Raw genomic sequence first — 55606 nt, forward strand, 5'->3', positions numbered from 1 at the left:
CCAGATCGCGAAGAACACCATCACGTAGCTGGTCACCGCGTGACCGAGGCGGCCCTCGGCGACGTCGTGGTGCAGGCTGGTCGCGGCCTGCGCCACGGCCACCACGAAACACAGGTCGAAGAGGAGTTCCAGCGGCGTGGCCGTGCGGTGCGGCTCGTCGCGGCTGCGCGGCCGCATCGGCCGGTAGAACGGCCGCACCGAACGCGAATGGGTCACCGCCGAGGTCAGTGGCGTCGGCGCCCGTGGGTCAGCCCCTCCAGGACCATCGTCAGCCCAGCGCCGACAAGCCACACGTCCTTGGCCAGGCCGACGCCCTGCTGGGTCGGGCGGATGCTGCCCGGCTCCCGCATCCCCGGTGTCTTCAGGTACAGCTGCACCAGGCCCGCGCTGAACGCGGTGAGGCCGAGACCCACCAGGGGCGTCGGGACGAACGGCGCGAGCAGCGCGGCCCCCAACGCGATCTCGGAGTACGACAGCAGCTTGGCGAAACGCGCCGGCTCGAACTGCTTGAGCTGCGGCATGGCCGCCGCCGCCATTCCGTGCATGCCTGCCGCGGCCTCGCCCTCCAGGTTCCGCTTGCTCAGACCCGAGTTGAGGAAGTACGCGCCGATGCTGACACGCAGCGGCAGATGCGCGAGTTTCATGATCACTCCTGGTGGCCGTGGTCGGAACTTCGGCCCGCGTACCCCACGTGACCCGCGATAACCCGCCGCCCGGTCGGCTGGGGCCGGCCGTGGTGAGCGCGGTAGGTTCGGCAGGGGCCTATCGCCGAGCCCGGTTTCACACACCTGCCGGCATCCGGTCCCTGCCGCAGACCACCAGCAGGAGGCGAAGTGAGCCAGCAAGTCCGGGGAGTCATCTCCCGCAGCAAGGGAGCACCGGTCGAGGTCACCACGATCGTGGTGCCCGATCCGGGCCCCGGTGAGGCGATCGTCCGGATCCAGTCCTGCGGGGTCTGCCACACCGACCTGCACTACCGCGAGGGCGGCATCAACGACGAGTACCCGTTCCTGCTCGGCCACGAGGCCGCTGGCATCGTCGAGCAGGTGGGCGACGGCGTCACCGACGTCGCGCCGGGTGACTTCGTGGTCCTCAACTGGCGGGCCGTCTGCGGAGACTGCCGGGCCTGTCGCCGGGGCCGGCCGTGGTACTGCTTCAACACCCACAACGCCAAGCAGCGGATGACCCTCACCGACGGCACCGAGCTGGCCCCGGCGCTGGGCATCGGCGCGTTCGCCGAGAAGACGCTCGTGCACGCCGGCCAGTGCACGAAGGTCGACCCGGCCGCCCGACCCGCCGCGGTGGGCCTGCTCGGCTGTGGGGTGATGGCCGGGCTCGGCGCGGCCATGAACACCGGCAACGTCACCAGGGGAGACTCGGTAGCGGTGATCGGCTGCGGCGGCGTCGGCGACGCGGCGGTGGCCGGCGCGGCCCTCGCGGGCGCGACGACGATCGTCGCGGTGGACACCGACACCCGCAAGCTGGAGTGGGCCCGAAAGTTCGGTGCCACGCACACCGTGAACGCCTCCGAGACCGACCCGGTCGAGGCGATCCGCGCCGCCACCGGCGGGTTCGGCGCCGACGTGGTGATCGACGCGGTGGGCCGTCCGGAGACGTGGAAGCAGGCCTTCTACGCCCGGGACCTGGCCGGCACCGTCGTGCTTGTCGGCGTGCCGACCCCGCAGATGCAGGTCGAGCTGCCGCTGCTTGACGTCTTCGGGCGCGGCGGCGCCCTCAAGTCCAGCTGGTACGGCGACTGCCTGCCCAGCCGGGACTTCCCGATGCTCACCGAGCTGTACCTGCAGGGCCGCCTCGACCTGGACGCCTTCGTCACCGAGGAGATCGCGCTCGACCAGGTCGAGAACGCGTTCGAGCGGATGCACCACGGCGACGTGCTCCGTTCGGTGGTGGTGTTCTGATGACCGCCAGGGTCGACCACGCGGTCACCTCCGGCACGTTCTCCCTCGACGGGCAGACGTTCGACGTCGACAACAACGTCTGGGTCATCGGCGACGACAGCGAGTGCGTGATCCTCGACGCGCCGCACGACGTGCCGGCGATCCTCGCGCTTGTCGGCGACCGGCGGGTCCGGGCGATCCTCGCCACCCACGCGCACGACGACCACGTCCGCGTGGCGCCGGAGCTGGCCGAGGCCACCGGCGCCCCGGTGCTGCTGCACGCCGCCGACCGCGTCCTCTGGGACATGGTCCACCCCCACCTGCCTCCGCACGGCGAACTGCACGACGGTCAGGAGATCGAGGTGGCCGGCACCACGCTGCGGGTGCTGCACAGCCCCGGGCACAGCCCCGGCGCGTGCAGCTTCTATGCCCCGGATCTGGGTGCGGTGTTCACCGGCGACACGCTCTTCGCCGGCGGGCCGGGCGCCACCGGTCGCTCGTACAGCGACTTCGACACAATCGTCCGGTCGATAAGCACCCGCCTGCTCACCCTGCCGGCGGAGACGATCGTGCACACCGGGCACGGCGACGACACCACAATCGGCGCGGAGGCCCCCCACCTGCAGGAGTGGATCGCCCGGGGCCACTGACCTCTGGCACGCCGCCGCGGCGGCTGGCGCGCGGTCGACGGGTCAGCGCTCGTCCACCGCGCCCAGCACCGGCTTGACATCGAGCACGGGGGTGCCGTCGAGGGCTTCCAGATCGGCCACCCGCACACGCAGCCCGTCGACGGCAAGCACCCGGACGAGGTGCAGGCCGATCGGGTTGGGGCGGTGCGGGGAGCGGGTGTTGAACACTCCGGTCTCCGGTCGGCCCTCGTCGCCGCGCGGGTGGACCACCAGCACGTCGCGGCGGGCGCGGTCCAGCCAGGTCAGCACCAGCATCTCCGCGCCCACCGACAGGTCGCGCACAGCCCGCTCGACCGACGGGTCGAAGACCAGCCAGGCGGCCGGCGCACCTTCGTCGCCCTGCCGGGGTGCGCTCGCCGCGTCGGTAAGCGGCGAGACGACCCGCCCGACCGGCCGCAGCACGTACGCCTCGTCTGTGTCGGCCATCCTCGACCCCCTCCGGACTGCGCCTGAATCTACCGCCGCCGACCGACGTTACGATCTGCCGTCATGACCGTCGAACAGCCCGCGCCCGTCGTCCGTCAACTGCGCCTCGTCGTGGAGGCTGCCGACCACGAGGCCGCCGTCGCGTTCTTCCGCGACGCGCTCGGCCTGACCGAGGAGGCGGCGTACAGCGGCGAGGGGGACGCCCGCGTGGTGATCCTGGACGCCGGCCGCGCCACGCTGGAGATCGCCAACCCGGCGCAGAAGCGCATGATCGACGAGGTCGAGGTGGGCCGGCAGGTCGCGCCGCGCATCCGGGTGGCCTTCGAGGTGGACGACGCCGAGGCGACAACCGCCCGGCTGGTCGCCGCCGGGGCGAACGAGATCGCACCGCCCACCCGCACGCCGTGGCAGTCGCTCAACTCCCGCCTCGACGCCCCGGCCGACCTGCAGATCACCGTCTTTCAGGAGTTGCGGACGCCGGACGAGCGGGCCGCTATGGAGGGCTTCGGGACCGCACGTGACGACGACTGAATCGGCCGGGCCGACCGCTGCGGCTCTCACCGTGGCGCAGGCCGCGGCTCTGGCGTACGTCCGCAGCACCGCCGTGGTCGAGCGCCCCGCCGCGCTGGCGGCCCTCACCCGGGACCTCGCCGCCGCCGGCATCGACCACCTGCCGCAGCGGCTGCTCGCCACGGTCGACTCCGTTGGCCGGCTCACCGTCAACTTCCATCCGGATCGGCTGTGCGCCGACGGGCGGACCGTCGCCACCGCACTGGCCGACGACGGGGTGTACCGCAGTCAGTTCGTCACAGGGATCTCCAACGGCGGGCTCACCGCGTACCCCGGCGGCGATCGGGACCTGTGGGAGCGCCGGATGTTCGACGGCGCGTACCACGGGACCGGGGTGACCCCGGAGGAGCGGCCCACCTACGGCGGCCTCAACCTGCTCGGCCACGCGGACGGCGCCTGCCCCCGCTTCGGCTCCTGCCACCTGCGGCTACGCCCAACGGTGCTGACCCGGGCGACCTTCTGCCTGGGCGACAGCCACCTCGGCCCCCGTACGGTGGGCACCGCCGATGCCTTCGAGGCGGTGCTCGCCGGGCTCGTGACCGGCACCGCCGCCACAGGTGAGTGCCTGGGCCGCACAGACACGGACGTCGCGGCGCTGGTCCGGACACTGCTCGACGGGCCGCGCGCCGCGCCCGCTGTCGGTCGCGCGCTCGACGACTACGTGGAGGCCCAGATCCACGGCGTCCTCGACCTGGCCCAGGACGTCGAGGAGTTGGTGGCGGACCCGTCCTTCGCCGGCACCGAGACCGGCGCTGCGCTTGAGTCGATCGCCAAGCGCTACGGCTTCCCGCTGCGGTGGCACCCGGGCTTCGTGCTGGCCGTCGACGGGGTCGACCCGGATTTCCGAGGCCCAGCGATCCCGGTGCTGGCGGAGCGTCTGCACCGGGAGTTCGCCCGACCGGGCGATTCGGTGGACGCGGCCCTGATCGGTCGGGGCGCGGTGTCGGTGGTGACCGAGCCGGCCCGCTGGGCGGACCGGGGATCGGCTGCGGAGACCCTGCAACACCTCAAACAGCTCTGGCACGTCCTGGTCCGCTACGGCACACCCGCCGTCACCTGAGGCCTTCGTCCCGGCTGTCCGTTTCCGAGGGCCTGCGCGTGCGCCCTGGTCGCGGCTGAGCCGCCTGTCCGATTCCCGGAGGTGACCGGGGCCGCACCTCGCCCCGGGACCGGCATATCCGGAATGACCGACAGGTCAACCTGGTTGTGTCCCCCGTACCGCCGGAGCTCAAACCCGTCCCGCGGTCATCTCCCGAGGAGTGTTCACCCCGGAGCGCTCCGCACGATCGAAGGGGCAATCATCGTGAAGGTCGACTTCACTCGATGGCTCCCGGCCATCGCTAAGGACTCATACCGCAAGACCGCGCTGAGCGTCCTCGGTGTGGCAGCGCTGGGCGGCCTCGCATTCGGGCCGACCGCCGTCGCCGCCCCGGTCACCTCCGGACCGCACGAGGGTGCGGTCGCCGCCATCGACCTCGCCACCGGCAAGGCCGCCACGTCGGCGCGCCAGGACGACCAGCCCGTCGAGTCGGGCCTCACCACCGGCTCGCCGACAAGCAAGCCGCCGGCCGGCAAGCCCAGCCGCGACGAGTTGATCCCGCACGGCGTCGAGGGCGCACAGTCGCGCATCCCGCTCGACGACGCGCAGATCGAGAACGCCCGCGAGATCATCGACGTGGCCAAGAAGACAGGCGTCGGCGACCGTGGCGCGGTGATCGGCATCGCCACCTCGTTGCAGGAGTCGAAGCTCTACAACCTCGGCCACCTCGGCGCATACAACGACCACGACTCGCAGGGGCTGTTCCAGCAGCGCCCGTCGTCGGGTTGGGGCACGCCCGAGCAGATCACCGACCCCGAGTACTCCGCCACGGCGTTCTTCAACTCCCTGAAGAACGTGGGCGGCTGGCAGGACATGCCGCTGACCGCCGCGGCGCAGACCGTCCAGGTCTCCGCCTACCCCTACGCGTACGCGCAGTGGGAGGAGCAGGCGGCGGACCTCGTCCAGCAGCTCTCGTAACACCCACCGCACACACACGCCGGCCGGCTCCCGTAACGGGGGCCGGCCGGCGTCGTCGTGTCTCAGCAGGCGGGGTACAGGCGGCGGGTGCCGACACCAGCGGCGTACGCGGCCCGGTCACTGAACCGGCAGCCGTAGTCGGCTCGCGCCACCACCGCCGGGTCCGTCACCGTGTCGCCGGCCGGGCGCTTGCCCGTGCGTACCCAGGACACCAGGTCGTCCCACGCGGCGCCGGCCTCGGCCGGGCTGAACTCGCAGTGCTGCGTGGTCCGGATGGCACGCTGCACCACCAGCCGGCTGCGACCGTGCCGAGCCACATCATCGGCGTACGCCTGCTCCATGCTGAACGGCACGAACAGGTCACCCAGGCCGTGCAGGCTGACCACCGGCGCGCTCGGGCGGCCGGCGATCCTCGGCACCTCGGTGAGCGTCGGCAGGAGCCGCTGCACGAGGTTCTCCGGCGCGACCCGCCGCACCGTGGCGTTGACGTCGGCGGGGCTGTTCGGGCTGTAGCGGGTCAGCAGGTTCGTGGAGATCTGGCCGGGCCGCTGGGCGGGGGAGGTGCCGCCGTCGGTCACCGAGATCGAGAAGAGGAAGTCCTTCCAGACCGCGAAGGCGGCATCGGCGCCGGGGCGTGGCCCGCCCGAGCGGTTCACCGTGATGGCCCGCAACTGCTTGCCGCGCTCGGTGGTGGTGTCCGGCCCGGTGGGCGTGAGCCCCGCCAGACCCAGCGCCACCTGGATACGGGGCACGGCGTTTGTCAGGTAGTCCGCCGGCGTCGGGTAGGCAGGCACCCCGGCGAGAGCCTGCGCCACCAGGTTGTAGTCGAGGAAGAAGTCGAGCAACGTCTGGTCGCCGAGCACCCCGCACATGGGCAGCGCGCCGTCGTAGAAGCCGGGGTACTGCTCGAGCGAGCGACCGATGACGTACCCGCCCATCGACACCCCGGCGAGATACGTGCGGTGCGGCTTGCGCACCGTCCGCCCGAAGTGGTCGGCGAGATCCTTCGTGCTCAACACCCCCGAGCGGATGTCGAAGCCGTTGCGGTCGTACGACGACGACGCCCACGCGTACCCCTGGGCCAGCAGCCGCTGACGCATGTCGTAGGCCGGCGGCTCCGGCGACAGCACAGTGCCCTGACCCCGGTAGCCGTGCGCCCACAACACCAGGTCGCCGTTCCACCGGGCGGGAACCTCGATGATGTACGCGGCATGGCGGTGCACGCCCTGGCGTACCGTCGTCGGTTTACCGGCCACCACCAGCGGCGCCAGCGGCGGATTCTCGATCGTGTAGCCCGGCAGCGGCTGGCCGCCCCGGGGGTCGCGGTCAGCCGCGCCGGCCGGTGCGGCGCCAGCGAGACCGACCGCCAGGGTCAGCGTGGCGGTGGCGGCGAGCAGACGGCGCAGGGTACGAACGGGTACGGACAGCATCGATGCTCCCCATCGGACGGATGTTAGGCGGGACGGTGCCTACCAGCCGGTAGCGCCCTGAACCTAGAACCGCCTTCGATCACTGTCAATGGCGTACTGACCAGGAACTCAGGACGCCCGCCCCGGTTGCGCGGCCCGCCCGGCCGGTCGGGTTGACTGGTCGACGTGAACGAGTCGATCTGGGATGCGGCGCGCGCCTCGCGCAGTTGGTTGGACGCGGCCAACGGCGCCGGTCAGACGGAACTGACGTGTCGCATCCTCAAACTGACCGAGGAGGCGGGCGAGGCGTCGGCCGCGTGGATCGGCCTGCTCGGGCAGAACCCCCGCAAGGGCGTCACCCACACCCGCGAGGACGTGGCGGCAGAGTTGGCCGACGTCGCCTTCACAGCCCTGGTGGCCATCGAGAGCCTGGGCCTGGACGCGCAGACGGTGCTCAACGACTGCGCCACAAAGGTCCGCTCCCGCCTAACCAGTTAGGAAGGGGCCCCTCTACAACAAAATCCGATAACAAGGGGCCGTTAATCACCTGACCGCGTGTCCGCCCCGATCGCGTGGTGGGCCTGACCGCGTGAGCGCTTGACGCCTGGCCGCGTGTCCGCCCTGGCCGCGTGTCCGCCCTGGCCGCGTGTCCGCCCTGGCCGCGTGTCCGCCCTGGCCGCGTGTCCGCCCTGGCCGCGTGTCCGCCCTGACCGCGTGTCCGCCCCGACCGCGTGGTGGGCCTGACCGCGTGAGCGCTTGACGCCTGGCCGCGTGAGCGCTTGGCCGCGTGAGCGCTTGGCGGCCTGGGGGCCTGGCGGCCTGGGGGCCTGGGGTCGAGGCAGCCACTCGGGCAGCCCGACCATGATCGCCAGGACAGGGCCTGGACGTCCGAGTGCCGAACGCTGGGCCGCTTGGCTGCCGGGTGCCGAGTGCCCAGGCGCTGGGCCGCCGCCCTGGCCACCCGAGCGTCCGAGCGCCTGATCGCCTGATCGCTTGGCTGTCTGGTCCGACTGAGTGCCTTGGTGGGGCTGAGCGCCGAGCCGCCTGGTGTGGCGGTTGGCTCGCGCCGAGGTGAATCGAGCGCGGCCAGGCGCGTGTTGGCAATGCGAGGCCTGCCCGCGCCCGGATGCGCGACGCAGGCGAGCCAACCCGGGGCCATTTGGGGGTTTTGTGCGATTGTGGGGTGGCGTTCGGCCGAGGGGCCGGGTTGATCGACTCGACATCGGCGATGTCGGGGTATCCCGGTGCCGTGGATACCGCGATATCAGCGATGTCGAGTGGATCATCCCCTCACGGGCCGGTCTGACCGGGCTGGGCGATGCCGGTGTAGGCGAGATGTCGTCTGTGGGTGGTTTCTGGGTGTGACCGGTGGCATCCTGGGGCCGGAATCGTGGCGGCCTCGGACGGGTTACATATCCTGACGATCGCAGTACCACCGGCCGCCGGCCCGCCCCGCACGCGGGGTTGGAATGCCCGGCCAGGCCCGGTCGTTACATCCCCACGACCGGCTCGCCGGGCCCCGGAATGACCCCGGTCCTCTGGTGGTTGCATCCTCCACGACCGGCCGCACCGGTTCGATGTGCGGATGGGCCGCCCCCGGAATGGCCATGGCCTGTCGGTCGTTGCATCTGGACCCGGCGCCACGAGCCCCCGGCCGTAGGTCGCCGAATCCCCCCAAGACTTTCCCCTTTTGTTTGTGCAGCGCCGGACGAGGTGCTCACACCCTCAGCCACCGTCCCCCTGGTGGTGGGTGTTTCCTACCCCCGAAGGAGCTACCCCATGAACACGATCATCCGTAAGAGCATGCTGTCCGTTGCTGGTCTCGCGTTCGCCGGTGGTGTGTTCGCCGGTCCGATCGCCGCTCACGCCGCCACCCCTGTCGATACCAAGCCGGTTGCGGTGCAGTCGGTGAAGCCGCAGGGTGAGCAGTCGCGCATTCCGTTGAACGATGAGCAGACCGGCAATGTGAAGGCGATCATCGCCGCGACGAAGAAGGCCGGCATGCCCGAGCGGGCCGCGGTCATCTCCATCGGCACGAGTTTGCAGGAGTCGAAGTTGGAGAACCTGGGTCACCTGGGTGACCGTAACGACCATGACTCGCTGGGTCTGTTCCAGCAGCGCCCGTCCTCGGGTTGGGGTACGCCGGAGCAGATCACCGACCCCGCCTACTCGACGACGGCGTTCCTGAAGGGTTTGAAGCAGGTTGATGGTTGGCAGGACATGCCGTTGACCGACGCCGCGCAGACCGTGCAGGTCTCGGCGTACCCGGACGCGTACGCGCAGTGGGAGCAGCAGGCCGCCGACCTGGTCGGCCAGTACTGGAACAGCTGACCCACCGCAGGACCACACAGCACCACCGCAGGACCGCAGGACCGCTGGCCGGCACCCCCGAACACAGGGGTGCCGGCCAGCGGCATGTCCGGACCCCAACCCGGATGCTGGCCCACCGTCATGGCCACGCCGCGACACCCCGAGGCGCGGGCGCACCCAGGCGCACCCAGGCCACCCAGGCGCGGGGGCGCACCCAGGCCACCCAAGGCGCGGGGCGCACCCAGGCGCTGTCTGCCCCCAACGGCTAACCCCCAGCCCGGTGCCGACAGCGGACCGGCCTGGCCCCGGTGATTGGCGTCCGGCCACCTGACCGCCGCTGTCACGGTCGGGCGGCGAGGTGACTGTCGGCCAACGGCATCGTCCAATGTGAGGTGGCCGGCGACGGAGGGGAGTGGCGTGGTCGGCGCGGAGTGATCCGATCTGCCGGTGGGTACGTATCCACTGCCGGGGACCGGCGGAGGGACGCAGACATGACCGCAGTGGGGAACGGACCAGGTCGTCACGTGGAGTCGGAACCGGAGCCGCCGGGTGGGGCCGCGCCGCGTCAGAGGTGGTCAGTCGGTGCTCGTCTGCTGTTGGCGGCCACCGCCGTCGTGCTGGTTCTGGGCGCCGCCGCCGTGGTCGTGATCATCGCTGACCCGAATCACCTCGGCATGACCTACTCCGGCCGGAACGACGGCAGCCGCGACGGCAGCCACCGCGACGGCAGCCAGCACGACCGCACTCGCCCCGACGACTCCCGGCCCGGCGGCTCGGGTCGGGACGCCGGTGGCCCGGGTGGCGAGGGTGCTGCGGCGGTTGCCGAGCAGACGGTGACGGCGCCGGTGGCGGGGCGTACGGAGGCCACATTCGTGCTCGCGGACGGCCTGGCCTCGTTCGACCTGCGCGTGGCTGACCTGGGAGACGACCTCTACCGGATCAGCAGCCCGGCCGGGTCGAGTGTTGCCGTGCGGCCGATGGTGCAGGGTGGGACCGTCCGGCTGGGCCTGGTGGCCAGCGGCGCGTCCGGGGAGCGGGTCGCGCGGGTGCTGCTCAACGAGCGGGTCGCCTGGCGTCTGCACCTCGCCGGTGGGGTGAGCGAGCAGGTGCTGGATCTGGGCCGGGCCCGACTGTTGGGCGTGGAACTCGCGGGCGGGTCGGCACGCAGCGAACTCATTCTGCCGCCGGTGCGCGGCGGCACGATGTCGGTGCGGTTGACCGGCGGGACCAGTCAGCTCGACGTCCGGGTGCCGGGCGGGCCGCCGGTGCGGGTACGGGTGGGGGCGGGTGCCGGAACGGTAGCGGTGTTCGACGACCGCTGGGCCGGGGTGGCCGCTGGCGAGTTGTTGAGTACGCCGGGGTGGGACCGGGCGGCGGAGCGGCTCTTTCTCGACCTGGTGGCGGGCGCCAACCTCGTCACGGTGACCGCTGCGCAGTGACTGTCCGGGCTCGCGGTTGACGGGGGAAGCCTCGCAGGTGGGAGCGTACAGTCGGGCGGTGGAGCGTACCGATTCAATGCTGGCAGAGACCCGACCGCCTGGCGTGGCCGACGTCGATCCGGGCAGCGTGTTGCTGCCTGGCCACGACGTGCCGTTGGGGCGTTTCACGACGGTCCGCCGGCTGTTGCCGCAGCGTCCCCGCCGGATGGTCGGCGCCTGGTGTTTCGTCGATCACTTCGGCCCGGACGACGTGGAGCAACGGCCCGGCATGGAGGTGCCGCCGCACCCGCACACAGGCCTGCAGACGGTGACGTGGCTGCTCGACGGCGAGATCATCCACCGGGACAGCCTCGGCAACGTCCAGGCGATCCGGCCCGGTCAGCTGAACGTGATGACGTCCGGGCACGGCATCTCCCACTCCGAGCGGTCGCCGGCCACGCACCCGCCGGTCATGCACGGGGTGCAGCTGTGGGTGGCGCTGCCGGATCCGGCGCGGGCGGGTGCCGCGGATTTCGCCCACCACGCCGACCTGCCGCGCTGGCACGACGGCGAGGTGGACCTCACTCTGCTGGTTGGCGACTTCGATGGGCGGCGGTCCCCTGCGGTGGTGCACACCCCGCTGGTGGGCGTGCAGCTGGAGCTGAGTGGTGAGGCGCCGACAACGCTGGCGTTGCGGCCCGATTTCGAGTACGCCGTGTTGGCGATGTCCGGGTCCGCCGAGGCGGCGGGGGTCGGGTTCGAGCCGGGGGCGCTGCTCTATCTGGGTACGGGCCGCACGGAGTTGACAGTTCGCGGCGGGTCGGGGGCCCGGTTGCTGCTGTTGGGTGGCACCCCGTTCGAGGAGCCGCTGGTGATGTGGTGGAACTTCGTGGGCCGCTCGCACGAGGAGGTCGCCGCCGCTCGGGAGGCCTGGATGGCAGGGGACCAGCGCTTCGGCGTGGTCGCCGACGATTCGGCACCGCCACTGCCGGCACCCGCCCTGCCCACCACCCGGCTCAAGGCCCGTGACCGCACCGGCGCCCTGTACGGCTGACCCGCGCCGACGCGACACGGCGTGCGGCGTCCGGTGGCGTGTGACCGATCGTCGCGCGGGTAGTCGCCGGCAATGGCGACCACTCTGATCACACCGTTGGAGGACCGGAAGCGCTTCGCCCGCCGTCTCGTGGGCAGTGGACGGGGCTTCGCGGAGCGGTACGGCTTCCGGGTCACCAACAATCCGGCGAGCCTGTTCCAGGTGCTCTACCTGGCGGTGCTGCTGGCCCGGCGTGGTGACTTCCGTCGGGCGGTGGATGGCGCGCGGGCGTTGCGCGACGAGGGGTGGGACAGCGCGGCCCGGCTGGCCCGTTCACTGGACGCCGACCGGGTGCGGGTGCTGCGTGAGAGCGGTCAGCGCGGTGACGTCGACGCGTTGGCCGACGTGCTCGGCGACCTGGCTCGCACGGTCGTCGACAGGTACCGGGGTGACCTGCGCCGGTTGCGTGCTAGCGCCCACCATGACCCGATCCGGGAGCGGCGTCTCCTGGCCGAGTTGCCCGGCGTGGACGCCCAGGTGGTCGACCTGTTTCTGCGTGAGGCGCAGGCGCTGTGGCGGGAGGTGGCTCCGGTAGCCGACCGGCGGGCGTTGGCGGCGGCCCGCCGGCTCGGGTTGGGCCGGTCGGCCGACGACCTGGCCGGCCTGGCGAGCGGCGAGTCGGAGCGGCTCGCGTGGCTGGTGGGGGCGCTGGCGCGGGTTGATCTGGAGCACCGGTACGCGGAGGAGACCGGCAGCCCCTGACGTGCAATGGCCCACAGTTTGGCAAAATCTGACCGTACGGAGGATGGTCTGCCGTATGGTTGGACCCGGCAGTGCTGGCCGCTCGGTTCGAGCGGGCATCCACCGCCGGGTGGCCGCGATCCGGTTCGGGCGCGGTTCACCGCCTGGGCAGGTTGTATGGCGCCCCCGGTCGCGGTTCGTGGCCCCGGGGCGCCCGCCTGTCCCGGCGCTCCCGACCGCGGTGACGCGGGCTCGGTCGAGCGCCCCGCATCCTCAATGTGCCAGGCCGGCAAGCAGGTTGACCGTGACGGCGATGATGAACGCGCCGAACAGGTACGACAGCATCGAGTGCCGCAGCACGGTCCGCCGCATCTCGTTGCTTGTGAGGTTGGTGTCGGAGACCTGGAACGTCGTGCCGATGGTGAAGGCGACGTACGCGAAGTCGGTGTAGCAGGGCGGGTCGGGCTGGTTGAAGTTCACGCCGCCGTCCGGGCCGGTGTAGTAGATCCGGGCGTAGCGGGCGGCGAACACGGTGTGCACGACCAACCAGGACAGCAGCACGCTGAGCACGCCCAGCCCGCCGTACAGGTCGCGGACCAGGCCGGGTGGCGCTGCGTGGGCGCTGGCGACGACAAGTCCAACGGCGAGCAGGCTGGCGCTGCAGGCGATCAGCAGGATCACGTCGCGGATGGCCCGGTTGGGGTCCTCGTAGACGGCCAACCGCGCGGTCCGGGTGGCGTCCAGCGGCCAGATCGTGCGCCAGACGTACACCAGCCAGGTGAGCGCGGCGGCGTCCCAGCCGGCCAGTGGTGCGAGCGGCGGGGACAGTGCGACGGCGAACACACCGCCGGCGATGATCCCGACCACGGCCACCACGACGAGCTGCACCGAGGCGGGGGTGTGTCCGTCCGGGCCGCGGGACAGCAGAGGCCTGCCGGTCATCCGGGCGGCCCGGCCGAATCGGTCACCGTCGGGTCAGATGCCGCGGAGGTGTTGCGACACCCGGTTGTGCTTCTTGTCCCGGGCCTGCGCGGCCCTCTGTGCGGGGCCAACCTCGGGTGCGGCGTCGATGCCGGCGGACCGGGCGACCTCGTTGCCGTTGGCGTAGTCCACGGCCGGCGGCAGGGCGCGCAGCGCCTTCAACACGTCCGGCGGTGCGCCCTCCCGTTCGGCCTCGCGGACCACGTCGGTCTTCTCGGCCGGGTAGTCCAGGCTCGACAGGTACTGCAGCACGTCGGCGTAGCTCGCCATGGCAGCGGCTCCTCGGGGCAGTGATGTGGTCACGACCGGCGGCGGTTACCCGCCCGCCGCCTGCTCACGCCGGCTGGCGCAGGAAATCCGGCGCCGTTTCCCGTTCGTCACCGCGGGTACCCGCAGGCGCGCCGACGACAAGCCCGAGGGGGTACGCGATGAACTACGACACCTTCATCGACCAGGTTTCCCAGCGCACCCGTACGTCGTCCGAGCAGGCGGTCGAGTTGACCCGTGCGGTGCTGGAGACGTTCGCCGAGCGGTTGACCGGCGGCGAGGTGTTGGACCTGGCCGCGCAGTTGCCGAAGCCGTTGCAGGTGGTGGTGAAGCCGAACCCGAACACCGAGCAGGCGGACCGGTTCGGGGCGGCCGAGTTCGTGGCACGGGTGGCGTTGCGTGCCGATGTGCGGGAGCCGGCCGCCCGCGATGCCGTCCGGGCGGTGTTCACCACGCTGCGTGAGGCGATCACCGGCGGGGAGTTCGACGATGTGGCCACCCAGCTTCCGCGTGACTATCGCGACCTGGTGGAGCAGGCGATGGCCCCTGGTGCGACGTTGCGTCGTGCCTGAGGAGCGGCACGGTCAGCTGTTGGTCAGGGCAACCATCGGTGTCCCGTTTGGCACGGGGATTCAGGCTGGCCTAACCTGTTCGTGCGAGGGGAGTACTTCCCACGAACCATACCGGTCAGTACGGCGCGCCCGGCGCGCCTCGGGTGGTTGCCCATCAAAGGTGGGTGAAGGAGACCTCGAACATGACATGGTGTTCGAGGAGACCTGATGACCGAATTGTCGCCCCTGTCCGCCGCGAGCTCGCTGTCGTCGGTGGGCACGCCCACCCTCTGGGCGGTGACGATCGTCGGCGTACTGGTGCTGCTCGTCCTGGACTTCCTGGTGACCCGCCGCCCGCACGAGGTGTCGATGCGGGAGGCAATCGGGTGGTCGGCCTTCTACATCGCACTGCCGCTCGCCTTCGGCGGCTGGGTGTGGGCTCGTTACGGCTCCCAGCAGGGCGTGGAATACCTGACGGGCTATCTGGTCGAGAAGTCCCTCTCGGTCGACAACCTCTTCGTCTTCATGCTGCTGCTGGCCGCGTTCGCGGTGCCGTCAGTGCTCGCCCAGCGGGTGCTGCTCTACGGCATCGCCGGCGCGCTGGTGCTGCGTGGTGTCTTCATCGCCCTGGGCGCGGCGGCGTTGCAGACCCTCGACTTCGCGTTCCTGATCTTCGCGATCATCCTCATCGCCACGGCGGCCAAGCTGCTGCGTGACGCCCTCTCCGGGCACCAGCAGGAAGTCGACATCAACAAGATGCGCTCGGTGCGGCTGCTGCGCAAGATCATGCCGGTGGTCGAGGAGTACCACGGCACCAAGATGACCGTCCGGCAGGGCGCGAAGAGGGCACTCACCCCGTTCGCACTTGTGGTGGTGGCGGTGCTGGCCACCGACATCGTCTTCGCCGTCGACTCGGTGCCGGCGGTCTACGGCATCACCGAGGACCCGTACCTGGTCTTCGCCACAAACGCCTTCGCCCTGCTGGGCCTGCGGGCGCTCTACTTCGTCCTGCACGCCGCGTTGAGCCGGCTGGTGCACCTCAGCTACGGCCTGGCCATCATCCTGGCGTTCATCGGTCTCAAGCTGGGCCTGCACTGGGCGCACGGCATCTGGGACAGCGTGCCGCAGATCCCCACCCTTGCCTCGCTCGGCGTGATCATCGGTGTGTTGGTGGTGGTCACCCTTACCAGTCTGCGCGCCACCCGGGGCGATCAACCCGACCGCCGCGAGGTCGTCTCCGAGCGGCACTGACCGCGGCACGCCGGGGCAACAAGGGGGTACGCGGGAAAGCTCCCGCCTCGGCCGACGCGGATGGTACGACTGTGCAATGGGAATCGTTTCACCCGGCTTCCAGGGTCGGCCCCGATCACAGGAGCCGACCCTGCCACCTGGGCAGTACCTGACCGAGGACTTCCCGGTGCTCTCCGCCGGCCCGACACCCCGGGTCTCGCAGGACACCTGGGAATTCGTCATCTCCGCCGAGAACGGCACCGAGCGCCGGTGGACGTGGCAGGAGATGATGGCGCTGCCGCAGGAGACGCCGACGGTGGACATCCACTGCGTCACCCGCTGGTCGAAGCTCGGCACCACCTGGCAGGGCGTCTCACTGGACACCCTGCTCGACGGTGTGGACACCGGCGCGCACTACGCGCTGGCACACTCGTACGGCGGGTACACCACGAACCTGCCGCTTGACGACCTGCGCGGCGGTCGGGCCTGGGTGGCGCACACATTCGACGGCGCGCCGCTGCCACCCGAGCACGGCGGGCCGGCGCGGCTGCTGGTCCCGCACCTGTACTTCTGGAAGTCCGCCAAGTGGGTGCGCGGCATCCGACTCAAGACCATGGACCAGCCGGGCTTCTGGGAGACCGCCGGCTACCACGATTACGGCGACCCCTGGCGCGAACAGCGGTACCAGGGTGACTGAGCGCGCGGTCGCGACGGGCACCCAACGGCCGACGCCGAACCGGTGGCAGGTCGGCCGGCTGGTGGAGCGCCGGGTGGAGACGCGGACCGCGCAGACCCTGGTGCTGGAGGTGCCGGACTGGCCGGGGCACCTGCCCGGGCAGCACGTCGACCTGCGGCTGACAGCGCCGGACGGCTACCAGGCCGCCCGGTCGTACTCGATCGCCGGGCCTGCGGTGGACGGCCCCGGTGGCCCGCGCATCGAGGTGACGGTGCAGCGGGTCCCCGACGGCGAGGTGTCGCCGTACCTCATCGATGTCTTCGGGGCGGGCGACCCGGTGGAGGTGCGCGGACCGCTCGGCGGGTGGTTCATCTGGCGGCCGCAGGAGACCGCGCCGGTGCAGCTGCTCGGCGGCGGCTCCGGCGTCGTGCCGCTGATGGCGATGATCCGCGCCCGGCGTGCGGCGGGCAGCAGGGTGCCGTTCCGGCTGCTCTACTCGGTGCGCACCCCCGCCGATCTGATCTACGGCGACGAGCTGCGCCGCCGGGCCCGCGACGACTTCGGGCTGGACGTGGCGTACGTCTACACCCGCGAGGCGCCCGAGGGATGGCGCGGCGAACCACACCGGATCGGGTTGGCCGACGTCAACACCCACGGCTGGCCGCCGGATCTGGAACCGCTCACCTACGTCTGCGGCCCGACCGGGTTCGTGGAGACCGTTGCCGACCTGCTGGTGGGGCTGGGTCACCCGGCGCGGCGGGTCAAGACCGAACGTTTCGGCCCGACCGGCTGACCGCCCTTGCCCTGCCCCTTGCTCCTGCCCCCGCTCGCACCGCCCCGCATCGTCGAGGAGACCCGATGACCGAGATGTCGTACCTGGACGGCAACATGCTCGACGGCCCGCTGCGCGAGCTGTTCACCGTCGACCTGAGCACCGCGACGGGCCGCTGCGAGAACTGCGGGACGACCGGCTCGATGGCCAGCCTGCGCGTCTTCTCCCACGCCCCGGGCCTGGTCGCCCGCTGCCCGTCCTGCGAGGAGGTGATGCTGCGGCTGGTCCGCGGGCCCGACCGGGCCTGGCTGGACATGCGCGGCATCACCTTCCTCCAGGTCCCGATGCCCATGGAGCAGTCGCGCCCCGGCCCGCTGTGACGGGGGCTGCCGACCCGTGGTCCGACCGTTGCGCAGATCGTTGAGCGGCGGGCGGTTACGCCCGTGCGGCTGTGCCGCTCGGCTGCGCCAGGGGCGCCAGACCACACGATGCGGCGAGCCCTTCGGCCTCGATGCCGAACGCGACGTTGCCGCGCGCGAACTGGTTGGTAAGCGCCACCCACGCGGTCAGTTCCACAAGCGCCGGCGCCCCGAGCTGCGTGAGGAGCCGCGCGGACAGCTCGTCGGTGACGGTCGGTGGCGTCTGCGTCATCGCCTCGGCGTACTCCAGGACGTCGCGCTCCAGCGGCGTGAACACGTCCGACTCGCGCCAGCGCGGCACCTCGCGGGCCTTTGTCAGATTGAGGCCCTCGTTGTGTGCCTGGAAGTAGCCCAGGTCCAGGCAGAACGAACAGCCGATCAGTGACGCCACCGCCATGTGGGCGTACGACTTCAGGTTCTTGTCGCACGCGTTCCACTTGCTGGCTCGGCGACCGAGGCCGAGGTTGAACGAGAGCACCGGCCGGTTGTGCCACATCACGCCGAGCCCGTCCGGCACCCGGCCGAGCATCTTCCTGCTGACCCTCTTCAGTACGGCGCCGTAGAGGCCGGTGATCTCGGCCGGTGGAATCCTGGTGTCGCCGGTCATAACTCCTCCTCGTCGGGTGGTCTCGACACCAAGACACCGGCGAGGGCTTGCGTGTGACAGCGCGGCGGCGAACGACCGGTGCAGTCCTTCGACGTCCGAGGTGACGCCGAGGCACGAGCCGCTGCCTGTCGATCAGTCGTGGGCAGAGACCGACTGATTGCTCTGCCTGTCGATATCACGCACCGCGAAGCGGAGATGCTCCCACTCCTCGTCGAAGATCACGTGAAGGCAGTGCAGGACCGGTCGCTGACGGTCGGGTGACCACGGGGTGGGCCGAGGCTCGGCCAACAGGTCCGGAGTGACGGTGGCGAGAAAGGCTCGCACCATTGCCTGCCGCTCGCCGCGCAACCGGAGGACCTCGGCGAAGGTCGGCTGCTCGGTGACGAACACCGACATGTCGAAGCCGTCGGTCTCGTACTCGACGTGTGGCTGGCCGAGCGGGTGGAACGGCTGCGGCAGGCACAGGATCGCCTTGCCCAGCCACGCGTCGGTGGCGAAGGCGAGGTGCCGCAGCGTCTGCGCGAACGACCACTCACCGTCGACCGAGACGTCGACGGTGCCCTCGGGCATGGACGTGACCCGGTCGGTTGCCGCCGCCCAGGCCCGCTCGATCGCCGCCCACGCCGTGCGCAGGGCGGCCGGTTGCGTCGCCTGCTTCAACTCGCGCCCCGGGAACCGCCGGTTCAGCTCCGCCTCGACGAGTGGCACGACATCCACACCGTTGACCAGGAGTGCGCCGTCGGCCAGCCACGGCGCGTCGATGTCGAGCCCTCGTACGTCGACGCCGCGCATCACCGCCCCGGCCAACGTCGATCTGTTGAACCGCGCACCCCGCAAGTCTCTGTCGACGAACGTCGTGTAGTCGCCCTCGGCCATGGTGCCCTCCCCGTTGTGATGGTCACTGCGATGCTAGGGGCCCGGTCCGACAACCCGAGGGCACCGCAGGTCTGGCAGATTTCTCGTCGAGTGGGAGGACGAGGGCGCGGTCGGGGCCGAATAAATCGGCTGCGGGCGGTGCGTCTCACACCTAGGCTTCCGCTCCAGGAGCAGGCCGGGCATCTCGCGGTGGGGGGCCCTCGGTCAGCGGATCGGAGATGAGCAGAGCGATGACCAGCCGATTCTTCGCGGTGTGCTTCGACGCGAGTCAACCCGTTCGGGTCGCACAGTTCTGGTCCGCCCTTCTCGGTCGGGAGATGGTCGACGATTCCCACGATGGCGTCCTGGTCCTGCCCGATGACGACGTCGGGTTCCGGCTCCGCTTTGCTCCGACGTCCGAGCCGAAGGTCGTCCAGAACCGGATGCACTTCGATCTGACGAGCGCATCCGCTGAGGCCCAGCAGCAGACGGTGGCCAGAGCTGTGGAACTCGGCGCGCGACACATCGACGTCGGCCAGCGCCCTGAGGAGGGTCATGTGGTGCTCGCCGACCCCGAGGGCAACGAGTTCTGCGTCATCGAGGCCGGTAACAACTTCCTCGCCGGCTGCGGGTTCCTCGGAGCGGTGTCCTGCGACGGGTCGCAGGCCGTCGGATATTTCTGGAGCGAGGCGCTCGGGTGGCCCCTGGTCTGGGACCAGGACCAGGAAACCGCGATCCAGTCGCCGCGCGGCGGCCCGAAGATCAGCTGGGGTGGTCCACCGTTCGCACCGAACGGCGGCCGGGATCGCGTGCGCTACGACCTCGCCCCCGACAGTGATCAGCAGGCGGAGGTCGACCGCCTGCTCTCCCTCGGCGCGACGCGAATCGGCACCGGCCAGGACGCGGCCGGTCGGGTGACGATGGCCGACCCCGACGGCACCGAGTTCTGCGTGCTGACACAGCGGTAACAGTCGGCGGCTCGACACCGTCGCGGCCGGCGCCTGTCGAGGGTGGTTGGACAACGGCCGTGCCGGTCGTTCAGAGTGGTCCGCCGTGAGATATCTGCGTACCGGCGGTCCTGCCGCGATCCGGCGACCCCGGCCCACCGACGTCGACGAGTTCGTGGCGGCCGCGCGGCGTAGTCGGGACCTGCACCACCCGTGGTTGGCGGCGGCGAGCAGCACCGAGGAGTACGACAGGTACCTGCGCAAGGTTCGCCGCCGGGACTGCTCTGGTTACCTGATCTGTGACCGGGCCAGTGGCGACATCGCCGGCTACGCCACGATCAGCGGCATCGTGCTGGGGGCGCTGCGCGGCGGCTACCTGGGGTACGCGGCGTTCCAGCCGTACAGCGGGACCGGGCACGCCTCGGCGGGCGTCGCGCTGGTGATCGACCACGCGTTCACCGCTGGCGGGTTGCACCGGTTGGAGGCCAATATCCAGCCGGGCAACGAGCCGTCGCGGCGGATGGCCCGCAAGTTGGGTTTCCGGCTGGAGGGTTTCTCCCCGGACTACCTGTTCATCGACGGCGCGTGGCGCGACCACGAGCGGTGGGCGATAACCGCGCCGACCCCCGCCTGACCTGCCCGAGTCCCATCGGCCCCACCCGCCTCCAGGGCGCGGTTTGCACGTTTGTCCGGCGCGTCGGCGGGAAACGGCCCGCAATGACGAAACCTCGTGTGGTGATCGTGGGGGCCGGGTTCGCCGGTTACCACGCGGCGAAGACGTTGAGCCGGATCGCCCGGGACCGGGCCGAGATCGTGGTGCTGAACTCCACCGACTACTTCCTCTATCTGCCGCTGCTGCCGGAGGTGGCGGCGGGGGTGGTCGAGCCCAAACGGATCGCGGTGCCGCTGACCGGGACGCTCAAGGGCGTCCGGGTGGTCATCGGCGAAGCGGACCACGTCGACCTGCAGAACCGCTGGGTCGGCTTCACCCAGGCCGAGGGGGACAAGAACCGGCTGGCGTACGACCGGCTGGTTCTCGCCGTGGGCAGCGTCAACAAGCTGCTGCCCATCCCGGGTGTCACCGAGTACGCGCACGGCTTCCGTGGCCTGCCCGAGGCGGTCTACCTGCACGATCACGTCGTTCGGCAGATCGAGTTGGCCGAGCAGGCCGAGGATCCGGCGGAGCAGCAGGCCAGGGCCACATTCGTGGTGGTCGGCGCGGGTTACACCGGCACCGAGGTCGCCGCGCACGGGCAGTTGTTCACCGATCGGCTGCACGCGCAGCGGCCCCGGCTCACCGTCCGCCCCCGGTGGATGCTGCTCGACGTCGCGCCCCGGGTGCTGCCGGAGTTGGACAAGCGGATGTCGCGGACCGCCCACCGGGTGCTCGAAAGGCGCGGCGTGGACGTCCGGATGGGCACGTCGGTGGCCGAGGCGACAGCCGACGGGGTGAAGCTCACCGACGGCGAGTACGTGCCCACCTGCTCGCTTGTCTGGTGCGTCGGTGTGCGACCCGACCCGTTCGTCAGTGAGCTGGGCCTGCGCACCGAGAGGGGCCGGCTGGTGGTCGACGAGTACCTCAACGTCCCCGGCTATCCCGAGGTGTACGCCTGCGGCGACGCCTCCGCCGTTCCCGACCTGGCCCGGCCGGGGGAGATCTGCACGATGACCGCCCAGCACGCCCAGCGGCAGGGCAAGCTTGCGGCGCACAACATCGCCGCGTCGTACGGCTTCGGCCGGCGCAAGCCGTACAAGCACCACGACCTGGGTTGGGTGGTCGACCTGGGCGGCAAGGACGCGGCGGCGAACCCGTTGCAGGTGCCGTTGGCGGGGCTGCCGGCCAAGGCGGTCACCCGGGCGTACCACCTGATGGCGATGCCGGGAAACCGCACGCGCGTCGGGGCCGACTGGGCGTTGGACGCCGCGCTGACCCGGCCGGCGGTCCAGCTCGGTCTCGTCCCGGCGAACGCGGTGCCGTTGGAGAGCACGTCGCCGGAGGTCGCGGCCCGCAGCCGCTGAGATCCCGCTGACCCGGCCGGCCGTCAGCCCTCCTGGGGGGCCGGGCCGGCCGGTCGGCCTCGTCGGGGCCGGGCGGCGTCGTCCGGCTCGGCGGGGGGAGCCGGGCGGAACCGGCTCGGGCCGTACTCGCATAGCAGGGCCTGCACGATGCCGGCCGCCGGGATGGCCAGCAGCGCGCCGAGCAGCCCTGCCAATTGCACCGCGAGCAGCACGCTTACCAGCACTGTCAGCGGGTTGAGCCGGACCGCGCGGGACAGGATGAGCGGCTGGAGGAGGTGGTTCTCCACCTGCTGGTAGACGACGAAGAAGACGATCACGATCACGCCGGCGGTGGGGGAGTGCAGGAAACCTGCGCCGGTGGCGATCACCGCGCCGAGCGTCGCGCCGACAAGCGGTATCAGGTCGGTCACCGCCACCAGCAGGGCGATCACACCGGCGAACGGCACCCCGGTGAGGCTCAGCACCACGAATGTCAACGCCCCGCAGATCACACTGATCAACAGGTTGCCGGTGAGGTAGCCGGTGACGGTCCGCGACACCTGCCGGCCCACGCGGCGTAGCCGCTCCCGCTCACCGTCCCCGGCCGCCGCGAGCACGCCGCCGGTGATCCGCGGCGCTTCCAACACCATGAGGTACGCCAGCACGACGACAGTGACCAGCCCCGCGATCGTCTCGACGATGCCGCGCAGCACGACCACCGCCGGTTGTCGCAGCCCGGTGCCGACGTCGCGCAGCTCCTCGGAGTGGTCGCTGAGATAGCGGCGGGCGCCGGTGCGCTCCAGCAGTTGCCCCAGTGGGCCGCGCCCGGCGCGGGCATCGCGCAGCATCTCCGGCGCCCGGTCGGCGAACCGGCCCACGTCGTCCAGCAGCGGCACCAGGATGACGGTGGCCACGACGGCCAGGACCACGAACGCGGCGAGGAACACCAGCAGCGTGGCGGCCGCCCGCCGCCTGACGAACCGGCTCTGTAGCCGGTCCACTGCCGGTTTGAGCGCGACCGCGAAGAAGGCGGCCACCACGATCCAGATCAGCACCCGGTGGGTCGCGTACACGAAGGCCAGCGCGAGTGCGGTCGCCAGCACCAGGCCGATCACGATCAGGGCACGGCGGGCGGTCGCCCTGTCGTCGGCGTTGCTCACCCGCCGCGCCTTCCCCGCGCTCGGCGTCGGAAACCCGGCACCAGGGCCGGGACCGACACTTCCGGGTGAAGCTGCCGCCCCCGACGGTGTCGTCCGGTCAGCCGATGTCGTCGGCGTCGAAGTGGGGCTGGGCGCCGGCGACGAACGTGTCGAGCGCGGCGGCGTGCAGCAGCCCACCGGGCACCGGGTCGCGCAGGGCCGCCACGGCCAGCCGGCCGACCGGCAGCCCACCGGGTCGGGCCGTCGCGGCGAGCACCACGTTGCCGTAGCGCCGCCCGCGCAGCATCCGCCGGTCGCCGAACACGCAAACGTCCCCGAACGCCGCCCGCAGCGTCGCCACCTGGACCCGGGTGCCGACAAGCGGCGGCAGGTCGGTGACGTTGACCAGGTACAGCCCGTCGGGGCGCAGGGTCCGGGCCACCTCGGCCGCGAACTCCACTGTGCGTACGTGTCGGGGCATCCGGGCCGCCCGGTAGATGTCCGCGATGACCAGGTCGTACGTGCCGGGCGGGGTGTCGGTGAGCGCGTCCCGGGCGTCGGCGACCTCCACCCGCACCTCGTCCGGCAGCGGTGGCAGTTCCCGGGCGACCAGGTCGACGACAGCCCTGTCGCGTTCGACGACCCGCTGTCGGGAGCCGGGCCGGGTGGCGGCCAGCCAGCGGGGCAGCGTCAACGCCCCTCCACCGAGGTGCAGCACGTCCAGCGGGGCATCTGCCGGGGCTGCCAGCCGCACCGCCGAGGCGATCCGCCGAACGTACTCGAAATGCAGGTGAAGTGGATCTTCGACGTCCACGTACGACTGCTCGACACCGGCGGAGAGCAGTGTGCGTCCGGTCCGGCGGACCGGATCGGCGACCAACTCCAACCGGTCGGCAGCGCGATTCATGTCCGGCACGCTAATCGAGCCGCCACCTGTGACGGCCGACGGGCCGGCGGCGCGGGGCGTACCCGCGTCCGCCGGCCCGCGTGCGCCGGTGCTGCCTGTCAACCGCCGGCCATCCCGGCGCCCACCTCGTCGATCGCGTCGTCGATCGAGTGGGCGAGGTCCACGTCGAGGGCGGTCACCCCGCCGGCCTGGGTGGTACGCACGGTCAGCACGGCCGCGGTGCCGCCGGGGCGTCCGATGCTCGGGCCGCGCCCGGTGTCCCGGCGCAGTCGGTCGAGCCGGGCGAGCACCCGGTCCAGGTTGTCCGGCGGCAGCGCGACAACGCGGTACAGGCCGTCGTCGTCGCCCGACCAGTAGGGCAGGTCGTCAAGGGCCGCCCGCAACTGGGCGTCGTCAAGCGTGGGCGTGGCCGTGGAGGCGCCCACGATGCCGCCGCCGGCAGCCGGCGGGTTCAGCAATTCCCGCAGGCCATCGGGTACGTGCAGCGACTCGACCAGGTCACCGTCGTGGTCGGCGAGCGCGGCGAGCGTCGCCTCCGCCTGATAGCGGGCCTGCTCGGGCGTACGCCCGCTGATCCGGCCCACCTCGGCCAGGAAGCCGGGCAGGTCCTGGTGCCGCTCGATGCCGTCGACGGGCACGACGTCGTGCAGCGAGTTCGGCACCGCCGCGAGCAGCCGCTGCCGTTCGGCGGCGCCCAGGGCGAAGGCCAGGACCAGAACGGTCGCCTCGGCACCCACCTTGGCCGTCTTGAAGTCGACCCCGGCCCGACGCCGGACGTCGTCGACCAGATCGTGGTAACCCACGCTCGTCGCCCCGGCCGAGTTGTCCGTCAGGGGCGGGAACGGCCGTTGATTGTCGGGCGTGCCGACGGACGGCGGAGCGGGTCCGCCGCGCGTGGTGTCCGACTTGTGCCGGCCGGCCGGCTGCGGGCCGTCCCGCTTGCTCTGTTCGAGGCTTGTGAGCTGCTTGGAGGCGCTCAGGCTGGCGCCGAACTGGCTGGGCTGGCCGCCCTGTTCGCGGGCCTGCCGGGCCAGTGCCCGGCGGCGTTGGTTGTCGCCCTCCATCTGCTTGCGCATGTGACACCCCTTCCGCTGGGGATCGGGTCCTGCGCCCGTCGCCTTCCCGCCGTCCCGGGAGCCGAAACGGACGCCGCCGGCCCAGTAGGAGCGGGCGCGTCGAGGCTTCATCCGGCGCGGGTGAGGGGTGCTCACCCGCGCGTCCGCCAGGATCGGCTCAGGACCGCAGTTCTTCCGAGGCACGCGGAAGGAAGGTCGTCATGAAACGGATCGTCGAGATCGTCCCCGCCCGACCCGGGTGGTACGCCCGCTGGCAGCTCACGCCCGACGCCACCCGCTGCTACCCGGTGAGCCTGTGGGCGCTGCTGGAGGAGGCCGACGGAACCGGCCGGGAAGTGGTCGGTATGGACTGCATCGGCCAGTGGCCGGGTGGGGACGACAACGAGATGGGTGGGGAGTTCGTCCGGTATCTGTACCACACGCCCGATTCGGGGCAACCGGAGGACGTGGAACCCCCGCACAGTGGCGAGCTGCGCGACGACGGCCCCCGGCTCCAGCCGATGACCGCGCCCTAGACCTTCCTCCGGCCCCCGACCCCAGGTCCCAGGGTCGGGGGCCACCCCCCCTTTGGCCCCATTCGCCGTCAGTAGCCGGCATGGCGTGGCACTGCCACGCGCGTGGCAGTAGTAAGGCGCGGTGGTGGAGCGGCTGTCAGCCGATGGCGCGGAGGTCTGCCCCGTCGGCGACGCTCTGCACGGCAAGCAGTTCGGTGAGACCGGTGCGGTCAAGCATCCGCTGGACCTGCGCACTGACCCCGATGAGCCGTGTCGACCCGCCCGCCCGGTGCGCCACCAGCAGGGCGCTGAGCCCGGAGGAGTCGCAGAGGCTGACCCCGGTCAGGTCGATCGTCAGCTGCTGGTGACCGTCGCCCGGCAGCTCGGCCACCGCGCTGACCAGCTCGGGAGCGGTGTCGAAGTCGAGCTCGCCGCTCAGCCGCAACCGGATGTGCCCGCCGTCGAGCCGCGTCACGTCGATAGTCAACAGCTGGTCGGACATTCCACCATGTTCCCAGCCCCTCGTGCGGGACGCCAACCCGAGGGCGGCGAGCTGCTCGGCGAGCGGTCGCCCCCGGCGGCTCGTAACACCTGTCGACCGGCCCCGCCTGGTGTGCGACCGGAGGCCCGCGAGCTGCCGTGAGATGCCGCAACTGGCATATCGGCGTAGGGTTGCCAGAACAGTTTTGACCACAGACGCCGGTTCCGGTGCGGGTTCGGGTGGACGACAAGGAGTGAGGCTCAGCTGGTGACTGCATCCGACGTCAGGGACTGGGACCCGGGCGACGGACGGATCTCCACGCCGAGCACCACGCGGCCGCCGGCAAGGGCCGCCGACGTCCAGTCCTGGCCCACCACCGCGCTGCCGGCGCTGGCCCCCGACCGCGATCAGGGCACACCGGCCTGGTCCGAGGTCGTCGAGCACTTCCGCGAGGGCCTGGTGGTCTGCGACTCCGACGGCGTCGTGCGTCACGTCAGCCCGGTGGCCGAACGCCTGCTGCCCGAGGTGACGCCCGGCGAGCCGCTCGCCTCCGCCGGCATACCCGGGCTGGACGAGCAGGACGCGGGCGGTTTCCACCATCGCGGTCGCCGGCTCAGCGCCCGGCAGGTGCCACTGTCGGCCGGCCGGTGCTGTTGGTACGTCGAGGACGTCACCGAGAGCGTCAGCCGCGCCGACGCCCTGCTCGCCGAGCGGGCCCGTTCCGCCTTTCTGGCTGTGGTGGGCGACAAGCTGGGCAACCCGCTGCACCCCGATCGGGCGGCCGCCGCTGTCGTACGCCTCGCCGTGCCGACCCTGGCCGAGGTGTCCGTGCTGGTGTTGGCGCCACGCGCCGGGCGAGCCCGCTGGTGGCGGGCGTCCCGGGCCGACGACGAGGCGCCGATCGTCGACAGCGGTGTGTTGCCCGAGAGTGATCTGCCGACAGCCATCGCCGAGGGGTTGACAGGGGTCGAGCCGCACGCCGTCGACTGGCTTGTGGAGCAGGCAGTCGACGCGGGGTGGCTGCCCGCCCTGGCGGGCGTGGCGAGCGCGGCCCGGGTCGTCCCGGTGCCCGGGCGCGACGCCCCGGCGGGCGTGCTGCTTGTCGCCCGTCGGGCCAGCCGCTGGTATGACGAGGACGACGTCCACCTGCTGCGCGCCTTCGCGGCCCGTTCCGGCGCGGCGTTGACCACCGCGCTGCTCTACCGCGACCAGGCGGAGGTGGCCGACACCCTGCAGGCCAGCCTGCTGCCCGTCGAGCCCGCCGAGACGGCAGGCGTCCAGTGGGGCACCGCCTACCGGCCGGCGCAGGCAGGGTTGCGCATCGGCGGTGACTTCTATGGTTCGCACCGGCTCGCCGACGGCGGTTCGGTGTTCTTCCTCGGCGACGTGTCCGGCAAGGGTGTCGAGGCGGCCGTCTTCACCGGCCAGCTTCGTCAGTGCCTCCAGGCGCTGCACCGGGTGGAGTCGCATCCGGGGCGGCTGTTGCGGCTGCTCAACGACGCGCTGCTGGAGACGACCCAGGCGCACGGCCAGGGCCGATTCGCCACAATCGTGCTGGGGATGGCGCGCCCGCAGCGCGACGGGAGCGTGACCCTCACCATGGCAGGTGGTGGGCACCTGCCGCCGCTGGTGCTGCGCGCCTCCGGCGAGGTCGAGTCGGTGCCGCTGCGCGGCATGCTGATCGGGGTGGTGCCCGATCCGCGTGTCGGCGAGGTGACCGTCCGCCTGGCGCCGGGCGAGACGTGCCTGCTCTACAGCGACGGGGTGACCGAGGCCCGCGGTGGCCGCCGAGGCGACGAGCAGTTCGGCACGGAGCGACTGACCGCCGCCCTGACCGGGTGCCAGCGCATGCCGGCGCCCGCCCTTGCCGAGCGCGTCGAGCAGGTCACCTGCGACTGGTTGGCACACGGCGACCACGACGACATCGCGGTCCTGGCGCTGCGCGCGGTCGGCCCGAGTTCACGCGCCGCACGGCACCTGCACTCGGTGCCGACGCCCGACGAGCAGCCAGCCGGGCCCGACGACCAGAGCGAGCAGCCTGCCGGGCCCGACGACCAGAGGGAGAGCCCTGCGTGACCGCCCCCGCCGCCACCACCGACCCGACCGACGCCTTCCCGGGCTATGTGGACTGCCTCGCCGACGCCGACGAGTACGCGGCGATCGACGTGGCGCTCGGGCTTGTCGACGCGGGTGTGCCGCCCGAGCGGGTGCTGCTGGATCTGGTGGCGCCGGCTCAGTCCGAGGTGGGCGAGCGGTGGGCGCGCAACGAGTGGAGCGTGGCCCAGGAGCACGCGGCGACCCACATCAGCGAGCGGGTCGTGGCGGCGGTGGCCGCACACGCCAACGTCCGTCCGACCGGCGGTCGGGTCGTGGTGGCCTGCATGGACGGCGAGTGGCACGCGCTGCCGCCCCGGCTGGTGGCCGAGGTGCTGCGGCTGCGCGGCTGGCAGGTGACATTCCTGGGTGCCAGCGTGCCGGCGGCGCACCTGGTGTCCTATCTGCACCGGCACGACGCGCAGGCGGTGGCGCTGGCCTGCGCCCTGCCGATGCGGCTGCCGCACGCGCACCGAATGATCGAGGCCTGTCGGCGGTCGGACGTGCCGGTGGTGGTCGGCGGGCGAGGGTTCGGCGCGGACGGCCGGTGGGCCGCTCGGCTCGGCGCGGCCTGGGCACCGGACGCGCCGTCGGCGTCCGAGCTGATCGGCGACGAGCGGGCGCTGCGGCGGGTCCCGGCGGCGCAGCTGGCACACCTGGCCGACGACGAGTACGCGAGTCTGGTCCGCCGTCGGGGGGAGCTGATCGACAGCGCCCTCACCGACCTGCGCGAGCGGGTGCCGGCGGCACGGTCCTACACAGCCGCCCAGCTCGACGCGACTGTGAGCGACCTTGGGCACATCGTGGACTTCCTGGCCGCCGCGCTCTACGTCGATGACGCCTCGCTGTTCACCGAGTTCGTCAAGTGGCTGGTGGGAATCCTGTCCAGTCGTGGTGTGCCGGCCAGCGCGGTGGGCCTGACCCTGGAGCACTACGCCACTGTGCTGCGCGATTTTCCCCGGGCGGCGCACACGCTGACCCTGAGCCGCGCCGGGTTGCCATCCGGCCCCGCGGGCGCGCGTTGACCGTCCGCCCGACGGTCCCGGTTGATCACCGCGATGTCGGGTGGATCGACTACCTCTGCGTATACTTGCCGCACTGCAAACGTCCCACCAGCGGTGGAGCGAGGGGGAGCACGGTGACGTTCAGCGTCAGCTACGCCGGGCGTGACGGCGGTGGCGTCTGCCTGCGGCTCGCCGGTGAGCTGGACATGAGCACCGCCGGCGAGTTGACCGCGGCGATCGACCGACTGACCGCTGCCGGCGAGCGCCGGATGCTGCTCGACCTCTCCGATCTGACCTTCTGCGACTCCACAGGGATGGCCGTGTTCGTCCGAGGTGACAACCGGGTCGCGGCGGACGGCGGTTGGCTGCGCCTCGTCGGCGCCAGCGGTCGGGTCGACCGGGTGCTGCGGGTCACGGGTCTGGCCGACGTGTTGCAGTACCAGCCCGACAGCATCGACCCGGCCTCCCGCAGCGCGTCCTGATGGGCTAGATTTCCCCGCCGACGAGATGTTCGTTTCGGTCCCGTTCCGCCCGACCCGAGGCAGGTAGTGATGGGCGACAGCCCGAAGCCGGTACGCATTTTGGTCGTCGACGACGACCCGGGTGACGTGCTGATGATCGAGGAAGCGTTGGCCGACTCCGACGTTGACAAGGTCATCGACGTGGTCAGCGACGGCGAGGAGGCGATGGAGTTCCTCCGGGCCGAGGGCCGGCACAGCGACGCCCACCGACCGGACGTCATCCTGCTGGATCTGAACATGCCCCGGATGGACGGGCGGCAGGTGCTCGGCGCGGTCAAGCAGGACGAGGATCTGCGTACGATCCCGGTCGTGGTGTTGACCACCTCCAACGCGGACACCGACATCGTCGGCAGCTACACGTTGCAGGCCAACGCGTACGTCACCAAGCCCATCGACCTGGACGACTTCAACGACGTGGTGCGCCGCATCGACGAGTTCTTCGGCCGGGTCGTCGTGCTGCCCAAGCGCGCCTGACCCGCCCGTCGACCCCCGGGCGGCCCGGCCCGCCGCTCGCATGCTGAACAATTTTCCCGAACACCCTCGGTCGCTGCCATCGCGGTCGAGGATCCAGGTGGGGGGAATTGACAGCGGCTGCCTGGGGGGCGACAGCATGAGGTTCACAGTGGTCAAGACCGGCTACGACCAGCAGCAGGTGGATTCCTGCCTGGATGAGCTGGGGATCCGGTTGTCCCGGCTCGCGGCCCGCGCGGAGGGTGCCGTCGGCGCGAGCAGGGAGTGGGACGAGATCCGCCAGGAGGCCGCCTGGCTCAGCGGCCTGCTCCAGCGGCTGGACCTCGACGACGCCGGCACCACCCGCCGCGCTGGTGAGGCCGTGCGGCGGGAGGCGGCCGAGATCCTGGCCCAGGCCCGCTTCGAGCTGGACGAGGCCCGCGAGGAGGCTCGACGGGTACGCGAGCAGGCGTACGCGGACGCCGTGCGGGCCCGGCGCGACTTCGAGGCGGCCCTGCACGCGCGCCGGCGACGCGAGGCGCTGGTGGACGAGGTCCTCAGCGGGCTGACAGTCGAGCCTGTGCCCGCCGACACCGCGACCGCGGCGGCGGGCACTGGCGTACCGGCGACTCGGGTGGCGGCCGGCGGCCGGGACGCGGACGCGGAGCCACCGAAGGGTCGCGCGGCCCGTTGAGGGCTCAGGCGGTGAGTGCCGCCGCGACGACGCCGGCGCGGTCCTCGTGCTGGGCGTACGCGTCGGGGTAGGCGGAGATCTGCACGGCCTGGGCGGCGCTCGTGACGCTCATGTCCTGCCAGCCCGGGATCTCGTTGAGCGCGGTGTAGAACGCTCGGGCGGCGTACGCCGGGCGCATCAGCTCGGCCACCGTGCCCCAGCCGCTGCTGGGTCGCTGCTGGAAGAGGCCTACGGAGTCGTGGTCGGAGCCGCTGCCCTGGTGTGGATAGCGACTGGATTCCGGCAGCACATCGCTGGCCAGGTTGTAGAGGTTGCTCTCCTGCATGGCGGTCGCCAGCGCCACCACGAGGGCGCGGCGCGGCATCTTCAGCTCCAGCCCGACGTCCACGATGACCTTCGCGTTGTCCATCTGCGCCTGGTCGAGCCCGGCGACCGGTCGTGGGCGGCGGGGCTTGACGGGCTTCTTGGGCGCCTTGCGCGTGGCGGTGGGGGTGGGTGTCGGCGACGCCGTTGGGGTGGGGAGGGCCCGTGCCGGGGCGGCGTCGCGGTCCAGCGAGCGGGAGGCGCGTTCGTCGGCGATGGCGGCGCGGTCGGCCACCGCCTCGGCAAGCGGCTCCACGGGGCGGGGGGTGTCCTCGGCGCCCCGGGCGGTGGCGACGGCGGCCAGGCCGAGGCAGCAGGTGACGCCGGTGGCCAGGGCGACCCGGATGGGGGTGGAGCCGAGCAGGGCACGGCGGGGCGGGTCGGGGGCCCTGTGACGGCCGATCGTCCGTTCGGTTGAGGTGGCGTCGCCTGATCGGGTGGTCGGGCGCGCGACGGTCAGCTTCTGGTCGGAGGGGTCGTCGGGATGCACCCGCCGAGGCTAGAGAGTCGGTGGCCCTATGCGATCGGCCCGTACGGTGGGATGCGCCACAATTTGCCCCGATCTTGTGGGGCAGATCGGTTAGCAAGCCACTAAAGCGGCGCAACCTCGCTGATCAGACGAGAGCGGTATTCCCGATTCGCCGGGACGAGATGGTCATCGAGATGCCTCCGCGCGCCGGCGTGGACCCGCCGCTCCGGGTCACCCGTTCGCCGGGTGCCTGGTTGGCCGAACGGTCGCCGCCGACGGCACCCGTTCGGTGGAACGGCCCGCCGCGACGCCGCGCGGCTCAGTGTCGGCCGTTCTCTGCCGGGGTGACGGTCAGCCGATGCCGGCTGTTGTCGCCGCTGGAGAACGGCCAGAGTCGATCGGCGTACTCGACCAGGTCGGCCAGTTGCGCCCGGCTCAGGCCGGCGGACGAGATCGAGGCGTGCACGTCGGCCCGGTAGCGGCCGTCGTCGTCGCGCTCCAGCTTCGCCTCCGCCCGCACCTGGACCGTGTGCGCCTCGTCGGTGATCTCCCCGGCCGCCTCAACCGCCGCGTGGTGCAGGCAGGACGCGAAGGCGGCGGCCAGCAACTGCTCCGGCCGCAGCCCTGTGCAGTGCGCCGCCAGTGGAGAGGCCAGCGCTGTGGAGAGCCCGCCGTCGTCGGTGCGTACGTGGCCGCCCTCGGCGGTCGCGGTGGCCTCGTGCAGCCAGGAACTCGGATCCGGCATCGCGTTCCTCCCGTCGCTTACCGCCCGGCTACCCGGCCGTCGGTCGGCGAAACGCCGTGGAACCCGCCGGTCAGCCTCCGCCCGGCCCGTCGACCAGGGACATCGCCGCGGTGGCCTCCGTGGCGGCCCGCTCGGTCCACGGCGACGTCGGAGCCGGTCGGCGCGGCGTGGGGAGCCCCATCGGCACGTACACCCGGGCGTCCACGGCCTCGGCCAGCAGCAGCGCGGCGACCAGGCTGGTCGGGCGGCGTGCCGGGTCGGCGGCCAGGCAGGAGTGGCACAGCTCGGCCACCTCCGGCGGGAGCCCGTCGATCTCGGGCAGCGGCTCCGGTGGCCGGGATCGACGCGCGCCCAGCAGCTCGGCGGGATTGCCCGCCCGGTACGGAAGCCGACTGGTGAGGCAGTAGTAGAGCAGCACGCCGAGGGCGTACATGTCGGCGGCAGGGGTGGCCGGGGCGCCGTCGAGCTGCTCGGGCGCCAGGTAGGCCGGGGTGCCCACCACCATCCCGTCCGGCATCGGATCCCGCGCGCCGGCCGGTGTGGCGATGCCGAAGTCGAGCACCTTCACGCCGGCCGGGGTGAGCATGACGTTTGCCGGCTTCACGTCGCGGTGCACGATGCCGCTCGTGTGGGCGGCGGCCAGCGCGGCGGCGACCTCGGCGCAGACGCGTACCGAGATGCGCCAGTCCAGCGGGCCGGACCGCAGGTGCGCGGCGAGCGTCTCGCCCTCGGCCAACTCCATCACGATGTAGGGCAGCCGGCGGCCGGGCAGCGTCGAGGAGGTGCCGAAGTCGTGCACGCTTGCCACGTTCGGGTGGACCAGTCGGGCCGCGTTGCGGGCCTCGGTGCGGATCCGGTCGACGGTGTCGTGCTGGCCGTCCGGACCAGGGGAGATCAGCTTCACCGCCACCGGCCGGTCCAGCACGTGGTCGTGGGCCCGCCACACCTCGGACATTCCGCCCACCCCGATGCGCTGTTCGAGCCGGTACCGCCCGTCCAACGTGCGCATCGACCACCCCTCACCCTTGTCCCGCCAGCGGCGGGTGCCTCCGGTTCGGGTACCCGGGGCCCGAGCTGGGCAAACCGCAGGGTCGCCCGATCCGGCCCTGGACGGCGGGCGGGTGCGGTAGCTTGCGAGCCAGGGCCGACCGCACCGAGCGTGCCGGCAGGGTCACCGAGAGGCGTCGCGATGGGTGAGGTCACCGTACGCTTCGTCGGCGGGCCCGGCGACGGCCTGGTCCGGCAGTTGCCCGCCGACCCGGACGGCACCCCGCCCCAACGGTGGGTCATGCGGCACCCGGACGGCACTGGCCCGACCCAGCCCGGCCCCGACCACCTCTACGAGCGCGACAAGCCCGACGGCCTGGGCGGTTGGAGCATGCGGTACGTGCGCACCGACGCGTTCGGGGTGTCCGAGTGACCACGCGCCGGTGACGGTGTCGGCCCACCCTCGCACAGCTGGCACACAGCTGAGGCATGGGTGCGCCACAGACGACACGCCCACGATGGGGGGCATGGTCATGGACGGGCAGGTCGCGCCGACCCGGATCGAGTTGCGCCGCCCGGACGGCGAACCGGTGCGGGTGCTCGTGGTCGACGACGAGGCGACGCTTACGGATCTGCTGTCGATGGCGCTGCGCTATGAGGGTTGGCAGGTGCGTACCGCGGGCAACGGCATGGCGGCGCTGAGCGCGGCCCGGCAGTTCCAGCCGGACGCCGTTGTGCTCGACGTGATGCTGCCCGACCTGGACGGCTTCCAGGTGCTGCGCCGGCTGCGCGAGCATGCCCCCACCGTCCCGGTGCTCTTCCTGACCGCCCGTGACGCGGTCGAGGAGCGTGTCGCCGGGTTGACCGTGGGCGGCGACGACTACGTCACCAAACCGTTCAGCCTGGAGGAGGTGATCGCTCGGCTGCGTGCGCTGCTGCGCCGCTCCGGCTTCGCCGTCGCCGCCCGGGAGGACGCGGTGTTGACCGTCGGTGACCTCAGCCTCGACGAGGACAGCCACGAGGTCCGTCGCGACGGCCAGATGATCACCCTCACCGCCACCGAGTTCGAGCTGCTGCGCTATCTGATGCGTAACCCGCGTCGGGTGCTCAGCAAGGCGCAGATCCTCGACCGGGTGTGGAACTACGACTTCGGCGGTCAGGCCAACGTGGTGGAGCTGTACATCTCGTACCTGCGCAAGAAGATCGACGCGGGCCGTTCGCCGATGATCCACACCTTGCGCGGCGCGGGCTATGTCCTCAAACCCGCCGAGTGACCGCCGGCCGCCACGGGCCGGCCGCCGCTGGCTGGCCGGACGGTCGCTGCGGACCCGGCTGGTCCTCGCCCTGCTCGCCCTCTTCGCTGTGGTCAGCGTCGCCATCGGCGGCCTGACCACTATCGCGTTGCGGCAGTTCCTGATCGACCGGCTCGACGCCCAACTGGTCCCGGCCATGCGCGACGACCACCCCGGCCGCCCGACCTTCCCGGGTCGCGGGCCGGCAGTCCCGCCCGGCTCACCACCCGGCTCGGTGGTCGCCGAGATCAGCGACGGTCGGGTGACGGGCGCGTCGGCCCTGACCAACAGCCCCTCCACCGAGCAGCCCTTCCCCAACGAGCAGGCCATCGCGGTCGACCAGGTGGCCGTGCTGGCCGACCTGCCGGTCGGCGCCGCGCCGCGCACCGTCGACCTCGGCGAGCGGGGCGACTACCGGGCCGTGGCCCGGCAGTTCCGCGACGGCCGGGTACGCGTCGTCGCCATCCCGCTCTCCGGTGTCCAGGAGACCGTCTGGTGGATGGTCGCCGCGCAGGCCGGAGTGGCAGCCGTCGGGCTGCTCATCGCCGGTGCCGCCGGCACGTTCATCGTGCGGGCCGCGCTGCGACCGCTGAACCGGGTGGCCGCCACCGCCACCCGGGTCACCGAGCTGCCCCTGGACCGGGGCGAGGTCGCGCTCGCCGTCCGGGTCCCGGCCGCCGACACCGACCCGCGTACCGAGGTCGGCCAGGTCGGCGCGGCGCTCAACCGGATGCTCGGCCACGTCGCCGACGCGCTTGCCGCACGGCAGGCCAGCGAGACCCGGGTACGCCAGTTCGTCGCCGACGCCAGCCACGAGCTGCGCACCCCCCTCGCGGCGATCCGGGGGTACGCCGAGGTGGCCCGGCGGGGCCGCGACCAGGTCCCCGCCGACGTGGCGCACGCCCTGCGCCGCGTCGAGTCGGAGAGCACCCGGATGACAGCCCTCGTCGACGACCTGCTGCTGCTGGCCCGCCTCGACACCGGCCGACCGCTCGCCGCCGAACCTGTCGACCTGTCCGCCCTGGTGGTCGACGCGGTGAGCGACGCGCACGTGGCCGGCCCGGAGCACCGCTGGCAGCTCGACCTGCCGGAGGTGGAGATCACCGTCCCCGGCGACGCCGCCCGGCTGCACCAGGTGGTGGCGAACCTGCTGGCAAACGCCCGCGTGCACACCCCGCCCGGCACGACTGTCACGACCACGCTGACCGTCGACGGCGACAGCGCCGTGCTCACCGTGGCCGACGACGGGCCGGGGGTGCCGGCGGAACTGCGACCGGAGATGTTCGAGCGGTTCGCCCGTGGCGACAGCTCCCGGTCCCGCGAGCACGGCAGCACCGGGCTCGGCCTGGCGATCGTGGCGGCGGTGGTGGAGGCCCACCACGGCGCGGTGTCGGTCGAGAGTCGACCCGGCCGGACCGTCTTCACCGTCCGCCTGCCGAATCCCACAGCCGGCGCATAGGCGGCGCACGGGATCACGTCAGGCCAGCGCTCAAGGCTTGTGGGCATGGACAGATCCGACACCATGCCGACCACGCCCGCCGAGCCGGGCCCGCCGCCGACGGCCACCCGCGCCGACGAGGCCCCGCCGCCGAGGGAGGGCCGTCCCGCGGCCTGGACGCGGCCCGCGCTGGTGATCCTGCTCCTGACCACCGGCCTGCTCTACGTCTGGGGTCTGAGCGCCTCCGGCTGGGCCAACTCGTTCTACGCGGCGGCCGTGCAGGCCGGCTCGGTGAGCTGGAAGGCGTTCTTCTACGGCTCCTCGGACGCGGCCAACTCGATCACCGTGGACAAGACGCCCGCGTCGCTGTGGCTGATGGCCCTGTCGGTACGGGTCTTCGGGCTGAACAGTTGGGCGATGCTCGTCCCGCAGGCGCTCTGCGGGGTCGCCTCCGTCGGCGTGCTCCACGCGACAGTGAAGCGCTGGTACGGGCCGGTCGCCGGCCTGATCGCCGGCGCGGTCCTCGCGCTCACTCCGGTGGCGGCGCTGATGTTCCGGTTCAACAACCCCGACGCGCTGCTCGTCCTGCTGCTGGTCGGCGGCGCGTACGCCACCGTCCGCGCCCTGGAGACGGCCAGCACCCGGTGGATCATGCTGGCCGGCGCGCTGGTCGGTTTCGGATTCCTGACCAAGATGCTCCAGGCGTTCCTGGTCGTGCCGGTCTTCGCCGGGGTGTACCTGCTGGCCGCGCCGACCGGGCTGTGGCGGCGGGTCCGGCAACTGCTGCTGGCCGGCCTCGCGGTGGTGGTCTCCGCCGGCTGGTGGGTGGCGATCGTCGAGCTGACCCCGGCCAGCGCCCGGCCCTACATCGGCGGGTCGCAGAACAACAGCATCCTGGAGCTGACCCTCGGCTACAACGGCCTCGGCCGGATCACCGGCGACGAGGTGGGCAGCGTCGGCGGCGGCCGGATGGGCGGCGGCGGTGGCGGCCCGTTCTCGGGTCAGACCGGCGTGCTGCGGATGTTCGACAGCGAGATCGGCGGTCAGATCTCCTGGCTGCTGCCGGCCGCGCTGATCCTGCTGGTCGCCGGGCTGCTGGTCGCGGGGCGGGCGGGGCGGACCGACCGCACCCGGGCCGGGCTGCTGCTCTGGGGCGGGTGGCTGCTGGTCACCGGTCTGATCTTCAGCTTCATGTCCGGGATCTTCCACGCGTACTACACCGTGGCGCTCGCCCCGGCCGTCGGCGCGCTGGTCGGCATCGGCGTCACAGTGCTCTGGCGGCAGCGCCACCCGTTGCCCGCGCCGGGCAACGATCGGCCGGGCCCGACAGGGGAGCCGTCGTCCGGCTCGCTGTCCGCGCCCGACGACGAACCGGCGGCCGGGGCGAGGTGGCAGCGCTGGCGTCCCCTGGCCGCCACGGTGACGCTCGCCGGCACCCTCGCGGTCACCGTCTGGTGGGCGTGGGTGCTGCTCGGCCGCAGCCCCGACTGGTACCCGTGGCTGCGTACCGCCCTGCTGGTCGCCGGACTGGCCGGCGCGGCCGGAATCCTGCTGGCTGCCCGGCTGCCCCGCTGGCTGGTCCCGGTGGTGCTGGGCGTCGGCGCGGCGGCGGCGCTTGCGGGCCCGGCGGCGTACGCGGCGCAGACCGCCGCGACCCCGCACACCGGCTCGATCCCGAGCGCCGGCCCGTCCGTGGCGGGCGGCTTCGGTCGCGGCGGCTTCCCCGGCGGGCAACCGCCGGGCGGCATGCAGCGCCCCGACGGCGGTCAGATGCCCGGCGGTCAAAACCAGAACGGCCGCCAGGTGCCGAGCTTCCCCGGTGGCGGTACGCCCGGCGGTCAGGCTCCGGGCGCGCCCGGCGGTCAAGCTCCCGGCGGTCAGGCCCCCGGCGGTCAGGCCCCCGGCGGTCAGGCCCCCGGCGGTCAGGCCCCCGGCGGTCAGGCCCCCGGCTTCCCGGGCGGTGGGCGCAACGGTGGTCAGATGCCCGGTGGTGGGCAGGGTCGTGGGGACGGCGGCGGGATGGGCGGGCTGCTCGACTCCCGCGAGCCCAGCGCCGCGCTGCGCGAGCTGCTGGAGCGCGACAGCGAGTCGTACACCTGGGTCGCGGCCACCATCGGCTCCAACAACGCCTCCGGCTACCAGCTGGCCACCGGAGACCCGGTGATGGCGATCGGTGGGTTCAACGGCAGTGACCCGTCGCCGACGCTGGCGCAGTTCCAGCGGTACGTCGCCGACGGGAAGATCCACTACTTCGTGGGTGGCGGTGGCTTCCGGGCCAACGGCGGCAGCTCCGCCTCACAGGAGATCGCCGCGTGGGTCGCGGAGAGCTTCTCGGCGCAGACCGTGGACGGGGTCACCGTCTACGACCTGAGCAGCGGTAAGGCGGCGTCGTGAGCGCGCTCGGCGGCCCCCGTGCCGCCGTCCGGACGCGGTCGAGCACCAGCGCGGCGGTGTTGGACGTGGTGATCCCGGTCTACAACGAGGAGACCGACCTCGGGCCGTGCGTACGGAGGTTGCACGCGCACCTGAGCGAGCACTTCCCGTACCCGTTCCAGATCACCATCGCCGACAACGCCAGTGTGGACGACACCCTGAAGGTCGCTCACGGTCTCGCCGGTGAGCTGCCCGGCGTCGAGGTGCTGCACCTGGACGCCAAGGGGCGGGGCCGGGCGCTCTCCGCCGCCTGGTCGGCGTCGTCCGCGCCGGTGCTGGCGTACATGGATGTGGACCTGTCCACCGACCTGGCGGCGCTGTTGCCGCTGGTCGCGCCGCTCATCTCCGGCCACTCGGACCTGGCCATCGGCACGCGGCTGGCGCGGACCTCCCGGGTGGTCCGTGGCGCCAAGCGGGAGATCATCTCGCGGGCCTACAACCTGCTGCTGCGCGGGGCGCTGTTCGCGCGGTTCTCCGACGCGCAGTGCGGGTTCAAGGCGATCCGCGCGGATGTGGCCGCCGAGCTGCTCCCGCTGGTGCGCGACACCGGGTGGTTCTTCGACACCGAGTTGCTGGTGCTCGCCCAGCGGGCCGGGCTGCGCATCCACGAGGTGCCGGTGGACTGGGTCGACGACCCGGACAGCCGCGTCGACATCGTCGCCACCGCCATGGCCGACCTGCGGGGGATCGGTCGGCTGGGGCGGGCACTGCTGACCGGCGCGCTGCCGCTGGCCGAGCTACGCGCGCAGCTCGGTCGGGCTCCGCTGGCCGCGCCGCCGGCGCGGGTGCCGGTCGGGCTGCCCCGCCAGTTGGTCCGGTTCGCCGCCGTCGGAGTGGCCAGCACGCTGGCGTACCTGCTGCTGTTCGTCGCCACCCGGGGCGCGCTCGGCGCGCAACCGGCGAACCTGCTGGCGTTGCTGGTGACCGCGGTGGCGAACACGGCCGCGAACCGGCGGCTGACGTTCGGCATCACCGGCACGCGGCACGCAGGCCGGCACCACGCGCAGGGGCTGCTGGCGTTCGCGCTCGGCCTGGCGCTGACCAGCGGCGCGCTGGCGGTGCTGCACCGGCTCGACGACGTACCCGCGCGGTCGGTGGAGCTGGCCGTCCTGGTCGCCGCGAACCTGGCGGCCACCGTGCTGCGCTTCGTCCTGTTGCGCCTCGGCATGCACCACGGGCGGACGTGAGAGCTTAGCCTCCGTTCTGTTCCTGTGATGTTGCTGCGAGTAACCGGATGCGGCGGTACGACGGCGGTGATCGGCGTACGGTGGCAGACAAGTCCGGCCTTCTGGGTGAAAAAGCCTCACTGCTGCACGCCCCGGGACGCCGGTGTCGAGACGGGCGAGGGGAAGGAGCGGTCGGTGAACCATCTGGCCTACCTGGACGCGGGATCCGGCAGCCTGATCGTGCAGGCCGTCGTGGGCGGGGTGGCCGGCGTCGCGGTCGCCGCCAAGCTCTACTGGCGGCGGCTGGTCGGGCGGTTCCGCCGGCAGCCCACCGACCAGCGTTGAACCGGTTTGGGGCGACGATGACAACCTCACCCACCGGGGTACGCCCCGAGCCGGCCTCCTTCCGCGACCCCGCCAACCGGGTCTTCCACGTCGGAGACGAGGTGCTGCGCGGGCTGGACGCGCAGGCCGCCGAGCACTGGCGGACCCTGTCGGCCAGCCCGTTCTTTCCCGCCCTGGTCGCCGCCGGCAAGCTCTGCGCCACCGAGGACGCCCCGTCGAGCCTCGTGCCCGCCGCAGCCGGGAAACCGTGGGCGGCGGTGCTGCGCCACGAGCGCATCCCGTTCGTCTCCCACCCGTACGAGTGGTCCTTCGGCATGCTGCGCGACGCCGCGCTGCTGCACCTGGAGATCCTGCGCACCGCCCTCGCCGACGGCTTCACCACGAAGGACGGGTCGGCGTACAACCTCCAGTGGCGTGGCGCGAAGCCGGTCTTCATCGACATCGGCTCCTTCGAGCCGGTCCGCGACGGCGAACCCTGGGCCGGTTACCGGCAGTTCTGCCAGACCGCTCTCTATCCACTGCTGCTCACCGCCCACCTCGGCGTGGACTTCCAGCCCTGGCTGCGCGCCCAGGTCGACGGCATCGAAGCCGACCAGCTCCGCCCGCTCTTCGGCGGAGCCCGTCGGCTGCGCCCCGGCGTCCTGACCCACGTGCACCTGCACGGCGCCATGCAGCAGCGCAACGCCGCCGCCAGCACCAGTGACGTCCGCGCCCAACTGCGGGCCGCCGGCTACTCCCGCGAGTTGCAGACGGCCACCGTACGCGGCATCGAGAAGCTCGTCCGCCGGCTGGACCACCGCCCGTCGGGCAGCCACTGGGCGGACTACCGCAGCACCTGCGGCTACTCCGCGTCCGACCGGGTCGCCAAGGAACAGTTCGTTGTCGCCGCGGTGGCCGCCACCCGTCCGCGCCTCGTGCTCGACCTGGGCGCCAACGACGGCCGGTACTCCCGGTTGGCCGCCGGGCACGCCGACTACGTGGTCGCCGTGGAGCAGGACCCGGCAGTTGTCGACGAGCTGTACCGGGCGCTGCGGTCCGAGGGGCAACGCCGCATCCTGCCGCTCGTGGTGGACCTGGCCGACCCGTCGCCCGGCGGCGGCTGGCGAGGCGTCGAGCGCGCCGGTTTCGCCGAACGGGCGTCGGCGGGTGTCGTGCTCGCCCTGGCCCTCGTGCACCACCTGGCGATCGGGCGCAACGTGCCGCTGCCCGAGGTCGTCGACTGGCTGGCCGGACTGACCGCACCCGGGGGCGCCGTGGTGGTGGAGTTCGTCCACCCGGAGGACCCGATGGCCCGCCGACTGCTTGCCAACAAGCCCGAGGGCCTGTTCCCCGACTACCGGCGCGACACCTTCGAACGGCTCCTCGCCGCCCGGGGCCGCATCACCGAACGCCTCGAACTGCCCTCGGGCACCCGCACGCTCTACCGGACGGTGATGGGTGGCTGACCCGGCCGCCCCAACCCCGCCGGCCCCGGACAAGCAGCCGCCGCCGGCCATGGACGCGCAGCCCTCGCCGGCCTCGGGCGCGCAGCCGCCGCAGGGCGCGCCGCCGGCGGCCATGGACGCGCAGCCGCCGCCGGCCGCGGATGCCGGTGCGTCGGCGTCGGCGTCGGCGCGGTGGGACCGGGGCTGGCGCGGCGAGCTGGGCCGACTGCTGGAGGTGGTCGCGCTTGTCGGCCTGGTCGTCACCCAGCCGCTGCTGGACGTGCTCGGCCGCAGCCCCGACTTCTTCCTCTTCCACCGTGCCGACCCCGGCCAGATCATGCTGCTTGGCGCCCTGGTGGCGGTCGTGCCCACACTGCCCGTGGCGGCGCTCGGCGCGCTCAGTCGACTCGCTGGCCGCACCGCCCGCGCCCTCACCCACACTGTGCTGGTGGGGCTGCTGCTCGCCGCCCTCGCCGTGCAGGTGGGCCGGCACACGACGCCACTTCGGGGCGTACCCCTGCTGCTGGTTGCCGCTCTGGCCGGCGCGGCCGGCGCGGCCGTGCACCGACGGTGGCGGGCCCCGGGCCGGGTGCTGCGACTGGCCGCCGCCGGGCCGGTGGCCTTCGTGGTGCTGTTCCTGCTCGTCTCACCCACCTCGGCGGTGGTGCTGCCACGCGGCGACGGCGGCGCGGCCGGCACCGCGCAGGGTGCGGCAGTGCACCCGCCGGTGGTCATGCTGATCCTCGACGAGCTGCCGCTCGTCAGCCTGCTCGGCGCCGACGGCCGGATCGACGCGCAGCGGTTTCCGCACTTCGCCGAGTTGGCCGACGACTCGACCTGGTACCGCAACGCCACAGGGGTCAGCGGCTGGACGCCCAACGCGCTGCCCGCCATGCTGACCGGCCGCTACCCGGAGCGGGCCGTCGCGCCGCACTACTCGCAGTACCCCGACAACATCTTCACCGCCTTCGGCGGCCTCTACGACGTCGAGGCCCAGGAGAGCATCACCCGGCTCTGCCCACCCAGCCGCTGCGAACAGCCGGTCACCCCCGAACAGGGCCTGGGCGTGCTGGTCCGCGAGACCCGCACACTGCTCGGTCAGATCGCCGGGCCGACCGAGAGCGCCGCCGACCCGGAGGACTCCTACCGGGAGCAGACCCGCGCCGAGGCCGGGCTGGACGCCGCCGAGCCGGTGCCGGACGACCCGAAGTTCCGCTGGGACAGCCTCGACGACAACCAGCCGGCCCGGTTCACAAGCTTCCTGGCCGGGCTGAAACCCGAGCCCCGGCCCACCCTGCACTTCCTGCACCTGCTGATGCCGCACTCACCGTGGGCGTACCTACCGTCCGGCGTCCGCTACGACGCCCCGGAGGACCTGCCCAACGACGGCGCGGGCTGGGTCGACCTGGCCCGGCAGCGGCACCTCGCCCAGCTCGGCTACACCGACCGGCTGATCGGCGAGACACTGCGGACGCTGCGCGCCAGCGGCCTCTACGACCAGGCCCTCGTCATGGTCACCGCCGACCACGGGGTGAGCTTCCGCCCGGGCGCGCAGGGCCGCGGCATGGACGCCATAAAGGCCGCCGCCGGCGAGGTCGCCTGGGTGCCGATGTTCCTGAAGGAGCCCCGGCAGCAGACCGGCCGGGTGGACGACCGCAACTGGGAGCACGTCGACCTGCTGCCCACCGTCGCCGACGTCGCAGGCATCCGACTGCCCGCCCGCGTCGACGGCCGCTCCGCCCGACAGGCCCCGCGCACGGACGCCACGAAACACTTCTACGACCGCCCCGGCGAACCGGTCACCTTCCCCGGCGGGGTGCCCGCACCGCCGCCGCTGCCGACACCGCACCCACTCGTGGGCACCGATGTCCGGGCCGGCCCACCCGGAGGCAGCGCCCGGGTGGCCGACCTGGCCGCGTTCCGGGCCACCGATCCGGACACCGGTGCCCTTCCGGCACTGGTCTGGGGTGACGTGCCGGACGCCATCCCGGACGGCACCCAGCTCGCGGTGGCGGTCAACGGCCGCATCGGGGCGGTGGTGCCTGTGGTGCCGCGCGACGCCGGCGGGCGCCGGTTCGCCGCGCTGCTCACCGACGACAGGCTGTTCCGGGCCGGAACGAACCAGCTCGACGTCTACCAGATCGCGGCGGACGGCACGCTGCGACGCCTCGCGCTGTCCTAGCACCGGGTCACGGTCAGTTCGGGTCTTTCTGGGCGTCCCGGACAGCGGGACGGCGGGTTTCCCGGGTGGCGGGTCGGGAATCGGGTGACGCATACCTCACCGTCGAACCACGGCGGGCAGTGTCCCCCCGGCCGCAATTACGGTAGAAGCGAAGGCAATTCAACGTAGATCTGCCGGCGAAGCGAGGAACCACATGACGGAAGTCAAGCTCGATCACCCCGGTGGGCAGCTGTCGATGCCGGTACACCCTGCGGTCGAGGGCCCCGCCGGTGTCGGGGTGAGCAAGCTTTTGAAAGAAACCGGGATGACAACGTACGACCCCGGTTTCGTGAACACCGCCGCTGCCTCATCCGCGATCACCTACATCGACGGCGACGCGGGCATCCTGCGTTACCGGGGATACCCGATCGAGCAGTTGGCCGAGAAGTCCTCCTTCCTGGAGGTCTCGTACCTGCTCATCTACGGCGAGCTGCCGACCGAGCAGCAGCTGACCGAGTTCACCGAGTGGATTCGGCGGCACTCGCTGCTGCACGAGGAGATGCGCCGCTTCTTCGACGGCTTCCCCCGGGACGCCCACCCGATGGCAGTGCTCTCGTCCGCGGTGAGCGCCCTGTCGACCTTCTACCAGGACAGCTTGGACCCGTTCGACTCCGAGCACGTGGAGATCTCGACGGTCCGGCTCATGGCGAAGGTGCCCACCATCGCCTCCTACGCGTACAAGAAGTCCATCGGGCAGCCGCTGCTCTACCCGGACAACTCGCTGGGGTACGTCGACAACCTGCTGCGGATGACGTTCGGCGTGCCGGCGGAGCCGTACGAGGTCGACCCGGTGATGTCGAAGGTGCTGGACATGCTCTTCGTCCTGCACGCCGACCACGAGCAGAACTGCTCCACGTCGACCGTCCGGCTGGTCGGCTCCAGCAACGCCAACCTGTTCGCCTCGGTCTCGGCCGGCGTGAACGCGCTGTTCGGTCCGCTGCACGGCGGCGCCAACCAGGCGGTGCTGGAGATGCTCCAGAAGATCAACGCCGAGGGTGGCGACGTCCGTTCCTTCGTCCGCAAGGTCAAGGACAAGGAGGACGGCGTCAAGCTGATGGGCTTCGGCCACCGGGTCTACAAGAACTACGACCCGCGGGCGGCGATCGTCAAGAAGGCCGCGCAGGACGTGCTCGGCCGGATGGCCAAGCCGGACCCGCTGCTGGACATCGCCATGGAGCTGGAGGAGATCGCCCTCGACGACGACTTCTTCGTCTCCCGTCGGCTCTACCCGAACGTGGACTTCTACACCGGCCTGATCTACAAGGCCATGGGCTTCCCGACCAAGATGTTCACGGTGCTCTTCGCGCTCGGCCGGCTCCCCGGCTGGATCGCCCAGTGGCGCGAGATGATCAACGACCCGGAGACCAAGATCGGCCGTCCGCGGCAGGTCTACGTGGGTGCCCCCGAGCGGAACTACGTCCCGTTCAACGAGCGCTGACCCTCCTTTTTCGCACCACTTTTTTCGCATCACCCGCAGGCCGTCGACCCATCCGGGTCGGCGGCCTGTCGCCTTCGGCTGCGCTTCCGACCATGCCCAGGTAGGCCCTTGATCGACTCGGTTTCCTTGATGCCGCGGTATCCCCGCGGTCGGGACACCCCCAGTTCCTGGAACCCGAGTCGATCAATCGCCGAGCCGGTCCGAAGGGAGCGTGGACGGACCCCGCCACGGTGATTCGGCGCGAGGGCGGCCTGTCGCGGGGCGGGCCAGCTGTCGATGTCGGCCTCAGGGCAGCGGGACGACGTACGAGTCGACGCGAGCGATCAGCCCGCCGCGGAACGTGAACAGGTCGTTGAAGGCGAACCGGAACGGCCCGTGGTCCACGCTGACACCGTCGCCCTCGCCGGTGGTCACGACGACCGGGCCGTCCTCGTAGACCCGCTGGACGTCCAACTGAGGGCTGCCGGTGAACCCCGGGTTCTCGATCTCGCCGTCGAACTCCGCCTTGCCGCGCGTGATGCGGTGACCGTGAATCACCCACTCGACGTCGTCGGTGAGGGTCGCGAGGATGCGCGGGTGGTCACTGGTCCGAAAGCCCGCGAAGTATTCCGCGACGAGCTCACGTTGGGATGCCCGCGTCATGTCGTGCTCCGTCCTGGTGTGGGCTCGTCGTGCTCAAGGTGCGCGGCGAGGGCGTCGAGGATCGAGGCGAGCCCGTCAACTGCCTGGGCGCTGCGCAGCTCCGGGGGAAGCCGCCGCTGGTGGACGGTGAGATCCGTGCCGTCGGCGGCGGGCTGGATGGTGACTGTCGTGCGCAGGCCGGTGACCGGCTCGTCGAACACCAGCTCGTGCGGGGCGGTGATGCTCACGTAGACGAACCGGAGCCGCCGCGACGCACCGCCTGGCGCGCGGGTGTCGAGGGCGAACTCGCCGCCGGGCCGCAGGTCAAGGGCCACGGACTCCGGGGGTACGGTCGCGTGCGACCCGCCCCAGAACGCCGCGATGCCGCCCGGTGAGGTGAACGCGGTCCAGACACGCTCCGGGCTCGCCCGGAGGTGACGCCGGGCGATGAGCTCGCCGCCGTGGAGTTCCGCGCGGGCGTTCAACGGGCCACCCCGTCGCCCCGGAGTTCCGTGCGGGCGGTCAACGGACCGCTCCGTCTGGCGGCGTTGCCCGGCGGTCATCGGACGGCTTCGTTGCCCGGCATTTCGGTGCGGCGGTCAACGGGCCGCTTGCCCGGCATTTCGGTGCGGCGGTCAACGGGCCGCTCCCTCGTCGTCGAGGTGCCGTTCCAGGGCATCGAGTCGGTCGTCCCAGGCGCGGCGCTGCTCGTCGATCCACCCCCCGAGCAGCGACAGGCGATCGGCCCTCAGTCGACACGGGCGCTTGGTGCCCTCGCGTCGCTGCTCGACCAGACCACACCGCCGCAGGACGCCAACGTGGTGGGAAATCGCCTGTGGAGTGAGGTCGAACGGTGCGGCAAGCTCGCCGACCGTGGCGTCGCCCTGGGCGAGACGCGTCACCAGGGCGCGACGGACGGGGTCGCCGAGGGCGGCAAAGGCCGAATCGAGATCCGGGCCGGATGCCGCGAGTGATGTGGACACGTCCTCACCCTAACGCAGGCAATCCTTTGCGCAAACGACCGTTTGTAGAGGCGCGTCGCAATGTCGCCGACATGGGGGTATCCCGTAGCGGGGACACCGCCACGTCGGCGACCTGGAGTCGATCACCGAGCAACGCGACAGGCCGGCCTCTCCGCAGCGCCGCCCAGCCCCGCCACGCGTGGTGATCGACTCGGGTTCCTTGAAACTGGGGTGTCCCGGGCCTGCGGACACGCCGGTTTCCTTAATGTCGAGTGGATCAAGCGACGGTGCGCCGCACAGTCAGCGCAGGCCGGCGGCGGCGAGCAGGTTTCCCTCGGGCAGGGCCGGGAGTGCGCGGCCCTGGGACATGCGCTGCTCGGCGCGTTGGGCGGTGCACTCGGCGTCGGTGGTGATGGCGGCGGCGTAGCTGGCGGCGGTGCGCTGGGCGATGGCGGCCCAGCCGTACTGGTCGTGGACCATCCGGCGGGCGCGTCGGGCCATGGCGCGGGCACTGTCGCGGTCGGACAGCAGCGCGTCGACGGCGTCGGCGAGCCCGTCCGGGTCGTGGGGCCGGAAGGTCATTCCGGTCACGCCGGGTTCGACGATCTCGGCGAGACCGCCGGTGGCGGCGACGGCAAGGGGTGCTCCCGCGGCGGCGCCTTCCAGGGCCACCATGCCGAACGGCTCGTAGATGCTGGGCACCGCGAAGCAGTCGGAGGCGGCCATCAGGGCCGGCAGGTCGGTGCCGCCGAGGAAGCCCGGCATGGTGACCATGCCACCGAGGCCGCGGCGGTGCATCTCGGCCTCCAGTTCGGCACGGTACGGGCCGTCGCCGGCGATCACGGCACGCAGTCCGGGGTGGCGGTCCCGCAGTCGGGGCAGCGCGGCGATCAGGTGTTGGACGCCCTTCTCGTACACGAGTCGGCCGGCGAATGTGACAAGCGGGCCGTCCCCGGCGAACCGGGCTCGGGCGGCGGCGACGGCGCGTGCCGGCACCTTCCAGCGGTGCGGCTCCACGCCGTTGGCGACGACGTCGACCCGTCCGGCCGGTACGCCGAACAGGGCGTTCACCTCGTCACGCATGTAGCCGGAGCAGACGATGACCCGGCCGGATTCGCTGCTGAGCCACTGCTCGACGCCGTGGATGGTGCGGTTCATCTCGTCGGGCAGCCAACCCTGGTGCCGGCCCGCCTCGGTGGCGTGGATGGTGCTCACCAGCGGGATGTCCAGGTGGTCGCGCAACGTCATCGCGGTGTGGGCGACGAGCCAGTCGTGGGCGTGGATGACGTCGTAGGTGCCAGCCTCGGTGGCGCGCAGCGCGGTGCGGGTGAGTGTGTGGTTGAAGGCCATCGTCCAGGCCAGCAGCGAGTCGGTGGCCAGGGGGAAGGTCACCGGGTCCTCGGGGGCGCGCAGGATGCGGACGCCGTCGGCGTACTCCTCGAGGGGTGCGCCCTCGGTGTGGCGGGTGACGACCGTGACGTCGTGGCCGGCGGCGGCCAGTGCCACCGACAGGGCGTGGACGTGGCGGCCGAGGCCGCCGACGAGCACCGGCGGGTACTCCCAGGACAGCATCAGGATGCGGCGGGTCTGCGGGGGGACTCCCGGGCCGGGCTGCGTCGGCACGATCGCGCCGGGCTGCGCGGAGAGGACGGCCTGCGGGGACAGACCGGCCTGCGCGGCGACGCCGGGCTGGGTCGGGAGCTGGGGCCGGGAGGTCAGGGTTGGCCGGTGGGTCCGGTCCACGGTGGTAGCGAGCTGCTCGTCGACCCGCAGGGTCGTCACAGTCAATCTCCGTCCATGCATGGTGGTGCGCGCCGGCGTCAGTGGCGGCGGAGCGAGAGGGTGTAAGGGGTGGCGTAGGCCGAGTGGGGGTACGCGCGGGCGTACGTCCCCGAACAAGCAAAGGGCATCGAGCGCGATACCGCACCTTCAAAGGCGTGATGGTGATGGAGGACACCCGAGGGTGTAGCGCGCATCAGACAGGTGGATTCCGGTCGCCGCCTGAAAGGATGGATTGGCGCGCCTGGGCGGGGGGCACTTACCGCGTGCGCGCGGGGCGGGGTGTCCGCTGGCGCGCTCGTGGCGCGGCGCGCACACGACAATTGCGTGAAGGAGCGACATGCAGGTCTGGCCGGGCGAGCGGTATCCCCTGGGCGCCACCTACGACGGGATGGGCACCAACTTCGCCATCTTCTCCGAGGTGGCCGAGCGGATCGAGCTGTGCCTCTTCGACGAGTGGGACACCGGCGCCGAGCGCCGGGTCGAGCTGCGCGAGGTGGACGCCTACGTCTGGCACGCGTACCTGCCGGGCATCGAGCCGGGGCAGCGTTACGGCTATCGGGTGTACGGCCCGTACGACCCCGCGAACGGGCTGCGTTGCAATCCGCACAAGCTGCTGCTCGACCCGTACGCCAAGGCCATCGACGGTGACGTGACGTGGGATCCGGCGGTCTACGACTACGACCTGGCGGAGCCGGAGCGGATGAACGAGACCGACTCGGCGCCGTTCATGCCGAAGTCGGTGGTGGTCAACCCGTACTTCGATTGGGGCAACGACAAGCCGCCGCGCACCCCTTACCACCACTCGGTGATCTACGAGGCGCACGTACGCGGGTTGACGATGCGCCACCCGGAAATCCCGGAGGAGTTGCGGGGCACGTACGCGGGCATCGCCTCCCCGCCGATGATCGACTATCTGACCCGGCTCGGGGTGACGGCGATCGAGCTGATGCCCGTGCACCAGTTCATCCACGACCACCGGCTGGTGGATCTGGGGCTGCGCAACTACTGGGGTTACAACACGATCGGCTTCTTCGCCCCGCACCACGGCTATTCGGCGCTGGGCCGGACGGGCCAGCAGGTGCAGGAGTTCCGGGGCATGGTCAAGGCGCTGCACGCGGCAGGCATCGAGGTCATCCTCGACGTGGTCTACAACCACACGGCCGAGGGCAACCACCTCGGGCCGACGTTGAGCTTCAAGGGCGTGGACGCCCCGAGCTACTACCGGCTCAGCGAAGAGGACCGTCGCTACTTCGTCGACTACACGGGCACCGGCAACAGCCTCAACGTACGCAGCCCGCACTCCCTGCAACTGATCATGGATTCGTTGCGGTACTGGGTGACCGAGATGCACGTCGACGGGTTCCGGTTCGACCTGGCGGCCACCCTGGCCCGCGAGTTCTACGAGGTGGACCGGCTGTCGACCTTCTTCGAGGTGGTGCAGCAGGACCCGGTGGTCAGCCAGGTGAAGCTGATCGCCGAGCCGTGGGACGTCGGCCCCGGCGGCTACCAGGTGGGCAACTTCCCGCCGCTGTGGACGGAGTGGAACGGCAAGTACCGCGACACGGTGCGGGACTTCTGGCGCGGCGAGCCGGCCACCCTCGCCGAGTTCGCTTCGCGGATCTCCGGCTCGGCCGACCTCTACCAGGACGACGGTCGACGCCCGTTCCACAGCATCAACTTCGTCACCGTCCACGACGGGTTCACCCTCAACGACCTGGTGTCGTACAACGACAAGCACAACGAGGCCAACGGCGAGGACAACCGGGACGGTGAGAGCCACAACCGGTCGTGGAACTGCGGTGTCGAGGGTGACACCGACGACGAGGCGGTGCTCGCGCTGCGGGCCAAGCAGCGCCGCAACTTCCTGGCCACGCTGATGCTGTCGCAGGGCGTGCCGATGATCGGCCACGGTGACGAGTTGGGTCGCACCCAGCGGGGCAACAACAACGTGTACTGCCAGGACAGCGAGCTGGCCTGGATCGACTGGGACAACGCCGACGAGCAGTTGCTGGACTTCGTCCGCACGCTCACCGACTTCCGTAAACGGCATCAGGTGTTCCGCCGCCGCCGGTTCTTCACGGGTCTGCCGGTGGGTGGGCGTGGCATCGACGAGCCGCTGCCCGACCTGGCCTGGTACACCCCGGACGGGCGGGAGATGACAGGCGAGGACTGGGGCAACGACTTCGGCCGCGCGGTGGCGCTGTTCGTCAACGGTGAGGGCATCCGGGAGCGCGGCCAGTACGGCCAGCGCCACCACGACGCCTCGTTCCTGCTCTGCTTCAACGCCCACGACGCGCCGCTGGACTTCACACTGCCGGGCAGCGACTACGGGCAGAAGTGGGAACGGGTGATCAGCACCGCCGAGCCCGAACCCGGCGACGCCACGGTGATCAGCGCGGGCGGCACCATCCGGGTGCCGGACCGTTCCCTCGTGGTGCTGGAGAGGACGATCTGACATGGCGGCCACCCCTGCAAAGGCCACCGTACAAGCCACCTACCGCGTCCAGGTCCGCCCCGGCTTCGACCTGGACGCCACCGCCGGGATCCTCGACTACCTCGCAGACCTGGGCGTCAGCCACCTCTACAGCGCCCCGCTGCTGGCCGCCACGCCCGGCTCTCAGCACGGCTACGACGTGGTCGACCACCGGGCCGTCAACCCTGAGCTGGGCGGCGAGGCGGGCCGGCAGCGGCTGCTGCGCGCCCTGCGCGAGGCCGATCTCGGCCTTGTCGTCGACATCGTGCCCAACCACGCAGGGGTGGCCGTACCGCCGGCCAACCCGGCCTGGTGGGACGTGCTGCGCCGGGGGCGCGACTCGACGTACGCCGACTGGTTCGACATCGACTGGGATCGGGGCCGGCTGCTGCTGCCGGTGCTCGCCGACGACCCGGCCGCCCTGGACGACCTCAAGCTTGTCGACGGGGAGCTGCGCTATCACGAGCACCGCTTCCCGGTCGCCGAGGGCACCGGCGACGGCAGCGCGCGGGAGGTGCACGACCGGCAGCACTACGAGCTGATCTCCTGGCGGCGCGGTGACGCCGAACTGACGTACCGCCGGTTCTTCGCCGTTTCGGGCCTTGCCGGTCTGCGCGTGGAGGACCCGGCGGTGTTCGACGCCACCCACGAGTTGATCCTGCGCTGGGCGGCGGCGGGGGAGGTCGACGGCATCCGCGTCGACCACCCCGACGGCCTCCGCGACCCGGCCGACTATCTGGCCCGGCTGCGGGAGGCCGCGCCGGAGGCCTGGCTCGTGGTGGAGAAGATCCTGGAGTACGGCGAGGAGCTGCCGGACTGGCCTGTCGACGGCACCACCGGGTACGACGCCCTCGCCGCCGTCAGCGGGCTCTTCGTCGACACCGACACCGAGGGCGACTTCACGGCGCTGGACACCCGACTCGCCGGCCGCCACACCTCATGGGAGGACCTGACCCACGACACGAAGCTTGCCGCCGCGACACGGCTGCTCGCCGCCGAGCTGACCCGGCTGGCCGCGCTCGCCCCCGACGTGCCGGCCGAGCAGGCGCGGGCGGCGCTCGCCGAGTTGGCGGCCGTGTTCCCGGTCTATCGGGGCTACCCGCCGCACGGCGCCCGCTATCTCGCCATCGCCCGCTCCGAGGCCGGCCGCCGCCGCCCCGACCTGGCGACAGCACTGGACGCGGTCACCCGCCGGCTTCGCGACAGCGACGACGAGTTGGCCCGCCGCTTTCCGCAGTTCACCGGAGCGGTGATGGCCAAGGGCGTGGAGGACACCGCGTTCTATCGCTGGACCCGGTTCGTGGCGCTCAACGAGGTCGGCGGCAGCCCCGCCCACTTCGGGGTGCCACCGGCGGAGTTCCACCGCTTCGCCTCCGCCCGGCACGTCTGCTGGCCGGCGAGCATGACCACCGTCTCCACCCACGACACGAAACGCGGCGAGGACGTCCGCGCCCGCCTCGCCGTGCTCAGCGAGCTGCCGCAACGCTGGGCCGAGCAGGTCACCAGCTGGATGGAGTGCGCCCCGCTGCCGGACCCGTCGTTCGCCCACCTGCTGTGGCAGACCGCCGTCGGCGCGTGGCCGATCGAGCGGGAGCGGCTGCACGCGTACGCCGAGAAGGCCGCCCGGGAGGCCGGGGCCTCGACGAGTTGGACGGACCCGGACCCGGCCTTCGAGCAGGCGATGCACGCCATGGTCGACGTGATGTACGACGACCCGAGCGTGCACGACGAGCTGACCGAATTCGCCGCCGCGATCACCCCGGCTGGCTGGTGCAACTCGCTCGGGCAGAAGCTGATCCAGCTCGCCATGCCCGGCATCCCGGACACCTACCAGGGCACCGAGTTGTGGGACAACTCCCTCGTCGACCCGGACAATCGGCGGCCCGTCGACTTCGACGTACGCCGAGAGATGCTGGCACGCCTCGACGGCGGCTGGCGTCCCCCGATCGACACCGACGGCGCGGCGAAGCTGCTCGTCGTGTCGCGGACCCTGCGCCTGCGGCGGGCGCACCCGGAGCTGTTCACCTCCTATCGGCCGGTGCCGGCGCACGGGCCGCAGGGCCGGCACGTGGTGGCCTTCGACAGGGGTGGCGCGATCGCCGTGGCGACCCGCCTGCCGCTGGCCCTGGCACGCGCCGGTGGGTGGTGCGACACAGTCCTGTCGCTTGGTGTTAACGAGGTGAAGGACCTGTTCACCGGCCGGGTCTACAGTGGCGGGGAGACCTCCGTGGCCGATCTGCTGGCCGACTATCCCGTCGCGCTGCTGGCTCCTCCCACCGCTTCCGTGGAGGCTGCGAGATGACCAAATTCTCCGTCTGGGCACCGGACGCCACACGGGTCCGGCTGCGCCTGGCCGGCGACGTCGACCACGAGATGCGCGCCGCCCCCGACGGCTGGTGGCGGGTGGAGGTGCCCGACGCCGGCCCCGACTACTCCTTTCTGCTGAACGACGACGAAACGGCACTGCCCGACCCCCGGTCGCCGTGGCAGCCTGCGGGTGTGCACGGGCCGAGCCGCCGCTACGACCACTCCGCGTTCGAGTGGTCCGACAGCGCGTGGACGGGCCGGCAACTGCCCGGCAGCATCCTCTACGAGCTGCACGTCGGCACCTTCACCCCGGAGGGCACCTTCGACGCGGCCATCGGCCGCCTCGACCACCTTGTCTCGTTGGGCGTCGACCTGATCGAGCTGCTCCCGGTCAACGCCTTCAACGGCGAACACAACTGGGGGTACGACGGCGTCTGCTGGTTTGCACCCCATGAGCCCTACGGTGGCCCCGACGGCCTGAAACGGTTCGTCGACGCCGCCCACTCCCGCGGGTTGGGGGTGATCCTCGACGTCGTCTACAACCATTTCGGGCCCTCCGGGGCCTACGCGCCGCGGTTCGGGCCCTACCTCGCCGAGCAGAGCAACACGTGGGGCCGCACGGTCAACCTGGACGGCCCGCACTCCGACGAGGTACGCCGCTACATCATCGACAGCGTCCTCATGTGGCTGCGCGACTACCACGTCGACGGGCTGCGGCTGGACGCCGTGCACGCCCTGCCGGACTCGCGGGCGGTGCCTCTTCTCGAAGAGCTGGCCGTTTCGGTGGAGTCGCTGTCGACGCACCTGGGCCGGCCGTTGTCGCTGATCGCCGAATCGGACCTCAACGACCCGCGGCTCATCACGCCACGGGAGGCGGGCGGCTTCGGGCTGCACGCCCAGTGGAACGACGACGCGCACCACGCGCTGCACACGTTGCTGACGGGGGAGCGGCAGGGGTACTACGGGGACTTCGGGTCGCTGGAGACACTGTCGGACGTGCTGACGGGTGGGTTCTTCCACGCGGGCACCTGGTCGAGCTTCCGCAACCGGCACCACGGGCGGCCTGTTGATCCTCGGGTGCCGGGGCATCGGTTCGTGGCGTACCTCCAGAACCACGACCAGATCGGGAATCGGGCTACCGGGGATCGGATCTCGGCTTCTCTGTCGCCTTCGCTGCTCCGCGTTGGGGCTACGTTGCTGCTGACGGCGCCGTTCACGCCGATGTTGTTCATGGGGGAGGAGTGGGCGGCCTCTACGCCTTGGCAGTTCTTCACCTCGCATCCGGAGCCGGAGCTGGCTACGGCGGTGGCTCTCGGGCGGCGGCGGGAGTTCGCGTCGCACGGGTGGGCTGAGGGGGACGTGCCTGACCCGCAGGACCCGGAGACGTTCGTGCGGTCGCGGTTGGACTGGGCTGAGCTGGACAAGCCCGAGCATCGGGAGATGTTGGCGTTCTACCAGCGGTTGATCGCACTGCGTCGTTCGTTGCCGGACCTGTCTGATCCTCGGTTGAACGCGGTTTCTGTGCAGCATGGGGACCAGTTCCTGCTGATGCGGCGGGGGGAGACGCTGGTGGTGGCGAACCTGGCTGGGCGGGGGCAGGGGGTTTCGCTGCCGGGGGTGGCGCGGCGGGTGCTGTTGGCCACGGGGGAGGGGGTCACCGTTATGCGGGACCGGATCGAGCTGCCTGCGGAGACCGCGGCGATTGTGGCGCTCTGACGCTGATGCGGAACCACTTGAGCGCATTATACTTCGAGTTTTGTTATGACCGAGCGAAACCAAGATCAGGGTCACCGCGTCGGAATAGCATATCCTGAGTATGAGGCTGTCCCTCCACTGTCTATGTGGAGTACGCAACTTGGCCGCTCGCTAGGCTGCCGCCTCAGTGTCATCCTGCGCTTCCTCGGGATCGATCTTCGCGCTCGCCGGACCGATGTAGCCCATCGCGAGCAGGTGGCTATCGAGGATCTCGTAGAGGAAGTGGCCCTTACTGACCCAAAGCCGGCGAGTGCTGGCATCGGCTCGCGCCACAATGAAGTGAATCTTGTCAGGCTGGCTCTTATGTCGCCAGGCCCGCAGCACTACCCGATCCGAGATGACTGGCACGGTAGGGGCCCTCCCTTTGTGAAGGACGGAGAGTCCCACGATTCAGCCCAAGATCGGCACCCGCCGTATGGCCGACGAGCCCCCGGCCACACGGTTGCCTTCCCATCGCGTCGCTCTAACAGTTGCCGCTCTTGGCGAGGACACTGCAGCGCCCGCAAAAGACGAAGCGTGGCTCCCATAGCCTGGTCGCGTACGTCCTCGTCTGCTGCGGCGACCGACTGCATCGCCTAGCTTTGGGCCAGCCGGGACCACTGACTGCGGCAGGCGTTGCGGGAACATCAGCAAGTACGAGATCACACGGACCGCTATCGTGAGTTGACCGAGGGCGGAGATCGGCTTCTGTGTGAGCGGCGTGAAGTAGTC

At 71.7% G+C, this 55606-nt stretch carries 56 protein-coding genes (1 of these 56 cut by a window edge); 36 read left to right on the forward strand and 20 right to left on the reverse strand.

Annotation, left to right across the window (positions count from 1 at the left end):
- On the reverse strand, positions 1-216 hold the 5' portion of the coding sequence (locus ACFY2Q_RS25375; RefSeq protein WP_387134197.1) for a low temperature requirement protein A. The gene continues 972 nt to the left of window position 1, outside the view; the window shows 216 of its 1188 coding nt (coding positions 1-216); the start codon lies at positions 214-216; its stop codon lies beyond the left edge, outside the window.
- An 8-nt stretch (positions 217-224) separates the two neighbouring features.
- Positions 225-644, reverse strand: coding sequence for a hypothetical protein (locus ACFY2Q_RS25380; RefSeq protein ID WP_387134200.1), 420 nt, complete (start codon positions 642-644; stop codon positions 225-227).
- Positions 645-833: 189 nt separating this feature from the next.
- Between ACFY2Q_RS25380 and ACFY2Q_RS25385 the strand changes: the two genes are divergently transcribed.
- Both ACFY2Q_RS25385 and ACFY2Q_RS25390 read left to right on the forward strand, forming a co-directional pair.
- Positions 834-1919 (forward strand): S-(hydroxymethyl)mycothiol dehydrogenase, encoded by a 1086-nt coding sequence (locus tag ACFY2Q_RS25385; RefSeq protein ID WP_387134203.1) that lies wholly within the window; start codon positions 834-836, stop codon positions 1917-1919.
- Positions 1919-2548: an MBL fold metallo-hydrolase gene (locus ACFY2Q_RS25390; RefSeq protein WP_387134205.1), complete on the forward strand. Its 630-nt coding sequence runs from the start codon at positions 1919-1921 to the stop codon at positions 2546-2548. The genes ACFY2Q_RS25385 and ACFY2Q_RS25390 overlap by 1 nt, the downstream gene beginning before the upstream one ends.
- Before the next feature lie 42 nt (positions 2549-2590).
- Here the strand turns inward: ACFY2Q_RS25390 and tsaA are convergent, their stop codons facing one another.
- Entirely contained in the window at positions 2591-3013 is a 423-nt protein-coding gene (gene tsaA / locus ACFY2Q_RS25395) for a tRNA (N6-threonylcarbamoyladenosine(37)-N6)-methyltransferase TrmO (protein WP_387134208.1), read from the reverse strand.
- Positions 3014-3076: 63 nt separating this feature from the next.
- On the opposite strand from tsaA, the gene ACFY2Q_RS25400 reads away from it, so the two are divergent.
- The 3 genes from ACFY2Q_RS25400 (at position 3077) to ACFY2Q_RS25410 (ending at position 5600) form a co-directional block, all read left to right on the forward strand.
- Positions 3077-3544, forward strand: coding sequence for a VOC family protein (locus tag ACFY2Q_RS25400; RefSeq protein ID WP_387134210.1), 468 nt, complete (start codon positions 3077-3079; stop codon positions 3542-3544).
- Positions 3531-4643, forward strand: coding sequence for a DUF3626 domain-containing protein (locus ACFY2Q_RS25405; RefSeq protein ID WP_387134213.1), 1113 nt, complete (start codon positions 3531-3533; stop codon positions 4641-4643). The genes ACFY2Q_RS25400 and ACFY2Q_RS25405 overlap by 14 nt, the downstream gene beginning before the upstream one ends.
- Before the next feature lie 243 nt (positions 4644-4886).
- Entirely contained in the window at positions 4887-5600 is a 714-nt protein-coding gene (locus ACFY2Q_RS25410; RefSeq protein ID WP_387134216.1) for a hypothetical protein, read from the forward strand.
- A gap of 62 nt (positions 5601-5662) precedes the next feature.
- Here ACFY2Q_RS25410 and ACFY2Q_RS25415 read toward each other — a convergent pair whose 3' ends face one another.
- Positions 5663-7030, reverse strand: a complete 1368-nt coding sequence (locus ACFY2Q_RS25415) for a hypothetical protein (protein WP_387134218.1) — start codon at positions 7028-7030, stop codon at positions 5663-5665.
- Positions 7031-7195: 165 nt separating this feature from the next.
- Between ACFY2Q_RS25415 and ACFY2Q_RS25420 the strand changes: the two genes are divergently transcribed.
- From ACFY2Q_RS25420 to ACFY2Q_RS25440, 5 genes are all read left to right on the forward strand, one after another.
- The gene (locus tag ACFY2Q_RS25420; protein ID WP_387134220.1) at positions 7196-7507 is read left to right on the forward strand and encodes a MazG-like family protein; all 312 of its coding nucleotides are present in this window, start codon (positions 7196-7198) and stop codon (positions 7505-7507) included.
- A 1281-nt stretch (positions 7508-8788) separates the two neighbouring features.
- Positions 8789-9340 (forward strand): hypothetical protein, encoded by a 552-nt coding sequence (locus ACFY2Q_RS25425; protein ID WP_387134223.1) that lies wholly within the window; start codon positions 8789-8791, stop codon positions 9338-9340.
- 503 nt (positions 9341-9843) lie between these two features.
- Complete coding sequence (locus tag ACFY2Q_RS25430; protein ID WP_387134225.1) at positions 9844-10758, forward strand: hypothetical protein; 915 nt, start codon at positions 9844-9846, stop codon at positions 10756-10758.
- Positions 10759-10816: 58 nt separating this feature from the next.
- Positions 10817-11791, forward strand: a complete 975-nt coding sequence (locus ACFY2Q_RS25435; protein WP_387134227.1) for a pirin family protein — start codon at positions 10817-10819, stop codon at positions 11789-11791.
- A 72-nt stretch (positions 11792-11863) separates the two neighbouring features.
- Complete coding sequence (locus tag ACFY2Q_RS25440; protein ID WP_387134230.1) at positions 11864-12532, forward strand: hypothetical protein; 669 nt, start codon at positions 11864-11866, stop codon at positions 12530-12532.
- A 252-nt stretch (positions 12533-12784) separates the two neighbouring features.
- Here the strand turns inward: ACFY2Q_RS25440 and ACFY2Q_RS25445 are convergent, their stop codons facing one another.
- Together ACFY2Q_RS25445 and ACFY2Q_RS25450 are read right to left on the reverse strand one after the other, a co-directional pair.
- Positions 12785-13453, reverse strand: coding sequence for a DUF1345 domain-containing protein (locus ACFY2Q_RS25445; RefSeq protein ID WP_387134232.1), 669 nt, complete (start codon positions 13451-13453; stop codon positions 12785-12787).
- A gap of 33 nt (positions 13454-13486) precedes the next feature.
- A complete protein-coding gene (locus tag ACFY2Q_RS25450; RefSeq protein ID WP_387134234.1) occupies positions 13487-13762 on the reverse strand; it encodes a DUF2795 domain-containing protein in 276 nt (91 codons plus the stop codon).
- Positions 13763-13920: 158 nt separating this feature from the next.
- On the opposite strand from ACFY2Q_RS25450, the gene ACFY2Q_RS25455 reads away from it, so the two are divergent.
- The 5 genes from ACFY2Q_RS25455 (at position 13921) to ACFY2Q_RS25475 (ending at position 17368) form a co-directional block, all read left to right on the forward strand.
- The gene (locus ACFY2Q_RS25455) at positions 13921-14331 is read left to right on the forward strand and encodes a DUF2267 domain-containing protein (protein ID WP_387134237.1); all 411 of its coding nucleotides are present in this window, start codon (positions 13921-13923) and stop codon (positions 14329-14331) included.
- Between the two features lie 207 nt (positions 14332-14538).
- A complete protein-coding gene (locus ACFY2Q_RS25460; RefSeq protein WP_387134239.1) occupies positions 14539-15561 on the forward strand; it encodes a TerC/Alx family metal homeostasis membrane protein in 1023 nt (340 codons plus the stop codon).
- A 76-nt stretch (positions 15562-15637) separates the two neighbouring features.
- Positions 15638-16237 carry a sulfite oxidase-like oxidoreductase gene (locus ACFY2Q_RS25465; protein ID WP_387134242.1) on the forward strand — a complete coding sequence of 200 codons (600 nt, stop codon included), beginning with the start codon at positions 15638-15640 and terminating at the stop codon, positions 16235-16237.
- The gene (locus ACFY2Q_RS25470; protein ID WP_387134245.1) at positions 16230-17009 is read left to right on the forward strand and encodes a ferredoxin reductase; all 780 of its coding nucleotides are present in this window, start codon (positions 16230-16232) and stop codon (positions 17007-17009) included. The genes ACFY2Q_RS25465 and ACFY2Q_RS25470 overlap by 8 nt, the downstream gene beginning before the upstream one ends.
- A 65-nt stretch (positions 17010-17074) precedes the next feature.
- On the forward strand, positions 17075-17368 hold the full coding sequence (locus ACFY2Q_RS25475; protein ID WP_387134248.1) for a DUF6510 family protein: 294 nt from the start codon (positions 17075-17077) through the stop codon (positions 17366-17368).
- A 55-nt stretch (positions 17369-17423) separates the two neighbouring features.
- Here the strand turns inward: ACFY2Q_RS25475 and ACFY2Q_RS25480 are convergent, their stop codons facing one another.
- Both ACFY2Q_RS25480 and ACFY2Q_RS25485 read right to left on the reverse strand, forming a co-directional pair.
- Positions 17424-18014 carry a carboxymuconolactone decarboxylase family protein gene (locus ACFY2Q_RS25480; protein ID WP_387134251.1) on the reverse strand — a complete coding sequence of 197 codons (591 nt, stop codon included), beginning with the start codon at positions 18012-18014 and terminating at the stop codon, positions 17424-17426.
- A gap of 132 nt (positions 18015-18146) precedes the next feature.
- Positions 18147-18890 (reverse strand): DinB family protein, encoded by a 744-nt coding sequence (locus tag ACFY2Q_RS25485; protein WP_387134254.1) that lies wholly within the window; start codon positions 18888-18890, stop codon positions 18147-18149.
- A gap of 230 nt (positions 18891-19120) precedes the next feature.
- On the opposite strand from ACFY2Q_RS25485, the gene ACFY2Q_RS25490 reads away from it, so the two are divergent.
- The 3 genes from ACFY2Q_RS25490 to ACFY2Q_RS25500 all read left to right on the forward strand — a co-directional run bounded on the left by ACFY2Q_RS25490 (position 19121) and on the right by ACFY2Q_RS25500 (position 21835).
- On the forward strand, positions 19121-19837 hold the full coding sequence (locus tag ACFY2Q_RS25490) for a VOC family protein (RefSeq protein ID WP_387134367.1): 717 nt from the start codon (positions 19121-19123) through the stop codon (positions 19835-19837).
- Positions 19838-19922: 85 nt separating this feature from the next.
- Positions 19923-20450, forward strand: coding sequence for a GNAT family N-acetyltransferase (locus ACFY2Q_RS25495; protein ID WP_387134257.1), 528 nt, complete (start codon positions 19923-19925; stop codon positions 20448-20450).
- A gap of 83 nt (positions 20451-20533) precedes the next feature.
- The gene (locus tag ACFY2Q_RS25500) at positions 20534-21835 is read left to right on the forward strand and encodes an NAD(P)/FAD-dependent oxidoreductase (protein ID WP_387134260.1); all 1302 of its coding nucleotides are present in this window, start codon (positions 20534-20536) and stop codon (positions 21833-21835) included.
- Positions 21836-21858: 23 nt separating this feature from the next.
- Here ACFY2Q_RS25500 and ACFY2Q_RS25505 read toward each other — a convergent pair whose 3' ends face one another.
- From ACFY2Q_RS25505 to ACFY2Q_RS25515, 3 genes are all read right to left on the reverse strand, one after another.
- Positions 21859-22974: an AI-2E family transporter gene (locus tag ACFY2Q_RS25505; RefSeq protein ID WP_387134262.1), complete on the reverse strand. Its 1116-nt coding sequence runs from the start codon at positions 22972-22974 to the stop codon at positions 21859-21861.
- Positions 22975-23071: 97 nt separating this feature from the next.
- Positions 23072-23860, reverse strand: coding sequence for a spermidine synthase (locus tag ACFY2Q_RS25510; protein WP_387134265.1), 789 nt, complete (start codon positions 23858-23860; stop codon positions 23072-23074).
- Between the two features lie 98 nt (positions 23861-23958).
- On the reverse strand, positions 23959-24936 hold the full coding sequence (locus ACFY2Q_RS25515) for a DUF2267 domain-containing protein (RefSeq protein ID WP_387134268.1): 978 nt from the start codon (positions 24934-24936) through the stop codon (positions 23959-23961).
- Positions 24937-25136: 200 nt separating this feature from the next.
- Between ACFY2Q_RS25515 and ACFY2Q_RS25520 the strand changes: the two genes are divergently transcribed.
- Positions 25137-25451 (forward strand): hypothetical protein, encoded by a 315-nt coding sequence (locus tag ACFY2Q_RS25520; RefSeq protein ID WP_387134271.1) that lies wholly within the window; start codon positions 25137-25139, stop codon positions 25449-25451.
- A gap of 136 nt (positions 25452-25587) precedes the next feature.
- On the opposite strand, the gene ACFY2Q_RS25525 is transcribed toward ACFY2Q_RS25520, so the two are convergent.
- Positions 25588-25932, reverse strand: a complete 345-nt coding sequence (locus tag ACFY2Q_RS25525) for an STAS domain-containing protein (protein WP_387134274.1) — start codon at positions 25930-25932, stop codon at positions 25588-25590.
- Between the two features lie 246 nt (positions 25933-26178).
- Here ACFY2Q_RS25525 and ACFY2Q_RS25530 point away from each other — a divergent pair, with 246 nt between their 5' ends.
- The 5 genes from ACFY2Q_RS25530 to ACFY2Q_RS25550 all read left to right on the forward strand — a co-directional run bounded on the left by ACFY2Q_RS25530 (position 26179) and on the right by ACFY2Q_RS25550 (position 30674).
- Entirely contained in the window at positions 26179-27987 is a 1809-nt protein-coding gene (locus tag ACFY2Q_RS25530) for a SpoIIE family protein phosphatase (protein WP_387134277.1), read from the forward strand.
- Entirely contained in the window at positions 27984-29030 is a 1047-nt protein-coding gene (locus tag ACFY2Q_RS25535; protein ID WP_387134280.1) for a B12-binding domain-containing protein, read from the forward strand. Before ACFY2Q_RS25530 ends, ACFY2Q_RS25535 begins: the two co-directional genes overlap by 4 nt.
- Positions 29031-29143: 113 nt before the next feature.
- Entirely contained in the window at positions 29144-29491 is a 348-nt protein-coding gene (locus ACFY2Q_RS25540) for an STAS domain-containing protein (RefSeq protein ID WP_387134283.1), read from the forward strand.
- Positions 29492-29560: 69 nt separating this feature from the next.
- Entirely contained in the window at positions 29561-30004 is a 444-nt protein-coding gene (locus ACFY2Q_RS25545) for a response regulator (protein ID WP_387134286.1), read from the forward strand.
- A 136-nt stretch (positions 30005-30140) separates the two neighbouring features.
- Positions 30141-30674, forward strand: a complete 534-nt coding sequence (locus ACFY2Q_RS25550; protein ID WP_387134288.1) for an ATPase — start codon at positions 30141-30143, stop codon at positions 30672-30674.
- Positions 30675-30678: 4 nt separating this feature from the next.
- Here the strand turns inward: ACFY2Q_RS25550 and ACFY2Q_RS25555 are convergent, their stop codons facing one another.
- The 3 genes from ACFY2Q_RS25555 to ACFY2Q_RS25565 all read right to left on the reverse strand — a co-directional run bounded on the left by ACFY2Q_RS25555 (position 30679) and on the right by ACFY2Q_RS25565 (position 33260).
- Positions 30679-31527, reverse strand: a complete 849-nt coding sequence (locus tag ACFY2Q_RS25555; RefSeq protein WP_387134291.1) for a hypothetical protein — start codon at positions 31525-31527, stop codon at positions 30679-30681.
- A 298-nt stretch (positions 31528-31825) separates the two neighbouring features.
- Positions 31826-32251 carry an OsmC family protein gene (locus ACFY2Q_RS25560; protein WP_387134294.1) on the reverse strand — a complete coding sequence of 142 codons (426 nt, stop codon included), beginning with the start codon at positions 32249-32251 and terminating at the stop codon, positions 31826-31828.
- A 70-nt stretch (positions 32252-32321) separates the two neighbouring features.
- Entirely contained in the window at positions 32322-33260 is a 939-nt protein-coding gene (locus ACFY2Q_RS25565; protein ID WP_387134297.1) for a serine/threonine-protein kinase, read from the reverse strand.
- Between the two features lie 180 nt (positions 33261-33440).
- On the opposite strand from ACFY2Q_RS25565, the gene ACFY2Q_RS25570 reads away from it, so the two are divergent.
- The 9 genes from ACFY2Q_RS25570 (at position 33441) to ACFY2Q_RS25610 (ending at position 44995) form a co-directional block, all read left to right on the forward strand.
- On the forward strand, positions 33441-33671 hold the full coding sequence (locus ACFY2Q_RS25570) for a hypothetical protein (RefSeq protein ID WP_387134300.1): 231 nt from the start codon (positions 33441-33443) through the stop codon (positions 33669-33671).
- A 94-nt stretch (positions 33672-33765) separates the two neighbouring features.
- Entirely contained in the window at positions 33766-34512 is a 747-nt protein-coding gene (locus tag ACFY2Q_RS25575) for a response regulator transcription factor (RefSeq protein WP_387134302.1), read from the forward strand.
- Complete coding sequence (locus tag ACFY2Q_RS25580; RefSeq protein ID WP_387134305.1) at positions 34490-35989, forward strand: sensor histidine kinase; 1500 nt, start codon at positions 34490-34492, stop codon at positions 35987-35989. Before ACFY2Q_RS25575 ends, ACFY2Q_RS25580 begins: the two co-directional genes overlap by 23 nt.
- 45 nt (positions 35990-36034) lie before the next feature.
- A complete protein-coding gene (locus ACFY2Q_RS25585; RefSeq protein ID WP_387134308.1) occupies positions 36035-38362 on the forward strand; it encodes an ArnT family glycosyltransferase in 2328 nt (775 codons plus the stop codon).
- The gene (locus ACFY2Q_RS25590; RefSeq protein ID WP_387134310.1) at positions 38359-39588 is read left to right on the forward strand and encodes a glycosyltransferase; all 1230 of its coding nucleotides are present in this window, start codon (positions 38359-38361) and stop codon (positions 39586-39588) included. Before ACFY2Q_RS25585 ends, ACFY2Q_RS25590 begins: the two co-directional genes overlap by 4 nt.
- A 174-nt stretch (positions 39589-39762) precedes the next feature.
- Positions 39763-39912 carry a hypothetical protein gene (locus tag ACFY2Q_RS25595; protein WP_306271253.1) on the forward strand — a complete coding sequence of 50 codons (150 nt, stop codon included), beginning with the start codon at positions 39763-39765 and terminating at the stop codon, positions 39910-39912.
- Between the two features lie 17 nt (positions 39913-39929).
- Positions 39930-41357 carry a class I SAM-dependent methyltransferase gene (locus ACFY2Q_RS25600; protein ID WP_387134313.1) on the forward strand — a complete coding sequence of 476 codons (1428 nt, stop codon included), beginning with the start codon at positions 39930-39932 and terminating at the stop codon, positions 41355-41357.
- A 112-nt stretch (positions 41358-41469) separates the two neighbouring features.
- Positions 41470-43518: a sulfatase-like hydrolase/transferase gene (locus ACFY2Q_RS25605; protein WP_387134369.1), complete on the forward strand. Its 2049-nt coding sequence runs from the start codon at positions 41470-41472 to the stop codon at positions 43516-43518.
- 193 nt (positions 43519-43711) lie between these two features.
- Positions 43712-44995, forward strand: a complete 1284-nt coding sequence (locus tag ACFY2Q_RS25610) for a citrate synthase (RefSeq protein ID WP_387134315.1) — start codon at positions 43712-43714, stop codon at positions 44993-44995.
- Between the two features lie 285 nt (positions 44996-45280).
- Here ACFY2Q_RS25610 and ACFY2Q_RS25615 read toward each other — a convergent pair whose 3' ends face one another.
- The 4 genes from ACFY2Q_RS25615 to ACFY2Q_RS25630 all read right to left on the reverse strand — a co-directional run bounded on the left by ACFY2Q_RS25615 (position 45281) and on the right by ACFY2Q_RS25630 (position 48360).
- Positions 45281-45637 (reverse strand): nuclear transport factor 2 family protein, encoded by a 357-nt coding sequence (locus tag ACFY2Q_RS25615; protein WP_387134317.1) that lies wholly within the window; start codon positions 45635-45637, stop codon positions 45281-45283.
- Positions 45634-46101, reverse strand: a complete 468-nt coding sequence (locus ACFY2Q_RS25620) for an SRPBCC domain-containing protein (RefSeq protein ID WP_387134319.1) — start codon at positions 46099-46101, stop codon at positions 45634-45636. The genes ACFY2Q_RS25615 and ACFY2Q_RS25620 overlap by 4 nt, the downstream gene beginning before the upstream one ends.
- Before the next feature lie 150 nt (positions 46102-46251).
- The gene (locus ACFY2Q_RS25625) at positions 46252-46599 is read right to left on the reverse strand and encodes an ArsR/SmtB family transcription factor (RefSeq protein WP_387134322.1); all 348 of its coding nucleotides are present in this window, start codon (positions 46597-46599) and stop codon (positions 46252-46254) included.
- Positions 46600-46878: 279 nt separating this feature from the next.
- Entirely contained in the window at positions 46879-48360 is a 1482-nt protein-coding gene (locus ACFY2Q_RS25630) for a glycosyltransferase family 4 protein (RefSeq protein WP_387134325.1), read from the reverse strand.
- Positions 48361-48697: 337 nt separating this feature from the next.
- On the opposite strand from ACFY2Q_RS25630, the gene glgX reads away from it, so the two are divergent.
- From glgX to treZ, 3 genes are read left to right on the forward strand one after another with little or no spacing between them, the layout of a single operon-like run.
- Positions 48698-50815 carry a glycogen debranching protein GlgX gene (glgX, locus tag ACFY2Q_RS25635; protein ID WP_387134329.1) on the forward strand — a complete coding sequence of 706 codons (2118 nt, stop codon included), beginning with the start codon at positions 48698-48700 and terminating at the stop codon, positions 50813-50815.
- Between the two features lies 1 nt (position 50816).
- Positions 50817-53135: a malto-oligosyltrehalose synthase gene (treY, locus tag ACFY2Q_RS25640; RefSeq protein WP_387134331.1), complete on the forward strand. Its 2319-nt coding sequence runs from the start codon at positions 50817-50819 to the stop codon at positions 53133-53135.
- Positions 53132-54856, forward strand: coding sequence for a malto-oligosyltrehalose trehalohydrolase (gene treZ / locus ACFY2Q_RS25645; protein ID WP_387134333.1), 1725 nt, complete (start codon positions 53132-53134; stop codon positions 54854-54856). Before treY ends, treZ begins: the two co-directional genes overlap by 4 nt.
- Positions 54857-55006: 150 nt before the next feature.
- Here treZ and ACFY2Q_RS25650 read toward each other — a convergent pair whose 3' ends face one another.
- Entirely contained in the window at positions 55007-55243 is a 237-nt protein-coding gene (locus ACFY2Q_RS25650; RefSeq protein ID WP_387134336.1) for a hypothetical protein, read from the reverse strand.
- Positions 55244-55606: the final 363 nt, after the last annotated feature.

Origin of the sequence: Micromonospora sp. NPDC000316, assembly GCF_042898885.1 — a bacterium.
Lineage (GTDB): Bacteria > Actinomycetota > Actinomycetes > Mycobacteriales > Micromonosporaceae > Micromonospora.

Excerpts from the sequence above, each read along its gene's own strand:
- glgX (WP_387134329.1), top strand. The coding sequence starts at position 48,698 with ATGCAGGTCTGGCCGGGCGAGCGGTATCCCCTGGGCGCCACCTACGAC.
- ACFY2Q_RS25390 (WP_387134205.1), top strand. The coding sequence starts at position 1,919 with ATGACCGCCAGGGTCGACCACGCGGTCACCTCCGGCACGTTCTCCCTC.
- ACFY2Q_RS25610 (WP_387134315.1), top strand. The coding sequence starts at position 43,712 with ATGACGGAAGTCAAGCTCGATCACCCCGGTGGGCAGCTGTCGATGCCG.
- ACFY2Q_RS25525 (WP_387134274.1), bottom strand. The coding sequence starts at position 25,932 with ATGTCCGACCAGCTGTTGACTATCGACGTGACGCGGCTCGACGGCGGG.
- ACFY2Q_RS25565 (WP_387134297.1), bottom strand. The coding sequence starts at position 33,260 with ATGCGCACGTTGGACGGGCGGTACCGGCTCGAACAGCGCATCGGGGTG.
- ACFY2Q_RS25445 (WP_387134232.1), bottom strand. The coding sequence starts at position 13,453 with ATGACCGGCAGGCCTCTGCTGTCCCGCGGCCCGGACGGACACACCCCC.
- ACFY2Q_RS25450 (WP_387134234.1), bottom strand. The coding sequence starts at position 13,762 with ATGGCGAGCTACGCCGACGTGCTGCAGTACCTGTCGAGCCTGGACTAC.
- ACFY2Q_RS25455 (WP_387134237.1), top strand. The coding sequence starts at position 13,921 with ATGAACTACGACACCTTCATCGACCAGGTTTCCCAGCGCACCCGTACG.
- ACFY2Q_RS25575 (WP_387134302.1), top strand. The coding sequence starts at position 33,766 with ATGGTCATGGACGGGCAGGTCGCGCCGACCCGGATCGAGTTGCGCCGC.
- ACFY2Q_RS25580 (WP_387134305.1), top strand. The coding sequence starts at position 34,490 with ATGTCCTCAAACCCGCCGAGTGACCGCCGGCCGCCACGGGCCGGCCGC.
- ACFY2Q_RS25600 (WP_387134313.1), top strand. The coding sequence starts at position 39,930 with ATGACAACCTCACCCACCGGGGTACGCCCCGAGCCGGCCTCCTTCCGC.
- ACFY2Q_RS25500 (WP_387134260.1), top strand. The coding sequence starts at position 20,534 with ATGACGAAACCTCGTGTGGTGATCGTGGGGGCCGGGTTCGCCGGTTAC.
- ACFY2Q_RS25460 (WP_387134239.1), top strand. The coding sequence starts at position 14,539 with ATGACCGAATTGTCGCCCCTGTCCGCCGCGAGCTCGCTGTCGTCGGTG.
- ACFY2Q_RS25465 (WP_387134242.1), top strand. The coding sequence starts at position 15,638 with ATGGGAATCGTTTCACCCGGCTTCCAGGGTCGGCCCCGATCACAGGAG.
- ACFY2Q_RS25490 (WP_387134367.1), top strand. The coding sequence starts at position 19,121 with ATGACCAGCCGATTCTTCGCGGTGTGCTTCGACGCGAGTCAACCCGTT.
- ACFY2Q_RS25400 (WP_387134210.1), top strand. The coding sequence starts at position 3,077 with ATGACCGTCGAACAGCCCGCGCCCGTCGTCCGTCAACTGCGCCTCGTC.
- ACFY2Q_RS25520 (WP_387134271.1), top strand. The coding sequence starts at position 25,137 with ATGAAACGGATCGTCGAGATCGTCCCCGCCCGACCCGGGTGGTACGCC.
- ACFY2Q_RS25425 (WP_387134223.1), top strand. The coding sequence starts at position 8,789 with ATGAACACGATCATCCGTAAGAGCATGCTGTCCGTTGCTGGTCTCGCG.
- ACFY2Q_RS25485 (WP_387134254.1), bottom strand. The coding sequence starts at position 18,890 with ATGGCCGAGGGCGACTACACGACGTTCGTCGACAGAGACTTGCGGGGT.
- ACFY2Q_RS25475 (WP_387134248.1), top strand. The coding sequence starts at position 17,075 with ATGACCGAGATGTCGTACCTGGACGGCAACATGCTCGACGGCCCGCTG.
- ACFY2Q_RS25605 (WP_387134369.1), top strand. The coding sequence starts at position 41,470 with ATGGACGCGCAGCCGCCGCCGGCCGCGGATGCCGGTGCGTCGGCGTCG.
- tsaA (WP_387134208.1), bottom strand. The coding sequence starts at position 3,013 with ATGGCCGACACAGACGAGGCGTACGTGCTGCGGCCGGTCGGGCGGGTC.
- treY (WP_387134331.1), top strand. The coding sequence starts at position 50,817 with ATGGCGGCCACCCCTGCAAAGGCCACCGTACAAGCCACCTACCGCGTC.
- ACFY2Q_RS25510 (WP_387134265.1), bottom strand. The coding sequence starts at position 23,860 with ATGAATCGCGCTGCCGACCGGTTGGAGTTGGTCGCCGATCCGGTCCGC.
- ACFY2Q_RS25570 (WP_387134300.1), top strand. The coding sequence starts at position 33,441 with ATGGGTGAGGTCACCGTACGCTTCGTCGGCGGGCCCGGCGACGGCCTG.
- ACFY2Q_RS25560 (WP_387134294.1), bottom strand. The coding sequence starts at position 32,251 with ATGCCGGATCCGAGTTCCTGGCTGCACGAGGCCACCGCGACCGCCGAG.
- ACFY2Q_RS25585 (WP_387134308.1), top strand. The coding sequence starts at position 36,035 with ATGGACAGATCCGACACCATGCCGACCACGCCCGCCGAGCCGGGCCCG.
- ACFY2Q_RS25480 (WP_387134251.1), bottom strand. The coding sequence starts at position 18,014 with ATGACCGGCGACACCAGGATTCCACCGGCCGAGATCACCGGCCTCTAC.
- ACFY2Q_RS25550 (WP_387134288.1), top strand. The coding sequence starts at position 30,141 with ATGAGGTTCACAGTGGTCAAGACCGGCTACGACCAGCAGCAGGTGGAT.
- ACFY2Q_RS25440 (WP_387134230.1), top strand. The coding sequence starts at position 11,864 with ATGGCGACCACTCTGATCACACCGTTGGAGGACCGGAAGCGCTTCGCC.
- treZ (WP_387134333.1), top strand. The coding sequence starts at position 53,132 with ATGACCAAATTCTCCGTCTGGGCACCGGACGCCACACGGGTCCGGCTG.
- ACFY2Q_RS25415 (WP_387134218.1), bottom strand. The coding sequence starts at position 7,030 with ATGCTGTCCGTACCCGTTCGTACCCTGCGCCGTCTGCTCGCCGCCACC.
- ACFY2Q_RS25545 (WP_387134286.1), top strand. The coding sequence starts at position 29,561 with ATGGGCGACAGCCCGAAGCCGGTACGCATTTTGGTCGTCGACGACGAC.
- ACFY2Q_RS25615 (WP_387134317.1), bottom strand. The coding sequence starts at position 45,637 with ATGACGCGGGCATCCCAACGTGAGCTCGTCGCGGAATACTTCGCGGGC.
- ACFY2Q_RS25380 (WP_387134200.1), bottom strand. The coding sequence starts at position 644 with ATGAAACTCGCGCATCTGCCGCTGCGTGTCAGCATCGGCGCGTACTTC.
- ACFY2Q_RS25515 (WP_387134268.1), bottom strand. The coding sequence starts at position 24,936 with ATGCGCAAGCAGATGGAGGGCGACAACCAACGCCGCCGGGCACTGGCC.